Origin of the sequence: Nonomuraea muscovyensis (assembly GCF_014207745.1) — a bacterium.
GTDB lineage: Bacteria > Actinomycetota > Actinomycetes > Streptosporangiales > Streptosporangiaceae > Nonomuraea > Nonomuraea muscovyensis.
Window position 1 is genome coordinate 2,486,287 of the sequence record NZ_JACHJB010000001.1, and the last position, 54,478, is coordinate 2,540,764.

The 54,478-nt window shown below is 71.7% G+C and carries 59 protein-coding genes and 1 pseudogene (2 of these 60 running past the window's edge); 34 read left to right on the top strand and 26 right to left on the bottom strand.

What is annotated here, in order from left to right:
• Positions 1–1,780: the 3' portion of a heavy metal translocating P-type ATPase gene (locus FHU36_RS11720; RefSeq protein ID WP_185083740.1), read on the top strand. It extends 635 nt beyond the left edge of the window; the window shows 1,780 of its 2,415 coding nt (coding positions 636–2,415); its start codon lies off the left edge, out of view; its stop codon occupies positions 1,778–1,780.
• A 100-nt stretch (positions 1,781–1,880) separates the two neighbouring features.
• Here the strand turns inward: FHU36_RS11720 and FHU36_RS11725 are convergent, their stop codons facing one another.
• The 6 genes from FHU36_RS11725 to FHU36_RS11750 form a co-directional block, all read right to left on the bottom strand.
• Positions 1,881–4,136 (bottom strand): heavy metal translocating P-type ATPase, encoded by a 2,256-nt coding sequence (locus FHU36_RS11725; protein WP_185083741.1) that lies wholly within the window; start codon positions 4,134–4,136, stop codon positions 1,881–1,883.
• Positions 4,137–4,166: 30 nt separating this feature from the next.
• Complete coding sequence (locus FHU36_RS11730; protein WP_185083742.1) at positions 4,167–5,135, bottom strand: DUF8832 domain-containing protein; 969 nt, start codon at positions 5,133–5,135, stop codon at positions 4,167–4,169.
• Positions 5,132–5,347: a heavy-metal-associated domain-containing protein gene (locus FHU36_RS11735; RefSeq protein WP_185083743.1), complete on the bottom strand. Its 216-nt coding sequence runs from the start codon at positions 5,345–5,347 to the stop codon at positions 5,132–5,134. The genes FHU36_RS11730 and FHU36_RS11735 overlap by 4 nt, the downstream gene beginning before the upstream one ends.
• Before the next feature lie 26 nt (positions 5,348–5,373).
• A complete protein-coding gene (locus FHU36_RS11740; protein WP_185083744.1) occupies positions 5,374–5,655 on the bottom strand; it encodes a metal-sensitive transcriptional regulator in 282 nt (93 codons plus the stop codon).
• A gap of 97 nt (positions 5,656–5,752) precedes the next feature.
• Positions 5,753–7,186 (bottom strand): MFS transporter, encoded by a 1,434-nt coding sequence (locus tag FHU36_RS11745; RefSeq protein ID WP_185083745.1) that lies wholly within the window; start codon positions 7,184–7,186, stop codon positions 5,753–5,755.
• Between the two features lie 117 nt (positions 7,187–7,303).
• The gene (locus FHU36_RS11750) at positions 7,304–7,579 is read right to left on the bottom strand and encodes a heavy-metal-associated domain-containing protein (RefSeq protein WP_185083746.1); all 276 of its coding nucleotides are present in this window, start codon (positions 7,577–7,579) and stop codon (positions 7,304–7,306) included.
• A 215-nt stretch (positions 7,580–7,794) separates the two neighbouring features.
• Between FHU36_RS11750 and FHU36_RS11755 the strand changes: the two genes are divergently transcribed.
• From FHU36_RS11755 to FHU36_RS11765, 3 genes are all read left to right on the top strand, one after another.
• A complete protein-coding gene (locus FHU36_RS11755) occupies positions 7,795–8,322 on the top strand; it encodes a carboxymuconolactone decarboxylase family protein (RefSeq protein WP_185083747.1) in 528 nt (175 codons plus the stop codon).
• 146 nt (positions 8,323–8,468) lie between these two features.
• The gene (locus tag FHU36_RS11760) at positions 8,469–9,935 is read left to right on the top strand and encodes an MFS transporter (protein ID WP_185083748.1); all 1,467 of its coding nucleotides are present in this window, start codon (positions 8,469–8,471) and stop codon (positions 9,933–9,935) included.
• A gap of 22 nt (positions 9,936–9,957) precedes the next feature.
• Positions 9,958–10,584, top strand: a complete 627-nt coding sequence (locus FHU36_RS11765; protein ID WP_185083749.1) for a TetR/AcrR family transcriptional regulator — start codon at positions 9,958–9,960, stop codon at positions 10,582–10,584.
• A gap of 42 nt (positions 10,585–10,626) precedes the next feature.
• Here the strand turns inward: FHU36_RS11765 and FHU36_RS11770 are convergent, their stop codons facing one another.
• The 6 genes from FHU36_RS11770 to FHU36_RS11795 all read right to left on the bottom strand — a co-directional run bounded on the left by FHU36_RS11770 (position 10,627) and on the right by FHU36_RS11795 (position 14,658).
• On the bottom strand, positions 10,627–11,742 hold the full coding sequence (locus tag FHU36_RS11770; RefSeq protein WP_185083750.1) for a threonine aldolase family protein: 1,116 nt from the start codon (positions 11,740–11,742) through the stop codon (positions 10,627–10,629).
• A 195-nt stretch (positions 11,743–11,937) separates the two neighbouring features.
• Positions 11,938–12,453: a hypothetical protein gene (locus FHU36_RS11775; protein WP_221495845.1), complete on the bottom strand. Its 516-nt coding sequence runs from the start codon at positions 12,451–12,453 to the stop codon at positions 11,938–11,940.
• Positions 12,443–12,871 (bottom strand): MarR family winged helix-turn-helix transcriptional regulator, encoded by a 429-nt coding sequence (locus tag FHU36_RS11780; RefSeq protein WP_185083751.1) that lies wholly within the window; start codon positions 12,869–12,871, stop codon positions 12,443–12,445. The genes FHU36_RS11775 and FHU36_RS11780 overlap by 11 nt, the downstream gene beginning before the upstream one ends.
• A 151-nt stretch (positions 12,872–13,022) precedes the next feature.
• Positions 13,023–13,973, bottom strand: a complete 951-nt coding sequence (locus FHU36_RS11785; RefSeq protein ID WP_185083752.1) for a M56 family metallopeptidase — start codon at positions 13,971–13,973, stop codon at positions 13,023–13,025.
• Complete coding sequence (locus tag FHU36_RS11790; RefSeq protein ID WP_185083753.1) at positions 13,970–14,341, bottom strand: BlaI/MecI/CopY family transcriptional regulator; 372 nt, start codon at positions 14,339–14,341, stop codon at positions 13,970–13,972. The genes FHU36_RS11785 and FHU36_RS11790 overlap by 4 nt, the downstream gene beginning before the upstream one ends.
• A 176-nt stretch (positions 14,342–14,517) precedes the next feature.
• Positions 14,518–14,658, bottom strand: coding sequence for a hypothetical protein (locus FHU36_RS11795; protein ID WP_185083754.1), 141 nt, complete (start codon positions 14,656–14,658; stop codon positions 14,518–14,520).
• A 382-nt stretch (positions 14,659–15,040) separates the two neighbouring features.
• Here FHU36_RS11795 and FHU36_RS11800 point away from each other — a divergent pair, with 382 nt between their 5' ends.
• Positions 15,041–15,682 (top strand): DUF305 domain-containing protein, encoded by a 642-nt coding sequence (locus tag FHU36_RS11800; protein WP_185083755.1) that lies wholly within the window; start codon positions 15,041–15,043, stop codon positions 15,680–15,682.
• A gap of 307 nt (positions 15,683–15,989) precedes the next feature.
• Positions 15,990–16,451: a CHAP domain-containing protein gene (locus FHU36_RS11805; protein ID WP_185083756.1), complete on the top strand. Its 462-nt coding sequence runs from the start codon at positions 15,990–15,992 to the stop codon at positions 16,449–16,451.
• Positions 16,452–16,691: 240 nt separating this feature from the next.
• On the opposite strand, the gene FHU36_RS11810 is transcribed toward FHU36_RS11805, so the two are convergent.
• Positions 16,692–17,342 carry a TetR/AcrR family transcriptional regulator gene (locus tag FHU36_RS11810; RefSeq protein ID WP_312891545.1) on the bottom strand — a complete coding sequence of 217 codons (651 nt, stop codon included), beginning with the start codon at positions 17,340–17,342 and terminating at the stop codon, positions 16,692–16,694.
• A 39-nt stretch (positions 17,343–17,381) separates the two neighbouring features.
• On the opposite strand from FHU36_RS11810, the gene FHU36_RS11815 reads away from it, so the two are divergent.
• From FHU36_RS11815 to FHU36_RS11835, 5 genes are all read left to right on the top strand, one after another.
• Positions 17,382–18,833: an MFS transporter gene (locus FHU36_RS11815; protein ID WP_185083758.1), complete on the top strand. Its 1,452-nt coding sequence runs from the start codon at positions 17,382–17,384 to the stop codon at positions 18,831–18,833.
• Positions 18,830–19,819: a saccharopine dehydrogenase family protein gene (locus FHU36_RS11820; protein WP_185083759.1), complete on the top strand. Its 990-nt coding sequence runs from the start codon at positions 18,830–18,832 to the stop codon at positions 19,817–19,819. Before FHU36_RS11815 ends, FHU36_RS11820 begins: the two co-directional genes overlap by 4 nt.
• Positions 19,816–21,048 carry a DUF418 domain-containing protein gene (locus tag FHU36_RS11825; protein ID WP_185083760.1) on the top strand — a complete coding sequence of 411 codons (1,233 nt, stop codon included), beginning with the start codon at positions 19,816–19,818 and terminating at the stop codon, positions 21,046–21,048. The genes FHU36_RS11820 and FHU36_RS11825 overlap by 4 nt, the downstream gene beginning before the upstream one ends.
• A gap of 65 nt (positions 21,049–21,113) precedes the next feature.
• A complete protein-coding gene (locus FHU36_RS11830; RefSeq protein WP_185083761.1) occupies positions 21,114–21,797 on the top strand; it encodes a DsbA family protein in 684 nt (227 codons plus the stop codon).
• Positions 21,778–22,428, top strand: coding sequence for a vitamin K epoxide reductase family protein (locus FHU36_RS11835; protein ID WP_185083762.1), 651 nt, complete (start codon positions 21,778–21,780; stop codon positions 22,426–22,428). The genes FHU36_RS11830 and FHU36_RS11835 overlap by 20 nt, the downstream gene beginning before the upstream one ends.
• 270 nt (positions 22,429–22,698) lie before the next feature.
• Here the strand turns inward: FHU36_RS11835 and FHU36_RS11840 are convergent, their stop codons facing one another.
• A complete protein-coding gene (locus tag FHU36_RS11840) occupies positions 22,699–24,207 on the bottom strand; it encodes a serine/threonine-protein kinase (protein ID WP_185083763.1) in 1,509 nt (502 codons plus the stop codon).
• A 158-nt stretch (positions 24,208–24,365) separates the two neighbouring features.
• On the opposite strand from FHU36_RS11840, the pseudogene FHU36_RS11845 reads away from it, so the two are divergent.
• From FHU36_RS11845 to FHU36_RS11855, 3 genes and pseudogenes are all read left to right on the top strand, one after another.
• Positions 24,366–24,497: pseudogene (locus FHU36_RS11845) on the top strand (potassium-transporting ATPase subunit C); the annotation flags it as partial.
• A 4-nt stretch (positions 24,498–24,501) separates the two neighbouring features.
• Positions 24,502–27,042, top strand: a complete 2,541-nt coding sequence (locus FHU36_RS11850; protein WP_185083764.1) for a DUF4118 domain-containing protein — start codon at positions 24,502–24,504, stop codon at positions 27,040–27,042.
• Positions 27,039–27,707: a response regulator gene (locus FHU36_RS11855; protein WP_185083765.1), complete on the top strand. Its 669-nt coding sequence runs from the start codon at positions 27,039–27,041 to the stop codon at positions 27,705–27,707. The genes FHU36_RS11850 and FHU36_RS11855 overlap by 4 nt, the downstream gene beginning before the upstream one ends.
• Before the next feature lie 21 nt (positions 27,708–27,728).
• Here FHU36_RS11855 and FHU36_RS11860 read toward each other — a convergent pair whose 3' ends face one another.
• Both FHU36_RS11860 and FHU36_RS11865 read right to left on the bottom strand, forming a co-directional pair.
• Entirely contained in the window at positions 27,729–28,667 is a 939-nt protein-coding gene (locus FHU36_RS11860; protein WP_185083766.1) for a slipin family protein, read from the bottom strand.
• Between the two features lie 52 nt (positions 28,668–28,719).
• A complete protein-coding gene (locus FHU36_RS11865) occupies positions 28,720–29,910 on the bottom strand; it encodes an acyltransferase family protein (RefSeq protein WP_185083767.1) in 1,191 nt (396 codons plus the stop codon).
• 96 nt (positions 29,911–30,006) lie between these two features.
• Between FHU36_RS11865 and FHU36_RS11870 the strand changes: the two genes are divergently transcribed.
• Together FHU36_RS11870 and FHU36_RS11875 are read left to right on the top strand one after the other, a co-directional pair.
• Entirely contained in the window at positions 30,007–31,371 is a 1,365-nt protein-coding gene (locus FHU36_RS11870) for a hemolysin family protein (RefSeq protein WP_185083768.1), read from the top strand.
• Positions 31,368–32,381, top strand: coding sequence for a hemolysin family protein (locus FHU36_RS11875; protein ID WP_185083769.1), 1,014 nt, complete (start codon positions 31,368–31,370; stop codon positions 32,379–32,381). The genes FHU36_RS11870 and FHU36_RS11875 overlap by 4 nt, the downstream gene beginning before the upstream one ends.
• A gap of 64 nt (positions 32,382–32,445) precedes the next feature.
• Here FHU36_RS11875 and FHU36_RS11880 read toward each other — a convergent pair whose 3' ends face one another.
• The 3 genes from FHU36_RS11880 to FHU36_RS11890 all read right to left on the bottom strand — a co-directional run bounded on the left by FHU36_RS11880 (position 32,446) and on the right by FHU36_RS11890 (position 34,362).
• Positions 32,446–32,844 (bottom strand): MerR family transcriptional regulator, encoded by a 399-nt coding sequence (locus FHU36_RS11880; RefSeq protein WP_185083770.1) that lies wholly within the window; start codon positions 32,842–32,844, stop codon positions 32,446–32,448.
• 243 nt (positions 32,845–33,087) lie between these two features.
• Complete coding sequence (locus FHU36_RS11885) at positions 33,088–34,026, bottom strand: HAAS signaling domain-containing protein (protein ID WP_185083771.1); 939 nt, start codon at positions 34,024–34,026, stop codon at positions 33,088–33,090.
• Positions 34,027–34,362 (bottom strand): PadR family transcriptional regulator, encoded by a 336-nt coding sequence (locus FHU36_RS11890; protein ID WP_185083772.1) that lies wholly within the window; start codon positions 34,360–34,362, stop codon positions 34,027–34,029.
• Positions 34,363–34,489: 127 nt separating this feature from the next.
• Here FHU36_RS11890 and FHU36_RS11895 point away from each other — a divergent pair, with 127 nt between their 5' ends.
• From FHU36_RS11895 to FHU36_RS11920, 6 genes are all read left to right on the top strand, one after another.
• Positions 34,490–35,323, top strand: coding sequence for an aldo/keto reductase (locus FHU36_RS11895; protein ID WP_246502023.1), 834 nt, complete (start codon positions 34,490–34,492; stop codon positions 35,321–35,323).
• 128 nt (positions 35,324–35,451) lie between these two features.
• Positions 35,452–35,895, top strand: a complete 444-nt coding sequence (locus FHU36_RS11900) for a hemerythrin domain-containing protein (RefSeq protein ID WP_185083774.1) — start codon at positions 35,452–35,454, stop codon at positions 35,893–35,895.
• Between the two features lie 220 nt (positions 35,896–36,115).
• Complete coding sequence (locus tag FHU36_RS11905; protein WP_185083775.1) at positions 36,116–36,493, top strand: roadblock/LC7 domain-containing protein; 378 nt, start codon at positions 36,116–36,118, stop codon at positions 36,491–36,493.
• A gap of 3 nt (positions 36,494–36,496) precedes the next feature.
• A complete protein-coding gene (locus FHU36_RS11910; protein WP_185083776.1) occupies positions 36,497–37,399 on the top strand; it encodes a MarR family transcriptional regulator in 903 nt (300 codons plus the stop codon).
• Positions 37,396–37,827 carry a roadblock/LC7 domain-containing protein gene (locus FHU36_RS11915; protein ID WP_185083777.1) on the top strand — a complete coding sequence of 144 codons (432 nt, stop codon included), beginning with the start codon at positions 37,396–37,398 and terminating at the stop codon, positions 37,825–37,827. The genes FHU36_RS11910 and FHU36_RS11915 overlap by 4 nt, the downstream gene beginning before the upstream one ends.
• 23 nt (positions 37,828–37,850) lie before the next feature.
• Positions 37,851–38,222, top strand: a complete 372-nt coding sequence (locus FHU36_RS11920) for a hypothetical protein (protein ID WP_185083778.1) — start codon at positions 37,851–37,853, stop codon at positions 38,220–38,222.
• 70 nt (positions 38,223–38,292) lie between these two features.
• Here the strand turns inward: FHU36_RS11920 and FHU36_RS11925 are convergent, their stop codons facing one another.
• Both FHU36_RS11925 and FHU36_RS11930 read right to left on the bottom strand, forming a co-directional pair.
• Positions 38,293–38,919: a hypothetical protein gene (locus tag FHU36_RS11925; protein ID WP_185083779.1), complete on the bottom strand. Its 627-nt coding sequence runs from the start codon at positions 38,917–38,919 to the stop codon at positions 38,293–38,295.
• Positions 38,916–40,304, bottom strand: a complete 1,389-nt coding sequence (locus FHU36_RS11930; RefSeq protein ID WP_185083780.1) for a selenium-binding protein SBP56-related protein — start codon at positions 40,302–40,304, stop codon at positions 38,916–38,918. The genes FHU36_RS11925 and FHU36_RS11930 overlap by 4 nt, the downstream gene beginning before the upstream one ends.
• A gap of 172 nt (positions 40,305–40,476) precedes the next feature.
• Between FHU36_RS11930 and FHU36_RS11935 the strand changes: the two genes are divergently transcribed.
• Complete coding sequence (locus FHU36_RS11935) at positions 40,477–40,899, top strand: hypothetical protein (protein ID WP_185083781.1); 423 nt, start codon at positions 40,477–40,479, stop codon at positions 40,897–40,899.
• Between the two features lie 70 nt (positions 40,900–40,969).
• Here the strand turns inward: FHU36_RS11935 and FHU36_RS11940 are convergent, their stop codons facing one another.
• Complete coding sequence (locus FHU36_RS11940; protein ID WP_185083782.1) at positions 40,970–41,599, bottom strand: hypothetical protein; 630 nt, start codon at positions 41,597–41,599, stop codon at positions 40,970–40,972.
• Positions 41,600–41,657: 58 nt separating this feature from the next.
• Between FHU36_RS11940 and FHU36_RS11945 the strand changes: the two genes are divergently transcribed.
• Positions 41,658–42,674 carry a zinc-dependent alcohol dehydrogenase family protein gene (locus tag FHU36_RS11945; RefSeq protein WP_376774127.1) on the top strand — a complete coding sequence of 339 codons (1,017 nt, stop codon included), beginning with the start codon at positions 41,658–41,660 and terminating at the stop codon, positions 42,672–42,674.
• 34 nt (positions 42,675–42,708) lie between these two features.
• On the opposite strand, the gene FHU36_RS11950 is transcribed toward FHU36_RS11945, so the two are convergent.
• Positions 42,709–43,581: a universal stress protein gene (locus FHU36_RS11950; RefSeq protein WP_185083783.1), complete on the bottom strand. Its 873-nt coding sequence runs from the start codon at positions 43,579–43,581 to the stop codon at positions 42,709–42,711.
• A gap of 221 nt (positions 43,582–43,802) precedes the next feature.
• On the opposite strand from FHU36_RS11950, the gene FHU36_RS11955 reads away from it, so the two are divergent.
• The 6 genes from FHU36_RS11955 to chrA all read left to right on the top strand — a co-directional run bounded on the left by FHU36_RS11955 (position 43,803) and on the right by chrA (position 49,471).
• Positions 43,803–44,804 carry a PstS family phosphate ABC transporter substrate-binding protein gene (locus FHU36_RS11955; protein WP_221495846.1) on the top strand — a complete coding sequence of 334 codons (1,002 nt, stop codon included), beginning with the start codon at positions 43,803–43,805 and terminating at the stop codon, positions 44,802–44,804.
• 26 nt (positions 44,805–44,830) lie between these two features.
• Entirely contained in the window at positions 44,831–45,745 is a 915-nt protein-coding gene (gene pstC, locus FHU36_RS11960) for a phosphate ABC transporter permease subunit PstC (protein ID WP_312891546.1), read from the top strand.
• The gene (pstA, locus tag FHU36_RS11965) at positions 45,745–46,635 is read left to right on the top strand and encodes a phosphate ABC transporter permease PstA (RefSeq protein WP_185083786.1); all 891 of its coding nucleotides are present in this window, start codon (positions 45,745–45,747) and stop codon (positions 46,633–46,635) included. The genes pstC and pstA overlap by 1 nt, the downstream gene beginning before the upstream one ends.
• Positions 46,636–46,660: 25 nt before the next feature.
• On the top strand, positions 46,661–47,488 hold the full coding sequence (gene pstB / locus FHU36_RS11970) for a phosphate ABC transporter ATP-binding protein PstB (RefSeq protein ID WP_221495847.1): 828 nt from the start codon (positions 46,661–46,663) through the stop codon (positions 47,486–47,488).
• A gap of 28 nt (positions 47,489–47,516) precedes the next feature.
• Positions 47,517–48,275: a response regulator transcription factor gene (locus tag FHU36_RS11975; RefSeq protein WP_185084761.1), complete on the top strand. Its 759-nt coding sequence runs from the start codon at positions 47,517–47,519 to the stop codon at positions 48,273–48,275.
• 62 nt (positions 48,276–48,337) lie between these two features.
• Positions 48,338–49,471 (top strand): chromate efflux transporter, encoded by a 1,134-nt coding sequence (gene chrA, locus FHU36_RS11980; RefSeq protein ID WP_185083788.1) that lies wholly within the window; start codon positions 48,338–48,340, stop codon positions 49,469–49,471.
• 99 nt (positions 49,472–49,570) lie between these two features.
• On the opposite strand, the gene fdhA is transcribed toward chrA, so the two are convergent.
• Both fdhA and FHU36_RS11990 read right to left on the bottom strand, forming a co-directional pair.
• The gene (gene fdhA / locus FHU36_RS11985) at positions 49,571–50,791 is read right to left on the bottom strand and encodes a formaldehyde dehydrogenase, glutathione-independent (protein ID WP_185083789.1); all 1,221 of its coding nucleotides are present in this window, start codon (positions 50,789–50,791) and stop codon (positions 49,571–49,573) included.
• Positions 50,792–50,834: 43 nt separating this feature from the next.
• Entirely contained in the window at positions 50,835–51,026 is a 192-nt protein-coding gene (locus FHU36_RS11990; protein ID WP_185083790.1) for a hypothetical protein, read from the bottom strand.
• Positions 51,027–51,287: 261 nt separating this feature from the next.
• Here FHU36_RS11990 and FHU36_RS11995 point away from each other — a divergent pair, with 261 nt between their 5' ends.
• Positions 51,288–52,211 (top strand): NADP-dependent oxidoreductase, encoded by a 924-nt coding sequence (locus FHU36_RS11995; protein ID WP_185083791.1) that lies wholly within the window; start codon positions 51,288–51,290, stop codon positions 52,209–52,211.
• A gap of 8 nt (positions 52,212–52,219) precedes the next feature.
• Entirely contained in the window at positions 52,220–53,149 is a 930-nt protein-coding gene (locus tag FHU36_RS12000; RefSeq protein WP_185083792.1) for an AraC family transcriptional regulator, read from the top strand.
• A 20-nt stretch (positions 53,150–53,169) separates the two neighbouring features.
• Here FHU36_RS12000 and FHU36_RS12005 read toward each other — a convergent pair whose 3' ends face one another.
• Positions 53,170–53,571 carry a hypothetical protein gene (locus FHU36_RS12005; protein WP_185083793.1) on the bottom strand — a complete coding sequence of 134 codons (402 nt, stop codon included), beginning with the start codon at positions 53,569–53,571 and terminating at the stop codon, positions 53,170–53,172.
• Positions 53,572–53,666: 95 nt separating this feature from the next.
• Here FHU36_RS12005 and FHU36_RS12010 point away from each other — a divergent pair, with 95 nt between their 5' ends.
• Both FHU36_RS12010 and FHU36_RS12015 read left to right on the top strand, forming a co-directional pair.
• A complete protein-coding gene (locus FHU36_RS12010; RefSeq protein WP_312891547.1) occupies positions 53,667–54,284 on the top strand; it encodes an RNA polymerase sigma factor in 618 nt (205 codons plus the stop codon).
• Positions 54,277–54,478 carry the start of a CU044_5270 family protein gene (locus FHU36_RS12015; protein ID WP_185083795.1) on the top strand. Its footprint extends 839 nt past the window's final position, so 202 of the gene's 1,041 nt are visible here — the first part of the coding sequence; its start codon is at positions 54,277–54,279; the stop codon falls past the right edge of the window. Before FHU36_RS12010 ends, FHU36_RS12015 begins: the two co-directional genes overlap by 8 nt.

Below are 54,478 nucleotides of genomic sequence, written 5' to 3' on the forward strand. Positions count from 1 at the left end.
ACGGGCGCTGCGGGCGCGCACGCTGGACATGATGGTGCTGGTCGCGGTGGCGATCGGCGCCGGCTGGCTGTATTCGGTGTTCATCACGCTGACCGGCGGCGGTGAGGTGTTCTACGAGGCGGCCACGGTGCTGGCGGCCTTCGTGTTGCTCGGCCACTGGCTGGAGATGCGCGCCAGGGGCGGCGCCAACGACGCGATCCGTGCGCTGCTCGACCTGGCGCCGCCCAGAGCCGTCGTGATACGCGACGGCGAGCCGGTGGAGATCCCTACCGCCGAGGTCGCCGTCGGCGACGTGCTGCTGGTCCGCCCCGGCTCGAAGATCGCGGTGGACGGCAAGGTCGTCGACGGCGAGAGCGAGGTGGACGAGTCGATGGTCACCGGCGAGAGCCTGCCGGTGCACAAGTCCCCAGGCTCCGCGGTCATCGGCGCGACCATCAACAAGAACGGCACCCTGCGCGTGACGGCCACCAGGATCGGCTCCGACACCGCGCTCGCCCAGATCGTCAAGCTGGTCCAACAGGCGCAGAACTCCAAGGCGCCCGGCCAGCGGCTGGCCGACCGGGCGGCCTTCTGGCTGGTGCTGGTCGCACTCATCGGCGGCGCGCTGACCTTCACGGTCTGGCTGCTGTCCGGCGCACCCGTCGGCACGGCCATGCTCTTCGCCATCACGGTCGTGGTGATCACCTGTCCGGACGCACTCGGTCTGGCCACCCCCACCGCCATCATGGTCGGTACCGGCCTCGGCGCCAAGCGTGGCGTGCTGTTCAAGAACGCGCTGGCCCTGGAGACCTCCGCCCGGATCCAAGCCGTGGTCATGGACAAGACCGGCACCCTGACCAAGGGCGAGCCGGAGGTCACCGACGTCATCGTCGACGGAGTCCCCGAAGACGAGCTGCTGCGCCTGGTCGCCGCGGTCGAGCGCGAGTCCGAACACCCGCTGGCCGAAGCCATCGTGCGCCACGCCGACCCGCTGGGCGCGCCGGCGCGGGCGGTCAAGTTCGAGAACGTGCCCGGCCACGGCGCCATCGCCGAGGTTGACGGCCGGCGCGTGGCCGTCGGCAACCGCCGCCTCATGGAGGCGGAGGGCATCGAACTCGGCGCGCTGGCCGCCCGCCGGGAGGAACTCGCCGCAGGCGGCCGCACCGCCGTGATCGCCGCCGTGGACGGCCGGGCCGCGGGACTCATCGGCATCGCCGACGCGCCGAGGGAGACCTCCGCGGCGGCGGTCCAGGCGCTGCACCAAGCCGGCATCGAGGTCATCATGCTGACCGGCGACAACGAGGCCACCGCCCGGCGCATCGCCGAACGCATCGGCATCGACGCGGTCATCGCCGACGTCCTGCCCGGCGACAAGGCCGCCGAGATCGCGCAACTGCAGCGCGGCGGGCGCAAGGTGGTGATGGTCGGCGACGGCGTCAACGACGCGCCCGCGCTGGCGCAGGCCGACCTCGGCATCGCCATCGGCGCGGGCACCGACGTCGCGATCGAGACCGCCGACGTGGTGCTGATGCGCTCCGACCCGCTGGACGTCCCCACGGCGCTGGCCATCGGCCGGGGGACGCTACGCAAGATGCGCCAGAACCTCGGCTGGGCCGTCGGCTACAACGCCATCGCGCTGCCCATCGCGGCCGGCGTCTTCGAGCCCGCCTTCGGCCTGGTGCTCCGGCCGGAGATCGCCGCCCTGTCGATGTCGGGCTCCAGCTTCATCGTCGCGGTCAACGCCCTCATGCTCAAACGGCTCCGTCTGCCCCGCCCCGAGCCCTCCTCCCGGACGGGCTGACCGCAACCCCTCGGCGCCGAGTCCTGCCCGGGACCGTGCGTCCCGTACCGGCGCGATGCCCCGAGAGCCATGCTCTCGGGGCATCGCGCGGCTCGGCCGGTTACTTGAAGGCGCGCAGCCGCAGGCTGTTTGTGACGACGAAGACGCTGGAGAACGCCATCGCCGCACCGGCGATCATCGGGTTCAGCAGGCCCATGGCGGCCAGCGGCAGGGCGGCCACGTTGTAGGCGAACGCCCAGAACAGGTTGCCCTTGATGATGCGCAGCGTCCGGCGTGAGAGCCGGATGGCGTCGGCCGCGACCCGCAGGTCGCCGCGTACCAGGGTGAGGTCGGAGGCCTCGATGGCGACGTCGGTGCCGGTGCCCATGGCCAGGCCGAGGTCGGCCTGGGCGAGCGCGGCGGCGTCGTTGACCCCGTCGCCGACCATGGCCACCGTACGGCCGTCGGCCTGCAGCCGTTTGACGACGTCCACCTTGTCGGCGGGCAGCACCTCGGCGATCACCTCGTCGATGCCGACCTCGGCGGCCACGCTCCGGGCGACGGCCTCGTTGTCGCCGGTCAGCAGCACCGGCGTCAGTCCCAGGCCGCGCAGTTGCCGGATCGCCTCGGCGGAGGTGGGCTTGACCACGTCCGCCACCTCCAGGACCGCGCGGGCCCGCCCGTCCCAGCCGACGGCGACGGCCGTACGGCCGGCCGCCTGGGCGGCCTCGAGCCGGCGTTCGAGCTCGACGGGGAGGTACTGCGACCACTCGGCGAGCAGCTTGGGCCGGCCCACCAGCACGGCGTGCCCGTCCACGACGCCCTGCACGCCGAGCCCTTCGACGTTCGCGAAGTCCTCGGGCGCGGGCAGGTCGCCGACCCGTTCGGCGGCGCCCCGGGCGATCGCCTGGGCGATGGGGTGTTCGGAGGCGTGCTCCAGCGCTCCGGCCAGCCGCAGCACCTCGGCCTCGTCCTCGCCGTCGGCGACGTGCGTGGCGACGAGGGTCATCCGGCCTTCGGTGACGGTGCCGGTCTTGTCGAGCACGACGGTGTCGACGCGGCGGGTGGACTCCAGGACCTCGGGGCCCTTGATGAGGATGCCGAGCTGGGCGCCCCGGCCGGTGCCGACCAGCAGCGCGGTCGGCGTCGCCAGGCCGAGCGCGCACGGGCAGGCGATGATCAGCACCGCGACCGCCGCCGTGAACGCGGCCGTCGCCCCGGCCCCGGTGCCCAGCCAGAAGCCGAGCGTGCCCAGGGCGAGCGCGATCACGACGGGCACGAACACCCCGGAGATGCGGTCGGCGAGCCGCTGCACCTGGGCCTTGCCGGTCTGCGCCTCCTCGACCAGCTTGGCCATCTGGGCGAGCTGGGTGTCGGAGCCGATGCGGGTGGCGCGCACCACCAGCCGGCCGCCGGCGTTGACGGTGGCGCCGGTGACGGTGTCGCCGGGCCGCACCTCCACCGGCACCGACTCGCCGGTGAGCATGGAGGCGTCGACCGCCGAGCTGCCCTCCTCGACGACGCCGTCGGTGGCGATCTTCTCGCCCGGCCGTACGACGAAGCGGTCGCCGGTGGCGAGCCGGTCGGTGGGGACGCGCACCTCGACGCCGTCGCGCAGCACGGCCACGTCCTTGGCGCCGAGCTCCAGCAGTGCCCGCAGCGCGGCTCCGGCGCGCCGCTTGGCACGGGCCTCGAAGTAGCGGCCGGCCAGGAGGAACGCGGTCACCCCGGCGGCGGCCTCCAGGTAGATGTTCATCGAGCCGTCGGTGCGGGCGATGGTGAACTCGAACGGGTGCGTCATCCCGGGCTCGCCGGCGGTGCCGAAGAACAGCGCCCACAGCGACCAGCCGAACGCCGCCAGTGTGCCCAGCGACACCAGGGTGTCCATGGTGGCGGCGCCGTGGCGCAGGTTGGTCCAGGCGGCCTTGTGGAACGGCCAGCCCGCGTACACCACGACCGGCGCCGCCAGCGTCAGCGACAGCCACTGCCAGTTGGTGAACTGCAGCGCGGGCACCATCGCCATCGCGATGACGGGGATCGCCAGGACCAGAGAGGTGATCAGCCGGTTGCGCAGCGGTCGCAGCTCGTCAGTCGCCTCTCCCGGCTCCTGCGCCTGGGAGTCCCGCGCCGGCGGGGCGGGTAGTGCGGCGGTGTAGCCGGCCTTCTCCACCTCGGCGATCAGTGACTGCGGGTCGAGGTCCTCGGGGAAGGTCACCTTCGCCTTCTCCGTGGCGTAGTTGACCGTGGCGGTCACGCCGTCGAGCTTGTTGAGCTTGCGCTCGATCCGGTTGGCGCAGGACGCGCAGGTCATGCCGCCGATCGAGAGTTCGACGGAGCCGCCGGAGAGCGGCAGCCTGTCATCGGTGATGGGAGCCATCACCTCTCCTTTCTCACGTCATGTCCGGCGTCAGTGGCTGTGGTCGCCGTGTTCGTCCTGCGAACTGGACTTGGTGGGAGTGGGCTCGGATGTGGTTTCGGCGGCGACGGCCGGAGCCGTGCCGACGTTGACGGTGAAGGCCGCGGTGCGAACCTTGTCTTCATGCTGGAAGTCGAGGAACAGCCGGTAGCTGCCCGTGCTCGGCGCCTCGGCGTAGAAGACGATCCCGGGTCCGGCCTGCGTCTTGCCATCGCCGGGCTCCCCGTCGGGGTGCACGTGTAGGTAGGCCAGATCCGCGCCGCGCAGGGCCACCAGGTGACCGTACGCGCCCAGATAGGGCTGCAGGTCGGTGACCGGCTTGCCGTCCTTGCTCACCGCGAGGGCCAGCCGGCTCGACCGGCCCGGCACCAGCTCGCCTTCCAACTCGACCGTATACCCGTCCACGGTAGCCGTGCGACCGGCCGCCGGCAGCGCCTTGGGCGCGTAGTCGCCGGCCACCAGCACGTCGGCCCCCAGTGTCAGCGCCTCGCCACCGGTCGGCTTGAAGTCGGCGAACATCCGGTACGCGCCCGCCTCGGGCAGGGTCAGCTTCACCGACCAGACGCCGTCGGCGCCCAGCTCCGGGTGCACGTGCTGGAAGTCGCCGAGATCACGCGAGACCACGATGAGATGCAGCTTCTTGTCGTGCGCGACCTCGTAGTCCGTAACCGGCCTGCCGCCAGGTCCTGTCACGCCGAACCGGAAATCGGTGGGCTCGCCGGGCTTGATCGCGCCGGTGAGCGGGGTGAGCGTGTAACCGTTCTCCGACACCTGGAGCCCTCCGGGGGTATCGATGGCGGCCGGTGCCGTGGTGGCCACCGGCTCGGCGTGGGCGCTGTGGCTCGACGTCGCCGCCGGAGCGGGGGTCACCGCTCCGACGGCATTGCCGAGGCCGAGCGCCCCGCCGAAGACGACGGCCAGTCCGAGGCCGTAGGCGCCGAGCTTGGCTGCTGTGTTCACGACTGACCTGCCACGGCGTATCCGGCCTCCTCGACCGCGGCGACGATCTTCGCCTGGTCGACGGGGCTCTCGCTCCGCACGGTCAGCAAGCCGGTGGCCAGGTCCACCTCGACGGCGGTCACCCCGGGCACCTCGCCGACCTCCTCCTTGACCGAGCTGACGCAGTGGCCGCAGGTCATGCCCGTGACGGTGTAGCTGGCGGTGGTGGACATATCGTTCACTCCTTCGTGGTGGTCAATCAGGATCGGACCAGTCGGGCGATGGCGTCGGCGGCCTCCTTGACCTTGGCCTGCGCCTCCGCGCCACCCTTGCGCGTCGCCTCCACGACGCAGTGGGCCATGTGCTCTTCCAGCAGGGCGAGGGCGAAGGACTGCAGCGCGCTGTTGGCCGCCGACACCTGGGTCAGGATGTCGATGCAGTACTTGTCGTCCTCGACCATCCGCTGCAGCCCACGGATCTGGCCCTCGATCCGGCGCAGCCGCCGCTGGTGGTCCTGCTTGGTGTCGGTGTATCCGGCCATGCTCGTTCTCCGATCCGGTGCGCTCCCCTCTCATAACACCATACCCCCCTATGGTATTCCTGACCAAGTCCCCGGGAGCCGCCGCCGGCGGCTCCCGTCATGCGCCGAGCGACTGCGTTTCCGGCTGGGGGTCCGTGGCGGCGGATGCCCTGGGCTTGCGCATGAGCACGAGGGTCAGGGCGCCGCCGAGGGCCGCGACCACGGCCGCTCCGACGAAGGCAGCCTGGAAGCCGTCGGTGAGCCGGGACGGGTCTCCCAGTTCGGCGGCTCCCTGCGAGGTGGCGATGGCGGTCATGACCGCGAGGCCGAGCGCCGAGCCCACGTTGTAGGTGGTGTTGACGATGCCCGAGGCCAGCCCGCTCTCCTCCGGGCGCACGCCCGACATGGCGGACATCATCGCCGGGATGTAGGCCAGCGACATGCCCACGGCGGCGACCAGCGAGGCGGGCAGCACGTCCGTGACGAAGGCGCCGTCCGGCCGGACCAGGGACAGCGCCCCGACGCCGAGCGCCAGCACGGCCAGGCCGCCGACGATGAGCGGCTTGGCGCCGAAGCGGCCCAGCAGCCGTGCCGTGATGCCGATCATGAAGATCATGATGGCGACGGTCATCGGCAGCAGCGCCGCGCCGCTGGGGAAGGCGCCGTAGCCAAGGACCTGCTGGAGATAGAGGTTGAGGAAGTACCACATCGGGATCCAGGCCGCGCCGAGCAGCGCCATCGCCAGGTTGGCGGTGGCCAGGCCCGGGGTGCGCCAGATGCCGAGCGGCATGATGGGCTGCTTGACCGCGCGCTGGATGAGCAGGAACACCGCCAGCAGCGCGACCGCGCCGGCCAGTTCCAGCAGGGTGGCGGGCGAGCCCCAACCCTGCTCGGGGGCCTGGACGACGGCGAAGACGGCAAGGGCGATGCCGGCGGTGACCGCGATGGCGCCGAGCACGTCGACCGAGCCGCGCCGGCCCTGGACCGCCGGAAGCACCGCGGGGATCGCGGCCAGGGTGGCCAGGCCGATGGGGATGTACACGATGAACACCCACGGCCAGCTCAGATACTCGGTGACCACACCGCCGAGGAAGACGCCGGCCGTGCCGCCGGCGGGCGCGGCCGCGCCGTACAGCGCCATGGCCTTGCCCAGTTCCCGGGGGTTGTGCCCGAAGAGCATCATGAGCAGGGTCATCGCGGCGGGGGCGATCAGCGCGCCGCCGACGCCCTGCACCGCCCGTCCGAGAATCTCCACCCAGGCCGTCCCGGCGGCCGCGGCGACGACGGACCCGGCGATCAGGACGATCCAGCCGATGGCGAAGATCCTCCGGGCGCCGAACAGGTCGGACAGCCGGCCGCCGAGCAGGAGCAGACCGCCGAAGGCGATCACGTAGGCGTTGAACACCCATTGCAGTCCGCCCTGGGTGAAGCCGAGGTCACGCTGCATCTCCGGCAGCGCGACGCCGATGATCGAGGTGTCCATGATGACCATGAACTGCGCGGCGGCGAGCACGACGAGTGCCCACCACCTGCGGGGATTGACGGCGTTCACAGCCGCACTCCTGATTCTCGCACCGTACGATGCGACGTAGGGGTCTGGGGTGACGTAGGAATCGGACCGGACCCACCGGTGGGCGTGCAGACAGATGCACGCCCACCGTTCAGGTTCCTAGGACCCGGTCCCGGACAGCTGGTAGCCCGCGCGCTCCACCGCGGCGCGGATCTCCTCGTCGGAGAAGCCCGCGCCGCTCACGGTGACCGCGCCGGTGGACAGTTCGACGGCCACGTCGGACACGCCGCCGACCTTGCCGATCTCAGCCGAGACCGACGAGACGCAGTGGCCGCAGGTCATGCCGCTCACGGAATAGACGCTCTGGTCGCCACTCCCGGTGGCCGCCGTCGCCGTCGCGGTGTCTCCGGTGCCGCACGCACATGCCGTGCACATGTAGCCCTCCTTTGCTCGATACCCTTAGGGGGTATCTGTGTCGCCGAGGAAATTAACATACCCCCCCGGGGTTTGCAACCCTGTCCTCACGCCTTCGAGGCCTTGACGACGGCCGGCTCGTGCCCGGACGCGTCGTGCCGCTTGACCCCTCCACCTCCTCCCCCTATACGGTAGGGGGGTATAGCACTGACACCGAACGTCGGAGGAGACGACGCATGAGACGCCTGACCGCACTCGATCCGGCTGACGCGCCGGAGAAGTCACGGGAACTGCTGAACGACATCATCGGCAGGAGGGGCGCCGCCGGCGAGATGGTCGGCACCATGGCCCACTCACCGGCGCTGCTCCAGGGCTACCTCGACCTCTCACGCGCCATGAAGCGGACCAAGCTGCCCCGCGCCGTCAGCGAGAAGATCTCGCTCGCCGTGCAGGAGTGGATCGACTGCGGCCTCTGCCTCGACGCCCACACCCAGGCGGCACGGGCTGCAGGGCTGAGTGACACCGACATCGCCCTCGCGCGCCAGGGCACCTCCGCCGACGCCCGCGAGGCGGCGCTCATCGCCGTGGCCGTCCGCGTGCTGGCCGAGCCGTCCTCGATCACCGACCAGGACGTCGCCGACCTCCGCGCGCACGGCTGGAGCGACCGGATCATCGCCGAGATCCCCGGCCTGGTCGCGCTCAACCTGCTGACCGGCTCCTTCAACCTGCTGGCCGGGCTGGAGCCGCCCGACACGACCGCGTAGGACACCCGCGGGGAGGGAGTCCGCCCACCGGACACGAGACGGGCATCCGGCGGGCCGTGGCGCCGCAATCTATACACCAGTGTTCGACTTATCGGCCGTCGCGCGCTACCTTAACCCGAACAGACCTGTTCGACTTAGGAGTGGTGATGCGTCCTTCCTCCCATCCGGCCTCCCATCCGGGCCGGCACCCGGCGCACGAAGCCCCGCCCAACGCCCCGCTGCGATGGTGGGCGCTGGGCGTGCTGTCCCTGGCACAGTTCATGGTCATCCTGGACGTGACGGTGGTGAACATCGCCCTACCGGTGATCGCCGACCAGCTCGGACTCGGGCGTGCCACCCTGACCTGGGTGGTCACCGCCTACACGCTGTGCTTCGGCGGGCTGATGTTGCTGGGCGGCCGCCTGGCCGACGCGCTCGGCCGTCGTCGCGTCTTCCTCGCCGGGCTGGCGATCTTCACCCTCGCCTCGCTGGCCTCCGGGCTTGCCGCGAGCGCGAGCATCCTCATCGCCGCCCGCGCCGCCCAGGGCATCGGCGCCGCGCTGCTGTCGCCCGCGGCCCTGTCCATCGTGACCACGACCTTCCACGGAGCGGACCGCAACCGGGCGCTCGGCGTCTGGGCCGCCCTGGGCGGCGCGGGAGCGGCCATCGGCGTGCTGTTCGGCGGGGTGTTCACCGCCGGTCCCGGGTGGGAATGGGCGTTCTTCATCAACGTCCCGGTCGGCGTCCTGGTCGCCATCGCCCTGCCCATGCTGGTCGACGCCGGGCGTTCGGCGACACGCGCCCCCCGCGTCGACGTGCCGGGCGCCGTGGTCGTCACCGGTGCGGTCGGCTCACTGATCTACGGGCTGGTGCGAGCCGGCGACACCGGCTTCACGGACCCCGTGACCCTGCTGGCGTTCACCGCCGGGATCACGCTGCTGGTGGTGTTCGTCGCGGTCGAGCGCGCGGTCACGGCCCCGCTGATCCGCGTGGCGATGCTGATGCGCCGCCCCGTGGCCGCGGGCAACCTCGTCATGCTCGGCGCATCCGGCCTCCTGCTGGCCGACTTCTTCCTTGCCTCCCAATACCTTCAGCATGTTCTGGGGCTGAGCCCGCTCACCACGGGGCTGCTGTTCCTTCCCGTCGCCCTGACGATCGGGCTGGGCACGCACGCCGGCGTGCACATCGTCGGCAGGCTGGGCGGGCGTCCCGCCGCTGTCGCCGGGTTCCTCCTGGCCGGCGCGGGAGCGCTGCTGCTGGCTCAGGTGCCCGCGACCGGCAATGCCTGGGTGCACGTCCTGCCCGGCTTCGCCGTCGCCGGCCTCGGGCTCGGCGCGACGTTCGTCACCGCCACCACGACCGCGATGGCCCACGTCGACGCCGAGGAGGCCGGCATGGCCTCCGGGCTGATCAACACCGGACATGAGCTGGGCGCCACCCTCGGGGTCGCGCTCGTCTCCAGCATCGCCGCCTCCAGCCTGAGCGCCGCCTCCGCCGCTCCGGATCCGGTCGGCGGGTTCGGCGCGGCCTTCACCGCCGCGGCCGTGGTGGCCGTCGTCCTGGCCGCCCTGTCCGGATGGCTGGTGCCTCCCGGCCGCCCGCCTGTCGGCGACCGGCCAGTGTTCGCCCACTGAAAGCGCCATAGGCTGAGACGTTGTGAAGTCCGCCGACACGAACCGCCGGCACACCGGCGCCGGGCAACAGCGTGATGTCGCACCCCGGCGCCGCGCTGACGCCGAACGCAACGTCGCCGCCATCGTGGCGGCCGCGCTGGTCTGCTTCACCGAGGATCCCCAGGTGAGCATGGCCGCGATCGCGCGCGCCGCCGGCGTCGGGCGCGTCACCCTGTATGCCCACTTCCCCTCCAGGGACGTGCTGCTCGAAGCCGTACTCGATCACGCGATCGCCCTGGCCGATCCGGTGCTCAACGCCGCGATGCCGGGCGACGGCCCCGCGGCCGATGCGCTGCGCCGGCTGCTGCGCTCGGCGTGGCAGGTCCTGGACCGGCATCGCCGCCTGTTCGAGGCCGCCCAGCACGAGCTCGACGCCACCCGCATGCGCAAGCATCATGACCAGGCGATGGCCCATGTGGAGGGGCTGCTGCGCCGAGGCCGCGACGAGGGAGCCTTCCGCGACGACCTCCCCCTCGGCTGGATGGTCACCACCGTCTACAGCCTTCTGCACGCCGCTGCCATTGACGTCAACTCCGGCCGCCTCCCGCAGGACGCCGCTGCCGACGTCCTGGAGGCGACGTTGTTGCCTGCTCTCGTGCCGCCTCGCTGATACCGCGGGAGTCGCGGCACGCCTTCAGTTTCCGCGTGCCGTCTACGCCGTGGGAGAGCGGCGTTCCGGCGCAAACGCGGGAGCGGCCTCCGTGCGGGCGAGCAGGTCGTGGATGAGGGCCACCACCTCCTCAGGAGCGAACTCCATCGCGTTCTCGCCGACGCTGACCTCGAAGCTGCAACGGGAGGGATCGGGTGCGGACCGTACCCGTCCCCAGAGTTGGATGCCGTGCTCGGCGAGAATGGCCGCCCCCGCCTGCTCGACGGCCCGCCGGGGAGCGGGGAGGTGGATGTGGAAGATCGGCGTCTGTGGCGGATCGGGGTGGGCGCGGGCGGTGCCGTCGGCGTTGACGGCAGCCGCGATGGCGATCGCGTGGTCTCGGAAGGCGGACATGCGCGGTGCCAGGGCGTCGAGACCGACCAGGGCGGCCAGGGCCAGCGGCCACGCGTCGCGGATGCCGCCGCCGAGCCGCTGCCGCCACACGCCGGCGGCGCGTACGGTGTCGGCGTCGGCGGCGAGCACGGCGCCGCGCACGCCCTGCAGGCTCTTGTAGAGCGAGACGTACACCGAGTCGAACAAGGCGGCGATCTGGTCGAAGGGTCGCCGGTAGTAGGTCTGCGCCTCCCACAGCCGGGCGCCGTCCAGGTGCGCGGCGGCGCCGGACGCTCGTACGAGCGCGACCTGCTCGCACAGGTCGTCCCATTCGGGAAGCAGGCCGCCGAGGTCGCGCTGCGGCAGTTCCCACACGGCAGCGGCGAGCGGCTCGCCGATCGCCGCCAGGTCGGATGCCGTCATCAGCTCGAAGAGATCCCCGGTACGGCGCAGCCGCAGACCGTGAACGGCGTTGTAGCCCTGTTCCTCCCACACGTCCAGATGCGACTGGGGGTGAGCGGCGAAGGTGCGCCGCCCGCGGCGGTCGGCATGGATGCGCAGCGCGACCTGCTGCGCCATCGTCCCACTCGGGAAGAACAGCGCGGCCTCCTTGCCGAGCAGATCGGCCAGCCGCCGTTCCAGCACGGCCACGGGGCCGTCGGGCCCGTCCGGCGGGGTGTCGTCGTCCACCAGTTCCAGCATCCGCTCCAGCATCACGCGGGGCGTGCGCCGGATCGGTGCGTGCAGGAACAGCGCCCGCCGCACGGGCATGCTGCCGTCAGCCATGGTCGACTCCTCAACTGTTGCGAGGTGATTCGCAGGTCGCGAACGGATGGGGTGGTACGCCGGATGCTCCCGAGAGCGGCACCAGGCTGAACCATACTCCGAGGGGGTATACGGGGAGGAGGTACTACCCTACCCCCGCTAGGTATGAGCGGGACACGAGTGTCCGTTGGGAAATGGCGCGTCCGAGGCACGGGCTCAGCCGTGCTCGGCGTGCCGTCCGTGATCGGAGACCTGGGCGTCGAACCAGGCGTGCAGCGCCTTGACCATGGATGGGTCGGAGGTGGTGTAGGTGAGCCGGGCTCCGGCGGGCATGTCGGCGAAGCGGATGTCGATCCGGCTGTGGCCTTGTTCGAGCTCGCGCAGGCCCGGCATGTCGGTGCCGTGGATGGAGGCTGGATCCCCGTAGTCGCCTCGGCTGAAGCCTGAGGCCTCCTGGGTGAGGTGCTCGCGGATGAGCTTGACCTGCTGCGCGTCGGCCGGGTCGTCCGCGGTGACCGTCTGGACGCCGCCGGTGGCGGACTTGGTGAAGCGGTGGGTGGTGCGCTCGAGGTCGAACGGCATCACCTGCCGGCCTCTGGCCGCGATCTCGGCCTGGCGGCCGGCCATCGCCTGCTGCTCGTTCTGGCCGATGAGCACGTACACGGCCGCGGCGACGGCGAGGGTCGCGAGCGCCGCCGCGAGCATCTGGACGCGTCGATCCCTAAGTTTCATCTATGGCCTCCGTGAGGATTTCGAGGGCGCGCAGCACACCGGCGCGTTCGGCCGCGGGGACGCGGTCCAGGATCGCCGAGAAACGGGCCGCCCTGGCCTTGGCCAGCTGCGCCGCGGCGTTGATTCCGGCGGGGGTGAGCCGGACCAGCACGCCTCGCCCATCATCCGGGGCCGGTGTGCGCTCGGCCCAGCCGCGGTTGATGAGCTGCGTGACGAGTCGGCTGGTGGTGCTCTTCTCCAGGCGGAGCCGCTGAACCAGGTCGCTTTGGCGCAGGGCGCCGTCCCTGGCCAGTTCGCCCAGAGCATGGGCCTCCGACACCGGGATGGGTCGCCCGCAGGGGGTCTGGTCAGGCCGATGGAGACCGAAGGCCCGCACAAACCCTCCCACCGCTTCCTGGAGTTCATGCTCATCCGCCATGGTTCGACCGTACAACCATTTTGTTGCAAGATGCAACCACATCTACCCCTTCGGGGTATCCAGTGCCGAAACGTCTCCGGAGGGTCTTGCCAAGAGAGGCGGGCACGAGACGTGGCCCGTCCAGCTGCTTCTACTCGATCTCGCAGACCACTCAGAGGCCGAGGAACTGGTGGCAGTGGTGCGCGAGGAACGAGCTGAGACCGGGCAGCAGCGCCACCGTGGCCGGTCCCGCCAGCAGCAGCCCGACAGCGAACGACCCGGCCAGACGCTGCCTGCGGCCGAGGGGGGTCGCCGGGTTGAGCAGGCGCCGTACGCGGGCCAGCGCGCTCTCGCCGCCGGCACCCAGGGCGAAGGCCGGAGCACGGCCGGTGGCCAGCCCCACCAAGGCGGTCGCGATGAGGACGCGGGGGTGACGGCGGGCAGCCACATCGTCGGCGAGCAGCTCGATGAGCCGGGCGAGCTCCTCCCGGGCCTGCTCGAACAGCGGAACGCCGGGGAACGCCCTGACCAGGGTTTCGGCTCCGGCGAGGACGAGGTGGTGTCGTCCGCGCAGATGCGCCTGCTCGTGGGCGAGTACGGCGGCGACCTGCTCCAGGCTGAGGCTGCGCAGGGCGCCCGTGGTGATGACGGCCTTGCCGTGCCTGCCGGGAAGGCAGTAGGCCAGCCGCTCGTCGTAGTCGACGACGATCGCGTCCAGCCGGCCGTCGTGCCTGCCCAGCAGCGCCAGTGTCTCCGCATGACGGCGCCGCTCCGCACGGGCGCGCGAAAGCACCGCCACCGCGCAGTGGACGACCCGCGCCACCACGGCGCCCGCCACGGCGAGGGCGACTCCGGTGGTCGCCGCGGTCATGCCCGGGCCGTGCGCGAGCAGAGCGGCGCACGCCGCGAAGAACGCGGCCAGACCGTGGCCGACCACTGAAGCGGGCACCGCAAGCGCGAAGGCCGCCAGCAGGATGGAGACGACCACGGAGCCGCACGCCGCCTGCCACAGTGCGATCGCCAGGCGGGGCGCCCGCTCGGCCCATCCCGCCCGGCCCAGCAGCCGGGGCAGCACGATCGCCGCGATGACCGGGTAGGCCACCAGCACGGCCGCCGCCGTCATGCGCGCCCCTTCGGCGGGAACACCTGCAGCGCCGCCTCCAGGGCGCTCGCCTCCTCAGGTGTCAGCCGCTCCAGGAAGTGCACCAGGGTGGCGGCCTGGTTGCCGCTCCTGGCGAGGGACTCTCGCATCAGGTCGGCGGTGTAGGCCTCCTTGGAGGAGATCGCCTGGTAGATGTAGGCCTTGCCGACGAGCTCTCGCTTGAGCATGCCCTTGGTGTGGAGCTTGTCCATCACGGTCATCACGGTCGTGTAGGCGATCTCGCGCTCCCGGCGCAGGTCCTCCAGCACCTCACGCACCGAGGCAGGCCGGCGGTAGGACCACATGCGGTCCATGATGGCCGACTCCAACTCGCCCAGACGGCGCGCCATGCGAACCCCTTCCCACCGGGCAGGTCGCTCCCATGCTACCGGCCATCGTAGGCAGGCACCGGTTCGCGTAACCGGTTGTGCTGTACAACCATTTGGCCGCCACGGGGACCGCGTGGCGCGGTGGAGCACGGCACGCCGATCTGCCGCAGATGCCGTGCCCGTGCCGCACAGGCCTACTATCGTGAGTAGGGACAGGTCGGCATCTGCACGGGGAACGGATGGACGAACACGTAGTAGACCGATGCCGCCGCCTCTCGCGGTGGGTCCTTCTGGTCCTGCTCGTCGTCGGCGTCTCCGGCATGCACACCCTCGGACACGCCGACCTCTCTCACGGGCACGGCGAGGCGGCGGTGGCGTCGATGCCCATGGGACAGACGCCACATCCGGGAATGGGCGGCGCTGTCTCCTCAGGCGCCGCCTCCTCAAGTGGAGAGTTGCCCGAGCTCGATCCCGGCACCGTGTGTTCGGCAGTGCTCACCTCGCTGCTTCTGCTCTTCCTGGGAGCGCGGCGTGGGCGCCTGCTCGGGCGAAGGAGGATGCCGCCCGCAGCGGTGTCGGACACGGGACCGGCGGGCAGGCCGCCCCCCGGGTCTCTTGCGCTGAATCTCACTCGTGTGTCGGTGCTCCGCATATAGGCCGATCGGTCTCGCGACCCACGGCCATGCACCCATCCATCGACACAGCAGGAGTCACTCGACCATGTTCACCAACCGATCGATCGTCCAGAGGATCATGTCCGCGGCGGCGGCCGGAGCCGGCGCGCTCGTCCTGCTCACCGCCTGCGGTGGCGGCGGCGACAGCACGACGTCCGGCCACGCCATGCCCACGACCGGCGGAGCGGCCGCCACGCCCACCGGCACGCAGCCGGAAGCCTCGTTCAACGACGCGGACGTGATGTTCGCGCAGATGATGATCCCGCACCACCAGCAGGCCGTCGAGATGGCCGAGCTGGCCGAGAGCCGCGCCTCCGACCCCGAGGTCACGGAACTGGCCGCGAAGATCAAGGCCGCCCAGGACCCGGAGATCAGGACCATGCAGGGCTGGCTCAAGGAATGGGGCAAGCCCGTGCCCGCGGACACGGACGGCACGCACGGCATGGATCACGGCATGCCCGGGATGATGTCCGGCGAGGACATGAAGATGCTGGAGGAGGCCAAGGGCGCCACCTTCGACAAGCGTTTCACGCAGATGATGATCGCCCACCACAAGGGGGCGATCGAGATGGCCAGGACCGAGCAGGCGGAGGGCGTCAACGCCGAGGCCAAGGAACTGGCCAAGACCATCGAGTCGGCCCAGCAGGACGAGATCGAGCAGATGCAGAAGATCCTCGACCGGCTCTGACGCCACCCGCCGGGCGCCCCGCCGGGGGCGCCCGGCGTCTCGCTTCTGGCCTACTCGTAGGCATCGCATCTACGACGAATGACAGTAGGCAATGAACCGTGGCCGGCACCTTCGTCCTCCGAACCCAGCCATCGCGCCGGGGACGGGAGCCGCTGGGAGAGTCCTGGTGCTACGCCCTGTAGGAGGTACGGCCGCCACGCAGCACCGGAAGCTGTTACGGATGAGATGTCGGTGAATGCTGGGCATTTTGAGTAATCCTCGCCGCACCGGAGAAAGGTAAAGAAATCGCCCCTGAACTGCTGGTCAGATGGGGTGCTCGATAGACGTCAAGGAGAACGCCGCAGGGGGCGGCACCCCGTTCCACAGCTGGTACATGTCCTCCCAGCGGGCCGCCGAGACCGTCACCCGTGACGGTGGCAACGTCCGCGCCTACGCCAACGCGCCGTGGTGCGCGATGTTCGTCTCGTGGGTCGGCGAGAAGGCCGGCCTTCGCCAGACGGTCGGCTGGGACGCCTACACCGTCACCTGGGCCAAGTGGTTCAAGGCCAACAGGCGCTGGGGCTCCACGCCCAAGCCGGGCGCAGTCGTGTACTTCTCCTGGAACGGCGGAGGCATCGACAGCATCGACCACATGGGCCTGGTCAAGAAGGACAACGGCGACGGCACGATCAGCACGATCGAAGGCAACACCGGCAACGGCAGGGTGGAGCAGCGTGTCCGACCCAAGTCGCACGTCATCGGCTACGGCTACCCGGAGTACAAGGCCTGACGCGACACGCGAGTAGCGACTCGCGAAGTCGCCGAGAGGGACCCGCCCCCTCAACGCCCCGCTCGGCGACGGATCACGGATGCGGTCGACGGTTCGTATCACCGGCGCCGTGGTCGTCAACGCACCTCCGAGGATCAGCAGGAGGGACCGCCGGCCCGCCTGGGGCGCATCCGGACGAGCGGGATCGCTGGCGGACCACACGGTGGTGAAGATCGTCCAGATCCGGGTCCCGGGCCGGACTCAGGAAAGCGTCGTGAGCAGGCGGATGAGGGCGTCGGTGGCCCAGGATCGCCAGCGCGAATGGTCCCAGCCCCTGGTGCCGACCAGGAGGTTGTAGGTCTCCGGCGACAGGATCGTCAGGGCGATGTCGGCGGCGACGTGTGTGGGGAGCCCGTCCCGCAGGGGTGTCTTGCGGGCCAGGGCCTCCGCGAAGACGCGTTGCACGGCGAGGCGCTGGTCGATGTTGGTGGCCCAGACCTCGGCCAGGTCGGGGTCGGTCGTGGCGGCGCTGCGCACGACGTCGAGGAGCTGGGCGGCGCGCAGGTAGATGTCTCCGGCGCCGGCGACCTGGCAGCGGAGCTGCGCGAGCGGGTCGGGGTCGGCGAGCGCGTCGCGGACCCAGGGCCGTTCCAACGTGGGGACGGGCTCGTCATCGCCGGCGATGGCCAGGTCCAGGGCGGCGGCCAGGATGGCCCTCTTGGTGCCGAACGCGTAGTAGACGGTCTGCTCGCTCACCCCGGCCCTGGCCGCGACGGCGGTGATGCTCGTCGTGGTGTAGCCCGCCGTGGTGAACAGCTCGGTGGCGGCCGTGGTGATGCGGCTTCTCGTGGCGCGGGCCCGTGCGGCCCGCCCGTCCTCTCGCCCGGCCGGGCGTCGTGGTGTCTCGCTCACGACTTGACTATAGCGCCACTCTAGAAACATTCTTAGAGTGTGACTACAAAAACATGGGGTTCGGGCGGCTTCGCCGTCCTGCTGCTGCTCACCTCAGTCGAACTCGTGGTGTTCCTCGAAGTGTCGATCGTCAACGTGGCGCTTCCCGCGATGGGAGCGGCCCTGGCTCTGGCCGACACGGGTCTGGCCTGGGTGGTGAACGCCTACCAGCTGACCTTCGGGGGCTTTCAGCTGGTGGGCGGGCGCGCTGCCGACGTGCTCGGGCGGCGCCGGATGTTCCAGGCCGGCATCGTGCTCTTCACCGGAGGGTCGCTGCTGTGCGGCCTGGCGCCGGACGCCGGCACGCTCCTCGCGGGCCGGGCGGTGCAGGGCGTCGGCGCGGCGCTCGTGGTCCCGGCCGAGCTGGCGCTGCTGGCGGCGATCTTCATCGAGCCCGCCGTCCACCGCCGGGCGTTCGGGGTGTGGAGCGCCATGGCCGCCGCGGGCGCCGGCTCGGGTGTGGCGCTGGGAGGCATCCTCACCGAGGTGGCCGGCTGGCCGTGGATCTTCCTGATCAACGTTCCCATCGGACTGGTGGCGCTGGTCGCGAGCCCGCGTCTGCTGCCCGCGGACCGGCCCGCGCCCGAGGGGGCCGACAGGCCGCGCCTCGATCTGGTCGGCGCGCTCGCCGGTACGGGGAGCCTGCTCGCGCTGGTGCTCGTGGCGTCCGAACTGCCCGTCCGGGGCTGGGACGCGCTCACCACCGGGGCGATCGCGGTCACCGTGCTGGCGGCCGCCGTCTTCTGGGTCCGGCAGCGGCGCCACCCGCAGCCGATCCTGCCTCCGGCGCTGCTGCGCCGGCGGGAGGTGCGCGCGGGCACGGTGGCCAACGCCCTCGTGGGGGCCGCGCATGTGCCGGCGTTCGTGCTGCTGTCTCTGATGCTGCAGGACGTCATGGGCTACTCCGCGATCGCCGCCGGATTCGCCGTCCTCCCCGTCGCGGTGGTCAACATGGTGACCGCCCGCACCGTGGTGCCGTGGGCGGTGGGACGTTTCGGAACCCGCCTCGTGCTGGCAGGAGGCATGGGCCTGCTCGCGCTCGGCCTGGCCGGATACGCGCTCCTCCTTCACCCGGGCGCCGGATACCTCATCGCCGTGCTGCCCTCCAGCGTCCTGTTCGCCACAGGGCTGCCCGCCGTCTTCGTGGGCTCGACCGCCTCGGCCGTACGGGTCGCACCCGAGGAGCACAAGGGAACCGCGTCCGGGCTGCTCAACACCGCCCAGCGACTGGGGGCCGCGCTCGGCGTCACCGGTGTGCTCCTGGCCTCGGCGGCGTGGACCGCCTCGCACGAAACCAGCGTGAACGCGGTTGCCGACGGGCTCCGGATCGGGTTCGCCGTCGCAGCCGGCCTCGCGGTCCTCGGGGTGCTCTGCGCCCTCGTCATGTTCACCCGCCGGCGCGTGGACGCCGCGGCCGCCACCGTACAGCAGCAAGGGGCACCCCAGCGATGAGCACAGTCCTGATCCTCGGCGGGTACGGCGCGGTCGGACGCGAGGCCGCGGCCGCGCTCACCGAATCTCCCGGAACGACGGTGATCGTGGCCGGGCGCAACCCCGGGCGAGCCCGCCCCGTCCCGGGCACCAGCGCGCTGCGCGTGGACGCCGCCGATCCCGCCGACCTGGCCAGGGCCCTGGAGGGCGTCGACACCGTCCTCATGTGCGCCGAGATCGACAACGCCCGGGTCGCCCGGGCCTGCCTGGAGCGCGGCATCGGCTACGTGGACGTGTCGGCCTCCGCGCCCGTCCTCGCCGAGATCGAGCAGTTGGACCGCCTGGCCACCGAGCGCGGCGCGACCGCCGCGCTCAGCGTCGGCCTGGTCCCGGGGATCACCAACCTGCTGGCCCGGATCTGCGCCGGGCGCTCGGCGGCCGGCGATCTGCGTATCGGCGTGCTGCTCGGCTCGGGGGAACAGCACGGCCCCGCGGCGATCGCGTGGACCCTGGACGGGCTGGGCCGGCTCGACGGCTCCTGGACGATGCGCTTCCCGGCTCCGTACGGCGAGCGCACCGTCCACCGCTTCCCGTTCTCCGACCAGTACACGCTGCCCGCGACCCTCGGCGTCGCGTCGGCGAGCACGGGGCTGTGCCTGGACTCCCGTCTCACCACCGGCCTGCTCGCCGCGGCCGGCCGGCCCGCCGTCGCCCGGCTGCTGCGCCGTCCTAAAGCCCGCGCCCTCATGCTCAGAGCGCTGGAGAAGATCCATCTCGGTGATGACGGATTCGCCGTGACCGTCCGCTGCGGCACCACCCGGGCCTCCTTCAGCGGGCGACTCCAGAGTCGCGCCACCGGGCGCACCGCCGCACTGCTCATCCGCCACCTGCCAACCCTGCCGCCGGGCGTCCGGCACATCGAGCAACTGGTCGACCCGGTCGATTTCCTGACCGAACTCGCCGCCGACGGGTCCCACCTGCATCTCGACCGGCAGGGACCCTCATGACGGTCAGTGGCGTCCGCGGGACCGCGTCTCCCGCCAAGCGGGTGTTGGCGCCGGACCTGGCCCGGGGCGGCATGCTCCTGCTCATCGCCATCGCCAACACCCCCTGGTACCTGTGGGGCAGGAAGCTTCGTGTCAGCACGATCCACCCGCCGGGCGGCTCGGTGTTCGACCGGAGCGTCCAGGTGGCGAGCATGATCGTGGTGGACTTCCGCGTCTACCCGATGTTCGCCTTCTTGTTCGGCTACGGCGTGGTGCAGTTCCTGACGCGCCAGGAGGCCGCCGGCCAAGCCAGGCCCGGCGTGCTCGCACAGTTAAGACGCCGCAACCTGTGGTTGCTGGCGTTCGGATTCGTCCACGCCGCGCTGCTCTGGCAGGGCGACATCCTCGGCGCCTACGGTCTGGCGGGGCTGCTGCTCGCTCGGCTGTTCCTCCACCGCGACGACCGTACGCTGCTGACCTGGTCGGCCATCGGCAGTGCTCTGCTCACGCTGGTGACCCTCATCAGCGTGGTGGGCGCCTATCTGGCGGCGGTCGCTCCCGTGCCACCCGAGATGGCGGGGTACCTGTCCCTCGGGATCGCCGGCAGCGAGCAGAGCGACCCGCTGGCCGCCGCCCTGGCGCGCCTGACCTTCTGGCCGGTCGTCAGCCTTGGACAAGGGCTCATAGCCCTGGCCTTGCCCGTCGCCATCGTGCTCGGCTTCTGGGCCGCCCGGCGGCAGATCTTGGAAGGGCCCGGTGAGCACCTGCCGTTGCTGCGCCGCGTGGCGATCATCGGCATCGCGATCGGCTGGCTGGGCGGCCTCCCACACGCCGCGGCTGTCATGGGATGGCTGACGATCCCGCCGGAGTCGATGTTCGTGTTCGAGGTCACTCAGATGGCCACGGGCCTGCCGGCAGGGCTCGGGTACGCGGCGTTCTTCGGCCTCCTGGGACACCGACTCTCCGGACGGCGACCCGGTCCGATCATCTCAGCCGTCACCGCCGTGGGGAAACGCTCCCTGTCGGCCTACCTCGCCCAGTCGGTCCTCTGCGCCCCTGTACTCGCCGCCTGGGGACTCGGGCTCGGCGCCCATCTGCACAGCGCCTCCACGGCCGGCTACGCGATCGGCGTGTGGTTGTTCACCGTGGCGGGAGCACGGCTGCTGGAGCGTGGCCACCTTCGAGGACCTGCCGAGATCGCCCTCCGGCGACTGTCACGACGACCCCATCCACGTACGGAAGACAGATGAGCGAAGGAGCACGCGTGTCACAGCAGCCGGTACGGAACGCCTCCCGGCGCGAGAGAGTCGCGGCCATGCGCGCCGACGACCGCAGGAAGGCCACCCGCAAGCGGAACGTCACGATTTCCTTGTCCCTGATCGGCGTCTTCGCGGCGGTGCTGGCCGTCCTGTTCACCGTCGACGCACTGCGGCCGCAGAGCGGAACCTCCGCCGTCGCGGCCGGCGAGTCGAGACTTGTCCGTTCAGACAGCCACCGCCTGCAGACCGCCCCGGACGGCAAGGTCACGCTGGTGGAGTTCCTCGACTTCGAGTGCGGGGGCTGCAGAGCGTACTTTCCGGTGGTGGAAGAGCTGCGCAAGCACTATGCAGGAAAGATCACGTTCGTGGTGCGCTACTTCCCGCTCGCCAACCACTACAACGCCGCACGCGCCGCCCGGGCAGTGGAGGCCGCCGCCCGGCAGGACAAGTTCGAGGCGATGTACCAGCGGATGTACGAACGCCAGGACGAATGGGCGCGCAAGCGGGTCCCCGCTGACGAGATCTTCCGAAGATACGCCAAGGATCTCGGCCTGGACGTGACCGCCTGGGACAAGGCCTACCAGGATCCCGCCACTCTCGCGCGCGTCGAAAAGGACGCCGCCGATGGGGAGGCGCTCGGCGTGCAGGGCACCCCCACGTTCTTCCTCAACGGCACGAAGATCCAGCCCCTGTCCAGCGACGCATTCAAGGCGGCCATCGATGCGGCACTCGCCAAGTGACCTCGCCACCTCGTCCACGCCCGGCGACGTCCACGCCTGGCCCGCGCCGTTTCCCCGGCTGTTGCCATGGGTGCTCCTCGCGGGGGGCGCCATCGGACTGCTCGCGGCGTTCGTGCTCGGCGTCGAGAAGATCGCGCTGCTGAAGGACCCGGCTTACGAGCCGAGCTGCAGTATCAACCCGGTCCTCGCCTGCGGCTCCATCATGCGAACCCCGCAGGCTGAGCTCCTCGGCTTTCCGAACCCGCTCCTGGGAATCGCTGGATTCGCCATCGTCACCACCGTGGGCGCTGCCCTCCTGGCCGGAGCGACGTTCGGTCGATGGTTCTGGCTCGGCCTGCAGACCGGCGTCACCGCGGGCGTGGTCTTCGTGCACTGGCTGGCCTTACAAAGCCTCTACATCATTGGCGCCCTATGCCCGTACTGCATGGTCGTCTGGGCCGTTACCATCCCGATCGGCTGGTACGTCACCCTGCACAACGCGGCCATGCGCCACCTGCCCGTCCCCTCCAACGCTCTTCGCACGGTCCGAGCGATGAGCGACTATCACGCGGTGGGGCTGACCATCTGGTTCGTCGCCCTCACGACGCTGATCGGCACTCGGTTCTGGTCGTACTGGAGCACGGTGATCTGACCCGTCCGCACGCTTCAGTCCGGTTCAACGCCCAGTTCTGCGACAACCAGACCTGGGCACCGTACCCGCGACAATGCTCCCAACAGCGAACACGCTGACTGGCGAAGAGCCTCCGGTTCTCATGACCTTGGCCCCGGACCACCCCCACCCGCAACGCGAGGCGTCGGCGTGCGACTCCCATCAAGCCGGGACCCCCTCTCCTCCGGGCGGTGTCGTGTCGCGAGCCCGCTCCCGGCGGCGTGGGCGGCAGGCACTGACGGCTCGATGCGGCTAGCGGTACGTCATGAGGGCCTTCTCGATGAGCTTGGCCGCTCGGTCGGCGGTGGCGTAACCGGGCCTCCGGGCGTGGACGTCGAGACTGACCCAGACGTTGACCACCCGGAGGGAGATCTTCGTGTCGTAGAACGAGCCTCCCCAGCTGAAGGGCGACTTCCCGGTGTGGCTGTAGGCCTCGTCGCCGATGTCCGGTCCTTTGCGCACCTTGGTCCCCGCGGTGCGCCTCGGCTCGTCCTTCATGTAGGAGACCGTCTGCCCGTGGGCCATGGCGGCGGTCGAGGCGGACGGCCCGCGCACCGCCATGAGGCGCAGGGAGGTGCCGTCCGCTCCCTGCCAGGAGCAACCGGAGGCGGTTATGAACCGGCGCTCCATCGTGCCGCCGAACAACGTGCGCGTCTGGCCGCTGGTCAGCAGGTCGCACGCCTCGAAGTCGCGGGTGATCAGCTTTGGTGTGGCCGTGGCCGTGGCCGTGGCCGGGCTTGGGGTCGGGTGCGCCGAGTAGGTGGGACGGGACGCGAGCGCGACGCCGAGCAGTTTGATGACGCCCGGGAACAGTTGGGGCACCAGCGCCACTCCCGCCGCCATCGTCAGCACGACCGCGAGCGTGGCGCCCATCACGACCTGGGGGCGGACGCGGCGGGGCGGGCGGCCGGGCTTGGTCCGCCTCCGCCGCGTGGCGATGCCGGTCGTGGCATCGTCCCGCGCGATGGCGTCCAGCCAGTCGGCCGCCTCCTCGGGGGAGCAGCGGCGCGCCGGGTCCTTCTCCAGGATCCCCGCCAGCACGGGCTTGAGCGGCCCGGCCAGCCGGAACGGGGCGGGATCCTGCATCAGCACGGCGGCGAGCACGGCCGCCTGGTTGGAGCCGGCGAACGGCGGGCCGCCCTCCACCGCCGTGTACAGCGTGGCGCCGAGCGACCACAGGTCGGCGAGCGGGCCGTCGGCCTCCCCGCGCAGGCGTTCCGGGGCCATGTAGCCGGGTGAGCCGGTCAGCATCCCCGTCTGGGTGATCCCGGCGTCTCCGGCGATGGTCGCGATGCCGAAGTCGGTCAGCAGCACCCGCCCGTCGTCGGTGAGCATGACGTTGGCGGGTTTGACGTCGCGGTGCAGGATGCCCGAGGCGTGGGCGGCGGTGAGGGCGTCGATCATCCTCCTGCCGATCTCGGCGACCCGGCGCGGCGGCAGCGGCCCGTCGTCGCGTACGGCCCGGTCGAGGGAGCGGCCGCGGACGAGTTCCATGACGATCCACGGCCGTCCGCCGTCGAGGACGACGTCGTGCACGGTCACGATGGACGGGTGGGACCGCAGCGTCGCCGCGGCGCGCGCCTCGCGGAGCGTGCGTTCGGCCAGCTCCGCTCGCGACGCCTCGTCGAGGTCCGGTGGCAGCCGGACCTCCTTGACGGCCACCTCCTGCCGGAGGAGCTCGTCCATCGCCCGCCACACGGTGCCCATGCCGCCCTGGCCAAGCTGGGTCAGCAGCCGGTAGCGGCCCGCGAGCAGCGTCACCGCGCCATTGCCGACATCTCGGACTCCCCGACCATCCGTCGCCTCCTGTCCATACCCGGCTCGGCACAGGCGCCTAGATAGTAAAGGGAAGGGGGCGCGGGTGTCAGCGGTAACCGTCAAAGGCGGGCCGTACGGGGACGGCGTCAACGCCCCGCGCGGCCAGGGCACGCGGGCTGGACCGGACCCAGGTCGAGACCCTGATCAGCACGTACACCGGTCGCGCCCTAGGCTTCATGGAAGAGCCGGTGGTGAACATGCTCCGGCTCAACCTCGCCCTCGACAAGAGGTGATCGGATGCCCCGCGGGCGACTGAGGGTCTACCTGGGCGCCGCGCCCGGCGTCGGCAAGACCTACGCGATGCTCTGCGAAGGCCGCCGGGCTCGCGAGCGTGGCCGGGACGTGGTCGTGGGGTTCGTCGAGCCCCACGGCCGCTCCCGCACCGCCGCCCTGCTGGAGGAGATGGAGGTGATTTCCCGCAGGACGCTGTCCTACCGGGGCGCCGCCTTCACCGAGATGGACGTCGACGCGATCATCGCCCGCCGCCCCGCGCTCGCGCTGGTCGACGAGCTGGCCCACACCAACGTTCCCGGCGCCGGGAACGTCAAGCGCTGGCAGGACATCGACGAGATCCTGGAGGCGGGCATCGACGTCGTCTCCACGGTGAACATCCAGCACCTGGAGTCGGTCAACGACGTGGTGCGGCAGATCACCGGCGTCCCGCAGCGCGAGACGGTCCCCGACGAGGTGGTGCGGCGGGCCGACCAGGTCGAGCTGGTCGACATGTCGCCGGACGCGCTGCGCAGGAGGCTGGCGCACGGCAACGTCTACGCCCCCGAGAAGGTGGACGCCGCGCTGTCCAACTACTTCCGCGTCGGCAACCTGACCGCGCTGCGCGAGCTCGCCCTGCTCTGGGTCGCGGGCAAGGTGGACGAGCAGCTCGACCGCTACCGTGCCGACCAGGGCATCGACAGCACCTGGGAGGCACGCGAACGCGTCGTGGTCGCGCTCACCGGCGGGCCGGAGGGAGACACGCTGGTACGGCGAGCCGCCCGGATCGCCGCCCGCGCCAGGGGCGCCGACCTGCTGGCGGTCCACGTCACCCGGTCCGACGGCCTCACCGGCGGCGACCCGGCCCATCTGGCCCGCCAGCGCGCCCTGGTGGAGAGCTTGGGCGGCGCCTACCACCAGGTCGTAGGCGACGACGTGCCCCGCGCCCTGCTCGACTTCGCCCGCGGCGTCAACGCCACCCAGCTCGTGCTGGGAGCCTCGCGGCGCGGCCGGTTCGCGCAGATCCTGTCACGTGGCGTGGGAGTGGAGACCGCCGCCCGGTCGGACGCCATCGACGTCCACCTGGTCACGCACGAGGAGGCCAAGAGGGGCCGCACGCGTCCCGAACGCTCGCGGGCCGCCCTGACCAGGACCCGCAGGCTGGCCGGGTGGGCCGTGGCGGCGCTCGGCCTGCCGCTGCTGACCGCCGTGCTCACACCGTTCAGGGACGTCCTCTCGCTGCCCAGCGACATCCTGCTGTTCCTGTGCCTAATCGTCGGCGTCGCGCTCATCGGCGGGATGTGGCCCGCCATCACCGCGGCCGTCGGCGGTTCGCTGCTGCTCAACTGGTTCTTCACCCGGCCCACCGGTCGCCTGGCCATCGCCGATCCGGACAACATCCTCGCGCTCGCCGTCTTCGTCCTGGTGGCGGCCACCGTCAGCACCATCGTGGACCTGGCGGCCCGCCGGGCCAGGGAGGCGGCACGGGCGAGGGCCGACGCGGAGGTGCTCGCCACCCTGGCCGGGCACGTGCTGCGCGGCGAGGCCGCGCTCCCCTCGCTGCTCGGCCGCCTGCGCGAGACCTTCGGCCTGAACTCGGTGACGCTGCTCGAACGCCGCCGCGAACCCACTGCCGACGACCAGTCCGAGCCCGGCGCCTGGCGGATCCTCGCGACCTCCGGCGGCACACCGTGCACCCATCCGGCCGCGGCCGACACCGACGTGCTGATCGACGAGCGCCTGGTGCTGGCGGCACGCGGACGGCTGCTCGACGCCAGCGACAGGAAGGTGCTGGAGGCGTTCGCCGCCGAAGCGGCGGTCGCGCTCCGCCAGGAACGCCTGCGGGAGGAGGCCGACCAGGCCAAGCCCCTGGCGGAGGCGGACAGGATGCGCACGGCGTTGCTCGCGGCGGTCAGCCACGACCTGCGCACGCCGCTGGCCGCCGCCAAGGCGGCCGTGGAGAGCCTGGGCAGCGGCGACGTCGACTGGTCGCCCGAGGACCGCGCCGAACTCCTGGCCACCGCGGACGAGTCGCTGGCCAGGCTGGGCCGGCTGGTGGACAACCTGCTCGACATGAGCCGCCTGCAGGCGGGTGCGCTCGGTCTGTCCCTGCAGCCGGTGGCGCTGGAGGAGATCGCGCCCCGGGCGATCGACGACCTCGGCCCGCTGCGCGACCGGGTGAAGGGCGACCTGTCCACCGATCTGCCCGAGGTCATGGCGGACCCGGCGCTGCTCGAAAGGGTGCTGGTCAACCTGATGACCAACGCCGTCCGCTACAGCCCGCCGGAGGAGCAGGTCCTCATCACGGGCAGCCGGTACGGCGACCAGGTCGAGATCCGGGTGATCGACCGGGGGCCGGGCATCCCGGCCGAGGCGGTCGAGCAGGTGTTCGTGCCGTTCCAGCGGCTCGGCGACCGCGACAACGACACCGGCGTCGGGCTCGGCCTCGCGCTCTCCAGAGGGCTGACCGAGGCCATGGGCGGCACGCTCACGCCCGAGGAGACACCAGGGGGAGGCCTTACCATGATCGTGAAGTTGCCCATCTCGGCCCCGGCGCGGACACCATGATCAAGATCCTCGTCGTCGACGACGAGCCGCAGATGCTGCGGGCGCTGCGCATCAACCTCGTCGCCCGCCACTACGAGGTCGCGCTCGCGGCCGACGGCGGCGCCGCCCTGCGGGTGGCCGCCGAATGGCACCCCGACCTCGTCGTCCTCGACCTGGGGCTGCCCGACATCGACGGCGTGGAGGTGATCCACGGCCTGCGCGGCTGGACGAACGTCCCCATCGTCGTCCTGTCGGGCCGGGCGGGGAGCGCGGACAAGATCGAGGCGTTGGACGCGGGCGCCGACGACTACGTCACCAAGCCGTTCGGCATCGACGAGTTCCTGGCCCGGATCCGGGCCGTCTCCCGGCGGGCCACCGCCCAGGAGGCGGAGCTCGCCCGTATCCGGCTCGGCGACCACGTGGTCGACCTGACGACCAAGACGATCTCCCCGACCGTACGGCTGACGCCCACCGAATGGCACATCCTGGAGCTCCTGCTGCGCAACCCGGGCAAGCTCATCCCCCAGCGCTACCTGCTGACCGAGGTGTGGGGCAGCAGCTACGTCAAGGAGACCAACTACCTGCGCCAGTACATGGCCCAGCTCCGCAAGAAACTCGAACGCGACCCCGCCCGCCCGGTCCACCTGATCACCGAACCCGGCATGGGCTACCGCTTCACCCCCTGATCCCGGCCGGACGCCGGGACCTCAGGCGCCGGCCCGCTTCGGGGCGGGAGGTGCCGAGGCGCCCTCCGCCTGCTGTCCGGGAGGCGCGATCGGCGCAAGCTCAGGGGCGGCGGCCTCCGCCAGCGCGGGCGACGGCTTCTCCTCCGGCGGCACCTGTTCGGCACCGGCCACCGCCGATCCGGTGTCCGGGCCGGTGTCCGGGCCGGTCCGGACGGCACGGTCAAAGAAGCGCAGCAGCTCCACCGGCAGGGGCATGATCAAGGTGGAGTTCTTCTCCGCGGCGACCTCCACCACCGTCTGCAGCAGGCGCAACTGCAGCGCGCCGGGCGTCTGCGCCATGATGCCCGAGGCGTCGGCGAGCTTCTGGGCGGCCCGCAGTTCGCCGTCGGCCACGATCACCCGGGACCGGCGTTCCCGTTCGGCCTCGGCCTGGCGCGACATGGAGCGCTTCATGCTCTCCGGGAGCTGGACGTCCTTGATCTCGACCCGGTCGATGTGGACGCCCCAGCCGAGGGCGGGACTGTCGATCATCAGGGCGAGGCCCTTGTTCAGCTCCTCACGGTTGGTGAGCAGGTCGTCCAGCTCGCTCTTGCCGATGATCGAGCGCAGCGAGGTCTGCGCCACCTGCTCGACGGCGAACAGGTAGTCCTGTACCTCGATCGCGGCCCGCATCGGGTCCCGCACCCTGAAGTAGGCGACCGCGTCGACGCGGACGGAGACGTTGTCGCGGGTGATGCCCTCCTGTGTCGGAACGGGCATGGTGACGATCTGGACGTTGACCTTCCTCATGTGGTCGACGCCGGGCAGGAGAAGCCTGAGTCCGGGCTCCCTGATCTGCGGCTGGGCCCTGCCGAAGCGGAAGACGACGCCCCGCTCGACCTGGTTGACGACTCGGACGCCGGCGAGCGCCACCAGGAGGACGAGGAAGGCTACGACGGGAAGCACGATGTTGATGTCCATGGCGGTGTCCCTTCCCTTCCGAGCCTAGTTCGGGGAGCCCCCCGATGGGAGCTCAGACCCTGCGGGCGAGACGGCGGCCGAGGCGTTGCATGGGCAGCTCGACGAGGCGGTGGGTGAGCCCGACGACCGGCAGGAGCACCAGCAGGAAGACGGCGCCCGTGGCGAGCTGGTGCGGCAGGGGCGACCAGCGGCGCTCCCCCAGGATGTGGATCATCACCAGCAGGATCGGCAGGTGCACGAGGTAGAGCGAGTAGCTGACCACGCCGAGCCAGGCCAAGGGGCGCGGGATGCGGCGGCCGCGCAGCGCCAGGCCGGCGGCGAAGGTGGCGGCAGCGAGGGCCACCGTGCCGATCCACACGTCGGGCCGCACCCACCACCAGCCGGCGCTGATCGCCCACACCGGTGCGAGCGCCACGAGGAGGAGGGTGAGAGCCACCGGCCGCAGCGTGCCCGAGCCCCGCTCCCACCGGTGGATCGCGGTCCCGGTGAACATCACTGCCAGCATGGCCAGCCCGAACCACGGCACCCGGCTGCTCAGGACCAGCAGGGCGAGCGCCATCACCCCCAGCGCGCAGGAGGCGAGGGTGCGCAGCCGCCCGGCGAACACGCACCCCAGGCCGGCGGCGAACACCACGAGTGCGACCCAGGCCGGCCCGGCCCCCGACAGCGGAGCGGCGGACAGGGTCATGCCGGCGACGATCGCGGCCAGGCCGAACAGCACCGCGACCAGGCCACGGCGAGCGGCGCGGCCCGCGTGCGCGCCGGTGACGAAGAGGGCGGCGACCATCAGGTAGAAGGCCATCTCGTACGAGAGCGTCCACATGGTGTTGAGCACGCCGCCGACCCCCACCACGTCCAGCAGCATCGTGGCGTGCGCGGCGACCGCGTACGGGTCCCGCGGCACCTCCGGGCGTACCGGGATCCACGGCGACAGGGCCAGCACGAGCACGATGACGGCGAGGTAGAGCGGGTAGAGGCGGAAGAAACGGCCGATCCAGAAGGCCCGCACGTCGCCGCCCCGCTCCAGCGAGGTCGGGATGATGTACCCGCTCACCAGGAAGAACACGAGCACGCCGGACATGCCGAGGTTGATCTGGGTGGGTCTCAGCCAGGGCATGGCCCAGGTGAACAGGTGCTCGCCCACCACGGCCAGCGCGCCGATGCCGCGCAGCGCGTCGAGCCAGCCGAGCCTGTGGACGCCCGTCCGGTTCTCTACGGACGGTGAGCTCCGGGCAAGCGACATATGGTCAAACGTACCGAAGTGCTGGGCAGACTCCGTTCCGCGGATGGGAACCGGGGTAGTCGTGGCACCTGCCGCGCGTACGGGGAGGGGGACGAGATGACCGTGGTGCTCGGTCTGCTGGCCGTCTTCGTGCTGACCCTGGCCACCGGCTACTTCGTGGCCCAGGAGTTCGCCTACGTCAGCGCCGACCGCCTGGCCCTGTCCCAGCTCGCGGCCGAGGGCGACAGGAAGGCCGCGAAGGCGGTCCGGGTGATGGAACGGCTGTCCTTCATGCTGTCCGGGGCGCAGCTCGGCATCACCGTCACGGCGCTGGTGGTGGGGTTCATCGCCAAGCCCGCGCTGGCGGAGCTGATCGCGCCCGGCCTGCAGGCGCTCGGCGTGCCCGCGGGCCTGGTCGGCGGCATCGCGCTGGCCGCGGGCTTCATCGTGGCCACGGTGATCCAGATGGTGCTCGGGGAGCTGGCGCCGAAGAACTTCGCCCTGGCCAGGCCGGAGTCCCTGGCCCGCGCCCTGTCCGGCTCGACGCTCGGCTACCTGGCCGTCGCCGGTCTCGTCATCCGGCTGTTCGACGCCGCGGCCAACAAGCTGTTGCGCGCCGTCGGCATCGAACCCGTCGAGGAACTGCACCACGGCGCCACCCTGGAGGAGCTCGGCCACATCATCGGCGAGTCGGAGGCCCACGGCCACCTGCCCGGCAGCCAGGCCGACGTGCTGGAGCGGGCGCTGGCGTTCTCCGACCACACCGCCGGGGAGGTCATGGTGCCCCGGGTGGACGTGATCACGGTCAACGCCGGGGTCACGATCCCCGTCCTGGACGAGCTGATCGCCACATACGGCCACACCCACTACCCCGTGGTCGGCGACCGGCTCGACGACGTCACCGGCATCGTGAGCCTGCGGGAGCTGATCCGCGTGCCGCCGGACAAGGCCCACGACACGCGGGTCGGCGACATCGCGCGCGACGTCCTCGTGGTGCCGTTCTCCCTCTCGCTGCCCGACCTGGTCGAGCAGCTGCACGCCCGGGGCGAGGAGGTGGCGTGCGTGGTGGACGAGCACGGCGGCCTGGCCGGGCTGGTCACGTGGGAGGACGTTGCCGAGGAGCTGGTCGGCGAGATCGCCGACGAGAACGACCTGGCCGACGCCTCGATGCTGCGGCGGGGTGACGGCTGGGAGGTGGACGGCGGGCTGCGCATCGACGAGATCGCCCTGGCCACCGGCCTGGAGCTGCCCGACGAGGACGAGTACGACACGCTGGCCGGGCTGATCCTGCACCGGCTGGGCCGCTTCGCCGTACCGGGAGACGTCATCACCGAGGAGCTGCCGCCGTCGCTGGAGGACGGCGCGCACACCCACGTCCGGGTCGAGGTGCTCGCCATCGACCGCCACGTACCCGAGCGGGTCCGGCTGACGCCGGTGGTCCAGGAACGGACAGCCGCCGAGGACGGGGGCCCGTCGTCGTGAACCTGGCCACCGGGCTCGCCGTCACCCTCGCGTTGCTGGCCGGCAACGGGTTCTTCGTCGCCGCCGAGTTCGCGCTGGTCGCCGCCAAGCGGCACCGCCTGGAGCAGGCCGCCGCGCGGGGCAGCCGGGCCGCCGCGGCCGCGGTGTCCGGCATCAAGGAGCTGTCGCTGATGCTGGCCGGCGCCCAGCTCGGCATCACGCTGTGCTCGCTGGGCCTCGGCGTGGTCTCCGAACCCGTCATCGCCGGCACCCTCACTCCGCTGTTCCACACCCTCGGCCTGCCGACGGCCGCCGCGCACGCGGTGGCGTTCGTCATCGCGCTCGCCATCGTGACGTTCCTGCACATGGTGATCGGCGAGATGGCTCCCAAGTCGTGGGCCATCGCCCACCCCGAGCGTTCGGCGATCCTGCTGGCGCTGCCGTTCCGCGGCTTCACGGTGGTGGTCCGGCCGCTGCTGCGGCTGCTGAACGGCGCGAGCGACCTGCTGCTGCGGGCGTTCGGCGTCCGGCCCCGTGCCGACGACGCCAACCCGCGCACGCCCCAGCAGCTCCGGCACCTGGTCGAGGAGTCACGCCGGCTGGGCCTCATCGAGCCCGAGGACCACGGGGTGCTGAGCCGGGCCCTGCACGCCCCGACGACGGCCGTCGAGCCGCTCGTCGTCCCCAGGCAGGACATCGTCGGCGTCCCCGCGGACGCCTCCGTGCACGAGGTGGTGGACGTCTCGGCCCGGACGCGCCGGAACCGGCTCGTCGTCTGGGACGGCGACCGGCCGCTCGGGGCGCTGCACGTGCGTGACGCCTACCTGGCGCGCGCCCGCGGCGCCGCCCCCACGGCCGGCCGCCTCGCGCATCCGGTCCCGGCCGTGACCCCGGACACGCCGGTGTCCGACGCCGTCGCGACGCTCCGCGCGGCCCGCAGCCAGCTCGCCCTCGTCAGGGACGGCGACGGCGAGCTGCTCGGCCTGGTGAGCCTGGACGACCTGCTGACCACGCTGCTCGTGCCCGCGTAGGGCATGGCCGGCGGCCCAGGTGTGCGCGGGCCGGCAAGCTCCGGTCACGTGAGAGTGGGAGCCGTCACGAGCCCACCCGAGGGGGCCGTGCGGCGAGGCGCTGGCGGCGCAGTTGCTCGGCGAACTCCCGGGCCATGGCGAGCTGCTCGCGCAGCCTCTCGGCACGGTCGGCCACCGCCCGCTCGAACAGGTGCAGCCGGCCGAGAAGCGTGGGGTCGTCGTCGCCGGCCGCGATCCGGTCGGTGATGTCGAGCAGGTCGCGCATCTCCTCCAGGCTGAAGCCGAGCGGCTTCATGCGCTTGACCAGGGCGAGCCGGCCGATGTCGGTCTCGTTGTAGAGGCGGAAGCCGCCGGGCGTGCGCTCGGGGACGACCAGGCCGACCTCCTCGTAGTGCCGGATCGTCCGCAGCGACAGCCCGAGCCACTCGGCGACCTCGCCGATCTGCACCAGCCCTTCGGCCATCCCGGTCCTCCACCTCGTCTCAGCCGGCCCTCGCCTCCTCACCGGCGCTGAAGGCGTTCTGGTGACGATACCCCGCGACCGGGGCGGGCTTTCGCGGCTGGATGCCTGGCGGCGTCGCGCGCCCTCGCGGGTCGTGGCGGGGCGCGCTGGTGGGCCTGCAGCGGGTGAGCACGCGGCGAAGCGGAACCCGCCGGCAGGCCGTGATCAACCCTACTCTCACGAGAGGAGAGGATGGAAGTCCGGTCAGGCGCGCGACTCGCGGAAGCGCTTGTACACGTCGTGGGCGGTCACGGCCAGCACGCCCAGCGTGGCGACGGTGTAGAAGGCGTCCGGTGCCGCCAGGCCGTGCCGGAGGTCGGCCAGGAAGGCCGGGTTGAAGAACTGCCGGCTGTAGAAGATCCAGGCCATGGGCAGGGCGAACAGCGCACTCGCGGCGGCGTACGCGGCGACCAGCGGGGTGGTCCACCGGCCGGCGGCGATCCGGAACAGGCCGAGCACGACGAGGCCGGCCAGCCCGGCGAGGACGGGCCAGATCAAGCCCGACCACAGGGCCGGGTCGAGCAGCGGCAGCCGCTCACCGCCGTCGGCCACGTACGGCTGGGCGGTGTACTGCCAGATGATCAGTCCGAGCAGCAGCGCGTCCACGGCCAGGCCGCCGATCGCAGCGGTCCGGCTGCCCGTGCCGGCGACCTCGGGGAGGTCGTCGGGGGTCCAGGCGCGGGCGCCGCGGGTCGCGCCGCGCTTGCCGAACCGCTCGACCAGGGCGAAGACCAGGGTGAGCCAGGCGATGAGCTGGGCTCCGACGGTGAGCACCGTGCCGATGCCGGCGCCGATGATCGCCCCGAGGCCCACGCCGTCGAGGACGTCGGCCACCACCGTGATCACGGTGACGACGGGCAGCACGACGGACAGCACGACGGCGAGCAGCCGGATGTAGGCCGGGTAGAGGTCGGGCCCGATCAGCGCGAGCGGCCGGTCCGCGTAGCGGGCGGCGAGCCGGATCGGGTCGCCCATCTCGGTGAGCACGTCGCGCTCCGCCGCGCCCTGGACGGCCGGGTCGCGCGCCTCGATGGTGTCGGCGATCGTGGCGCGCAGCTCGTCGGCGACGTCGTCGCGCTGGTCGGCCGGGATCCGCCGGACGACCTCGTGCACGTAGCGCTCGGTCAGCGTGTTGGGGGTCATCTAGGCGTCCTTGGTCAGTCGTGAGATCGAGGTGACGACGTCCTGCCACTCGCGCACCAGGTGGGCGCGCACCCGGGAGCCCTCCGGGCTGACCCGGTAGAACTTCCGCGGGCGGGACTCGTCGGTGTTCCACTCGCTGGCGAGCAGCCCCTGCTTCTCCAGCCGGCGCAGCAACGGGTAGAGGGTGTTGCCGTCGACGGTGACCCCGGCGTGGTTGAGCGTCTCAAGGAGCGCGTAGCCGTACTGCGGCTCCTCAAGCAGGGCCAGGCAGGCCAGCACGACCGTGCCGCGGCGCAGCTCCTGGGCCTGGGTGAGGATCAGCTCTTCTGAGGTCACACGTCACACGATACTGTGCGGCACACACTAATGTCCACGACACCCCTTCGGTTGGTCGCTTTTGCGGTGGTGTGGTTGCTCTTGTCCGGTTACGGGCACGATGGCTGACTGGGGAAAGGAGCGCGCCATGACGTTCGCGATAGGCGGCGAGGCGACGGTCAACCGGCTCGGGTACGGCGCCATGCAGATCACCGGTCCCGGCGTCTGGGGGCCACCGCGGGACCACGACGAGGCGATCCGGGTGCTGCGGCGCGCGGTCGAGCTGGGCGTGGACTTCATCGACACCGCCGACTCCTACGGGCCGTACGTGTCGGAGGAGTTGATCAAGGAGGCGCTGCACCCGTACCCGGTCGGCCTGGTCATCGCCACGAAGGCGGGCCTGGTGCGCACCGGGCCGGACCAGTGGCTGCCGGTGGGCCGCCCCGAGTACCTGCGTCAGGAGGCCGAGATGAGCCTGCGCCGCCTGGGCGTGGAGCGCCTGGACCTGTGGCAGTTGCACCGCGTCGACCCCGCCGTGCCCCTCGCCGACCAGCTCGGCGTCTTCACCGAGCTGCAGAAGGAGGGCAAGGTCCGCCACATCGGCCTGTCGGAGGTGTCGGTCGAGGAGATCGAGCAGGCCCGCCGGCACGCCGAGATCGTCACCGTCCAGAACCTGTACAACCTCACCAACCGGCAGTCCGAGGCGGTGCTGGAGCACTGCGAGGCCGAGGGGATGGGGTTCATCCCCTGGTTCCCCATCGCCACCGGAGAGCTCGCCAGGCCCGGCGGCCCGCTGGACGCGCTGTCGCAGGAGACCGGCGCCACCCCCGCCCAGCTCGCGCTCGCGTGGCTGCTGCGCCGCTCCCCCGCCATGCTGCCCATCCCCGGCACGTCGTCGGTGGCCCACCTGGAGGAGAACATCGCCGCCGCCGACATCACGCTCACCGAGGAGCAGTACGCGGCCCTGTCACGGCTGGCCTGACCCGGACCGGCACGAGACCGGATCGGGCAGGGACCAACGGCCCTACGGGGCAGGGCAACCCGGCACTGCCCCGGGGCGCCGAGTGCGGGGGAAGCTGGGCGTAAGGCGTGAAGGGGTGAGGTCACAGGATGTGCAACTACTGCGGTTGCCGGGAGTTTCCGCTGATCGGGCGGCTGTCCGAGGAGCACGGGGAGATCGAGGAGCTCGCCGGCGCGCTGCGCAGGTCCGTCGCGGGCGGGCGGCACGGGGAGTCCCTGGCGCTGCTGGACGCGCTGGTGGCCAGGCTCGGCCCGCACACCGCCACCGAGGAGAGCGGGCTGTTCGCCGAGCTGCGCGCGGACGGGGCGCTCGCCGAGGAGGTGGACCGGCTGTGCGCCGAGCACGCCGACATCCACGGGGTGCTGCTCGCCGTCGACCGGGACACCCCGGACTGGCCCGCCGTGCTGGAGGCCCTGCGGCTGCTGCACCGGCACATCGACAAGGAGGAGCACGGCCTGTTCCCCGCGGCCGTCATCCTGCTGCCGCTGCCGGCCTGGGACCGGATCACCGCCGACCGCCCCCTGACGACGTAGGACCCCCTCCCCCGGACCGGGACCGGCGGGGGAGAAAGCGAGCCTGTTTCACTCTTCTATTACGAGAAATATCCGTAAATCCGATAGAAGTCCGCCGCAGTGGGGTTTTTCTCCGCCCCGGCCGTAAACCTTCATCACCGCTCGCCCGCCGCTTCCGATTCTCCCCCCGCCTCCCCTCCTACGCTGTCTCCGTCTTGAGGCGGCGGCGAGGGGATGACGGGTGCTGGGACTGCACGACTGCCTGACCGAGGTCATGGCCATACCGGGAGCGTTGGACGCGATGCTGCTGGACCAGACCAGCGGCATGGCGGTCGTGGCGAGCGGGGCGCCCGAGGGCGTCGACACCGAACGCTCGGCCGCCGCCCTGACCGAGACGCTCCGGGCGACCATGGACGGGCTGGCGCACTCGTGCCCCGGCGACACGGTCCGCATCGACGACATGCTCGTCACCACGGACCACGGGCACCACCTGCTCAGGCTGATGGAGACCGCCTTCGAGGGGCCGCTCGTCATCTACGTGCGGCTGGATCTGGACCGGTCGAACGTGGCCCTCGCGCGCTTCCGCCTGCAGGACCTGTCGACCCGGTTGCTGGCGTGACCCATGGCCGCACTCGACACGCTGTTGTCCGGTCTGGCCCGGGAGCACTCCACGGGGGCGCTCCGGGTCGGCCGGGCCGGGACGATCTTCCTCGACGAGGGCCGGGTGACGTACATGGAGTGCGCCCAGACGCCCGGCGTCGAGCGGATCCTCGCGGCGCGCGGCCGGATGCCGGAGGCGGCGCTGCGCCGCCTCCAGGCCGACGGCGGCAGCGAGCGGCTGCTCGCCGAGGGGCCCGTCACGCTGGGCGAGCTGCAGTACTGCGTGCTGGGCGCCGTCCTGGACGCCGCGTTCTTCCTGCTGCCGTCGTCGGGGACGCGGCCGAAGTTCCGTCCCGGGGAGCGGCACTGGCTGGGCGGGTGCTGGTACTTCGACGTGCGGGGCCTGGTGCGGGAGTGCGCGCGCCGCCGCGCCCACCTGGCGCGGATCTGGCCGTCGGCCGACGTGGACACCGCACCGGTACGGCCGGCCCCCCGGCTGGCCGGGCACGGCGTGACGCTCAGCCGGGTCCAGTGGGAGGTCGTCACCCACGCCGACCACGAGCTGACGCCGCTCGAACTCGCCCGGCGGCTGGGCCGGTCCGGCTACTCGGTCCTGCAGGCCGTACGGGAGCTGGCGGCGGCGGGGCTGCTGGTCCCGGTCCCGCCCGGGGAGGACCGTCCGGCGCTGCCGAAGCGCTCCCGGCAGGCGGCCCGCGCCAGGAGCGGTTCGGAGGCGGGCACGCGCGCCCGCCCCTACCAGGACTCCCAGCCGGGAGCCGCCCCCGGGCCGGGCGCCGGTTCGGAGTCCGCGGCGAGGGCGGACTCCGGACCCGGCGCCCGGTTCGTCGGGCCGGCCGTGACGGCGGATCCAGCGGACCTGGAGCTGCTGATGCGGCTGAAGAAGGCCCTGGAGGAACTGTCATGAGGTTCGCCCAGAGGTTGTCGCTGCGAAGGAGGCCGCCGGTGGAGCTCCGCGACGAGGTGCTGAAGGACGAGGTGCTGCGGGAGATGGTGCTCCTGCGCGAGCGCACCCCCGACATCACCGGCAGCGTCGCCTGCACGGTCGACGGGCTGCCCCTCGCCTGCGATCTGGCCGCGGGTGACGGCGACCGGACGGCCGCGCTGACGGCCGCGCTGGTCGCGATGAGCAGGCGCATGCTCTCCCTGTCCGGCAGGGGCGACCTCCAGGAGACGCTCATCTCGGGCACCGCCGGGTTCGCCGCGTTCTACACCGCGGGCCCCACGATCGTCCTCACAGTCCTGGCCCGGCCCGGCACGAACCTCGGGCTGCTCCGGCTGGAGGGGTACAAGACGGCGGCCGCCGTGGCCGTCATCGCAGCACGGATCCGATGATCCCCACAACAACGGAGGACAGCATGGCCAGCATGGACGTCTCCCTCAAGGAGATGATGACGATCGACGGCTCACTCGGGGCCGCCGTGGTGGACCACGGCAGCGGCATGACGCTGGGCGCGCTCGGCGGCTCCAAGGAACTCGACCTGCAGGTCGCGGGCGCCGGCAACACGGAGGTGGTCAAGGCCAAGCTGCGCACGATGGACTCGCTCGGGCTCAAGGACACGATCGAGGACGTCCTGATCACGCTCGGTACGCAGTACCACATCATCCGGCCGATCAGCGGGCGCGGCGGCAAGGGCCTGTTCCTCTACCTGGCGCTCGACCGGAGCCGGGCCAACCTGGCGCTGGCCCGCCACCAGCTCCGCTCCATCGAGGAGAAGCTGGACGTCTAGCGGGCGCGCGGGGGCGCCACCGTACGGGTGACGCCCCGGCGCTCCCCCGGACCCACGACCCCTCGCTCGCTCAGGCCTGGAACAGCGTGAACAGCCCGGCTGCCACGAGGGCGACCGCCCACATGCGGTCCACGTTGAACCAGGCCCGGCGCAGCACGGTCAGGCCGGCCACCTCGTAGACGATGACCGCCACCACGCCCGCCACCACGACCATCCCCACCGTGTGCAGGGCCGCGACGCCCAGCCCGGCCGTGACCGACCGGGCGGCGTGCGCCAGGTGGCCGGCGTGTTCGGCCGACTCGGCGGGACGCAGTCCGGTGAACACCGGGATCAGCATGAGCCCGGCGCCGTGGGCCGACGACATGAGGAACGACCAGCCCGCCAGTTGCGGCAGGGACAGCCGCATGCCCACCCACCGGAAGTGCCGCTTCGACAGCAGCCGCCACAGCCCGAACCCCACGAGCACCACCCCTCCGGCGATCGACAGCACGGTGGCGGTGGTGAGCGAGCCGGTGACGCCCACCACGACCGCGACCAGCCCGACCGACGCCAGGTGCCCGGCCGCGATGGCGGGCAGGGACGCGAGCAGCAGGTCCCGGCTGCGCTCCTGCAGGCCGCGGGCGACCGCGAACAGCCAGCCCATCGCCGGGTTGAGGCCGTGGAAGGCGCCCAGCAACAGGGCCGTGGCGACCGTCATGGATAGCAGTAGGAGTCGGACGACGCGTCGCCGCCCTGCAGCCGAACCTGGTGCGGGCGCAGACCGCGGAAGTCGTCGCCGTGCGGGAAGAAGCGCTTGTCGAGGGTGAACGACTCGGTGTCGATCTTGGCCAGCCACGCCCCGACACCCTCGGGGTAGAACTGGTCGTCCCAGGCGCCGTACAGGGAGTTGCTCACGTAGACGCGCCGGCCGTCCCTGCTCACCTCGACCATCTGGGGCCCGCCGCGCAGCCGTCCGCCGTCGGCGGGGTGCGGTGTGCCGCGCACGATGCCGCCGAGGCGCACGGAGCCGATCTCCACGGGTTTGAACGGGTCGCTCACGTCGAACTGCTTGAGCTCGCCGGTCCCCCAGCAGGAGACGTAGAGCCGCTGGTCGTCCACGGACAGGTCGATGTCCGTGACCAGGGGCGGCACCGCGCCGAACGGCTTGAGCAGGTCCGGCAGGTCCGCGGGGTCGGCCGGTTCGGCGGGGATGTCGATGACCTTGCTCACCTGCCAGCGGCCGTTCTCCTGGAACCAGGTCCAGACCGAGGCCGACAGGTCCTCGACGCTGATGACGACGCCGACGAAGCCGTAGGTCTGGGTGGGGTCGTGGGCCGGGCGGAGTTCGAGCGGCATCTGGTACTGGTCGCCGAGGTCCACTTCCTGCAGGTGGCGGCGCTTGCGCAGGTCCCAGAAGTGCAGCCGGTGGCCGTACTTGCGGCCGAGCAGCAGCTCGCCCACGAGACCGTTCTCGATCATGGACGGGGTGCCCCACTCGGAGGTGATCAGCACATCGTGGTTGATGTGCCACCAGAAGTCGTAGGCGAAGTACTGCGGGCCCCGGTCCATCTCCCATCGGCCGAGCACCTCGAACGACTGGTGGTCGAGGATGGCGATCCCGCCGGGGCCGTCCTCGCCGTTCGCACCGCCGAGCGCCGAGACGTACAGGCCCTCCGGGCCGCAGTGCACGGTGTGCGGGCGGGAGTAGCCGGCCCGCCGGGCCAGCTCCTCGGCCTCGACCACCTTGACGATCTCCGGGCTGACCCGGTCCTTGGTGTCGAGGATGTGGATGCGCGAGGACCGGATGCCGGGCACGACGAGGTAGCGGCGCTCGACGTGGGGATGCGGGGCGTACGGGCACAGGGCGCTGCTGCAGGCGTTCCAGCCGAAGTGGTGGAGCTCGTCCCCCTTGGTGGGCAGCTCGGTCCAGCCGACCACTCCGCCGTAGCCGGACGAGGCGGGGTCGGTGTCCAGGACGGCTATCGCGTCGGGCCTGGCTGCCTGGCGGTCGAACGCGACGACGTAGGCGTACCGCTCGTCCGGCGCGGCGGCGGCGTCGCGCGGAGAGGCGTAGAACGTGGGATCCGGTGTCCAGAGAGCCATCTTTCCATCGTTTCCTGACTGCCCACCCAGTCAAGATGTAAAGGACATTCGGGGGCGAACTATGACGTATTCGCGGGGGCGAGAAGAGCTGACGCGGAGCTAACACCCGACCTGTCAAGATCCACGGTGATCGGCCAGTCAAACCCATCCGCAGCAATCGAAAGAGGGTCACATGAGACGTGCGCTATCTGCCGCCATCATCGCGTTGGCGGCATTCGGGGGCACAGCCGCGATGTCCGCTCCGGCGTTCGCCGCGAGCACCTCCGGTGACGAACCCATCGTCATCACGAGCGACCAGCTGACCCCCCGCGAGTGCCGCGACCTCGTCGTGTACGAGGACGGCGAACGCCGCGTCGTCCATCACAGGGCCGGCCACGACGACTGCCGGCCGTACCGGAAGGTGCGGTGCGGGACCGAACTGGTCGATCACCGCACGGCCGGCCGCTGGGAGGTCCGCTTCCGTGACCGGAACGGCGTCGTGCACACGCGCGCCTTCCGGCACCGGGCCGACGCCGACCGTTTCGTGGTGCGGAACGTGCGGGTCGCCAAGAAGGACAGGCACGTCGTCAGGTGGGTCGGCTGCTCGCACCGCTGACGCACGGACCGGGGCGCCCTCGGGAGCGGGGCGCCCCGGGTCGAACTCAGGGTCGAGCTCAAATCCGCGGTCAGCGGCGGGCCGAGCGCCTGCGGCGGGCCAGGACGAGACCCGCCGCGACTCCCGCCGCCGCCAGGGCCGCCAGGCCGAGGAGCAGCGGGCCGTCGGGCGAGGTGCCGGCCGCGAGCCGCGGGGTGGGGCCGGGCGACCAGGTGAGGGGCGGATGGGTCGGCGGGCGGCGCGGGGAGCCGAGCGCGGCCAGCAGGGCACGGGTGACCGGTTCGGCGCCGTCCGCCCCGTCGGTCCGCAGCGGCCGGTCACCGGCCGCGACGGTCAGGTTGCCCGAACAGCTGGAGGTGGTCAGCGCCTCCCCCTCGGCGTGGGCGAAGATCAGGTAGCGCTCGCCCGTCCGGAACGGGAACCCGCAGGCCGGCCCCTGCACCCGGCTGGACACCTCGGCCGACAGCGCGATCTCGCCCTTGTAGACCTGGTCGGCACGCAGGGTCGCCGTGACCTTCCCGCCGTCCTCCACCGGCTCGACCAGCCGCACCTCGGTGACCGTGCCGGTGAAGACGGCCGCCGCCCCGGCCACCCGCTGCTTCGGGGTGAGCCGCGCGCAGGAGCAGGCCGCCGCCGGGCCGCCGGCGATGACCAGCGTGCCCGCCAGCAGCGCGAGCACGAAGAGGATGCGTGACGTCATGCCCTCCACACGTGCGCTGCGCCGAGGTGGTTCAGGGGTGGCGTGTGACGATGGGGAGGTGACGGACACGATGACGGCGTGGGTCGTGCGGCGGCCCGGTCCGATGGCGGCGCGGCCGCTGGAGCGGGTCCGGCTGCCCGTGCCCGAACCCGGTCCCGGCGAGGTGCTGATCCGGGTCGAGGTGTGCGCCGTCTGCCGCACCGACCTGCACCTGGCCGAGGGCGACCTGACCCCGCGGCGGCCGCGTACCGTGCCCGGCCACGAGGTGGTCGGGCGGGTCGCCGCCCGCGGCCCCGGAGCCGGACGGCTCGCCGAGGGCGGCCGGGTGGGCGTGGCGTGGCTGCGGTCCACCTGCGGCGCCTGCCGCTACTGCGTACGCGGCGCCGAGAACCTGTGCCCGTACTCCCACTACACCGGCTGGGACACCGACGGCGGCTACGCCGAGTACCTGACCGCGCCGGAGGACTTCGTCTACCCGCTGCCCGAGGACCGGCCGGCCGAGAGGCTCGCCCCCCTGCTGTGCGCGGGCATCATCGGCTACCGGGCGCTGCTGCGGGCCGAGCTGCCGCCGGGCGGCCGGCTGGGCGTGTACGGGTTCGGGGCGTCGGCCCACCTCACCGCGCAGGTGGCCATCGCCCAGGGCGCCACCGTGCACGTGCTGACCCGGGCCGCCGAGGCGCGGCGGCTCGCGCTGGAACTGGGCGCCGCCTCGGCGGGCGACGCGTACGGCGCGCCGCCGGAGCCGCTGGACGCGGCCATCCTGTTCGCGCCGGTGGGCGACCTGGTGCCGGTGGCGCTGGCGGCCCTGGACCGGGGCGGCACGCTGGCCGTCGCCGGCATCCACCTCACCGACATCCCGTCGCTGAACTACCAGGAGCACCTGTTCCAGGAACGCACGCTGCGCAGCGTCACCGCCAACACCCGGGCCGACGGCGTGGCCCTGCTGGCGCACGCCGCCCGCCACCCGGTGCGGGTGGCGACCACACCGTACGGGCTGGACGACGCGGACCGGGCGCTGGCCGACCTGGCCGCCGACCGCGTCACCGGCGCGGCCGTCCTCCACGTGGGCGGCTGAGCCATGAGCGGGTGACCCATGAGCGGGTGAGACCTCACTCCCGGGCGCCGGTGTCGGCGGGGACGACGGCGACCGGGCACGCGGCGTGCTCCGTCATCGCCCGGACGACCGTGCCCAGGTGGCCGCGGTGCCGGGCGCGGTCGGCACCGACCACCAGCAGGCTCGCCTCGGCCGAGGCCGCCCGCAGGGCCTCCTTGGCCGTGGCGAGCACCGCGCGGGCCTCGGCCGGCACCTCCGGATACCTGTCCCGCCAGCGGGCCAGACGCTCATCCATCCGGTCCCGGGCGGCGCCCGTGACGGTGTCGAGGTCGGGGATGGGCGCCATCGGCACGCCCCACGCCAGGGCGGGCGGGCGGATGGCGTGCACGGCCATCAGCGGCAGCCGCCGCAGCGCCGCCTCGCCGAAGGCGAAGTCGAGCGCCTCGTCCGGCGTGTCCGGGCCGAGCCCGAGCACGACGGGACCGGGTTCGGCCGCGGCCGGGAGGGGACCGGCCCCGCGAACGATGATCACCGGCGCGTGGGAGTCGGCCGCCGCGTAACCGGCGACGGAGCCCATCACGGACCTGGCCAGGGCGCCGAGCCCGCGCGAGCCGACGACGACGAGCGCCGCGCCGGACGAGAGCTGGACCAGCCGGTCGGCGGGCGAGCCCTCGTACAGGTCGGTGACGATGTCACGGACGGAGCTGGAGGCGCGCGCGCAGTCGGCGCCGTGGCCCAGCACGTGCTCGGCCGCCTTGCGCAGGTGGAGTTTGGCCTCCTCGGGCGCCTCGCCGTACGGCCAGCGCCAGGCGTGCGTGATCGTCAGCGGCAGCTCCCGCAGCTCGCACTCGTCCATCGCCCAGTCGAGGGCCTGCATGGCGAAGTGCGAGCCGTCGTAGCCGACGACGACTGTCTGCTGCTCGGTCATTGTCCTCACCTCACCCCCAGGATCACCCGGTCCGAGGAGCGGCCGCCAGGGCTGAACGTCCCTGGTCGGCGGGGCCGTCGCCGGGATTCTTAACAGGGATTCACGCGCTCTGGCACACCCTTTCGAGCTGCCGTCATGACGTGTTCGCCGTCTGTTCACTTTCGGCCGTTTTCCTAGAAATGCACCGAGAACAGATCTCACTACGGAGAAGGAACACACCCGTGACCAGTGGACAGCGCCGCCTCAGCGCCGTGGCGACGGCCGCCGTCGTTGTGGCCCTTTCCGCCGCTTGTGGCGGCACCAACACCACCACGCCGGCGGGGGAGGGCACCGCGACGGCCTCCCAGGGCACCGGCGCCGCCGCCGAGCTCGCGGGCCAGGTCAAGGCTGACGGCTCCAGCACGGTGGCCCCCCTGACCAGCGCCGCCGCGGAATTCTTCTCCGAGGAGCAGCCGAAGATCAACGTGACGGTCGGCACCTCCGGCACCGGCGGCGGCTTCGAGAAGTTCTGCAACGGTGAGACGGACATCGCCGATGCCTCCCGCCCGATCAAGGACGAGGAGAAGGCGGCCTGCGAGGCGAAGGGCATCAAGTTCACCGAGCTGACCGTCGCCACCGACGCGCTCACCGTCGTGGTCAACAAGGAGAACACCTGGGCCAAGTGCCTGACCACGGACCAGCTCAAGAAGATGTGGGAGCCCGGCGCCGAGGGCAAGGTCACGAGCTGGAAGCAGGTGGACGCCAAGTTCCCGGACGAGCCGCTGAAGCTGTTCGGCCCGGGCACCGACTCCGGCACGTTCGACTACTTCACCGACGAGATCAACGGTGAGGAGGGCGCGAGCCGCAAGGACTACAGCCCGAGCGAGGACGACAACGTCATCGTCCAGGGCGTCGAGGGTTCGAAGGGCGGCCTCGGTTACTTCGGCTTCACCTACTTCGAGGAGAACGCCGACAAGCTGATGGCCGTGCAGATCGACTCCGGCAAGGGCTGCGTCGCGCCGAGCGCGGCGACCGCGCAGGACGGCACCTACACCCCGCTGGCACGGCCGCTGTTCATCTACCCGTCGGCCGCCGCCGCCAAGCGGCCCGAGGTCGCGGCGTTCCTCGACTACTTCATCACCAACAACAACAAGATCGCGACGGACGCCAAGTACATCCCGCTCAACTCCGAGCAGCAGGCCAAGCTCAAGACCGACCTCGCGACCCTGAAGTCGCAGGCCTAAGCATGGCGGCCCCCCACAACGCGACCGTGCCCGGGACTCCCCAGTCCCTGGCGCGGTCGCGCCCGCGTTACGGCGAGCAGGTCATCAAGGCGGTCCTCATGGTGGCCGCCCTGCTGTCGGTCGCCACCACCGTCGGCATCGTGGTCTCGCTCCTGGAGCCCACGATCAGCTTCTTCGGCGAGATCAGCGCGGTGGAGTTCTTCACCTCCACCGAATGGGGACCGCTGTTCGAGCCGCCGCACTACGGCGTGTTGCCCCTGGTCAGCGCGACGCTGATCACGACCGGCATCGCGATCGTGGTGGCCGTGCCCCTGGGTCTCGGCGCCGCCATCTACCTGTCGGAGTACGCCAAGCCGAAGGTGCGCAAGTTCTTCAAGCCCATGCTTGAGGTGCTGGCGGGCATCCCGACCGTGGTGTTCGGCTTCTTCGCGCTGACGTTCGTCACGCCGCTGCTCCGGAGCATCATGCCGTTCGAGATCGAGATCTTCAACGCGCTGTGCGCGGGTCTCGTCGTCGGCTTCATGATCATCCCGATCGTGGCCTCGCTGTCGGAGGACGCGATGGCGGCGGTGCCGAACGGGCTGCGCGAGGGCTCGTACGCGCTGGGCGCCTCCAAGATGACCACGTCGCTGCGCGTGGTGCTGCCCGCGGCCTTCTCCGGCATCGTCGCGGCCGTCATCCTCGCCATCTCGCGCGGCGTGGGCGAGACGATGATCGTGTTCATCGCCGGCGGCGGCCAGCCGAACTTCTCCGTGGACATCGGCAAGGCGATGCAGACCATGGCCGCGTTCATCGCCCAGGCCGGATCCGGTGACGTGCCGGTCGGCACCACCGAGTACAACACCATCTTCGCGGTCGGCTCGCTGCTCTTCGTGATGACGTTCGCGATGAACTTCGTCAGCGTCCGGCTGGTGCGCAGGTTCCGGGAGGTGTACGAGTAATGGCGATTCTCTCGACGCCGCGCTCCGCCGTGCAACTGGCGAGCAAGGGCACTCCTGTCAGGGAGCACGTGTTCAGGACGGCGCTGATCGCCAGCCTGGTGGTGGCGCTCGTCTTCATGGTGGCCCTGCTGTCCTACGTGTTCGTGGAGGGCTGGCCCCGGCTCGACTCCCGCCTGTGGGAGAACATGCCGTCGGTCCGCAACCCCGACATCGCGGGCGCCCAGTCGGCGATCACCGGCACGCTCTGGGTCATCTCGCTGACCGGGCTGTTCACCCTGCCGACCGGCATCGCCGCGGCGATCTACCTGGAGGAGTACGCGGACAAGACCCGCTGGTACAACCGGGTCATCGAGCTCAACATCCAGAACCTGGCGGGCATCCCGTCGATCGTCTACGGCATCCTCGGTCTCGGCATCATCGCCCGCACGCTGGGCCTCGGGTTCAGTGTGATCACCGCGTCGCTCACCCTCGGCCTGCTGGTGCTGCCCATCGTGATCATCGCCTCGCGGGAGGCGATCCGCGCCGTGCCGCCCTCCATCCGCGAGGGCTCGCTGGCGTTGGGGGCGACGCAGTGGCAGACGATCTCCCGCCAGGTGCTGCCCGCCTCGATCCCCGGCATCGCGACCGGTTCGATCCTCGCCCTGTCCCGGGCGATCGGCGAGGCGGCCCCGCTGCTCATGCTGGGCGCCGTGTCCTTCATCCGCTTCAACCCGGACGGGATCTTCGCCAGCTACACCGTGCTGCCGATCCAGATCTTCAACTGGATCTCGCAGTCGCGCGAGGGGTTCCACGTCCTGGCCGCGGCGGCGATCGTGGTGCTGCTGGTGATCCTGCTGCTCATGAACTCCGTCGCCATCTGGCTCCGTAACCGCTACCAGAAGCGCTGGTGAAGAAATGACTGAGATTGGAACGTCCATGCCGAACGTCACAGTCCGCGGACCGGAGGCGCCGCGCACCATCGAGTCCCTCGACCCCGTCTTCACCGTCAAGGGCCTCAGCGTCTACTACGGCGACTACGAGGCCGTGCGCGGCGTCGACATGCTCATCGGCAACCGTGAGATCACCGCGATGATCGGCCCGTCCGGCTGCGGCAAGAGCACCGTGCTGCGCTGCTTCAACCGGATGAACGACCTCATCCCGGGCGCCCGCGCGGCCGGCACGATCCAATACCACGGCGAGGACCTGTACGGCGACCACGTGGACCCGATCGAGGTGCGCCGCCGCATCGGCATGGTCTTCCAGAAGCCCAACCCCTTCCCCAAGTCGATCTACGACAACATCGCCTACGGCCCCAAGGTCAACGGGATGAAGGGCAAGATGGACGACATCGTCGAGGAGGCGCTGACGCAGGCGGCCCTGTGGGACGAGGTCAAGGCCAAGCTCAAGCAGAACGCCCTGTCGCTGTCCGGCGGCCAGCAGCAGCGCCTGTGCATCGCGCGGGCCATCGCGGTCAAGCCCGAGGTCATCCTCATGGACGAGCCCTGCTCCGCCCTCGACCCGATCGCCACCACCAAGATCGAGGACCTGATGCAGGAGCTGGCGCACGACTACACGATCGTGATCGTCACCCACAACATGCAGCAGGCCGCCCGGGTCTCGCACCGCACCGCGTTCTTCACCGCCGAGGTGGACGACGCGGGCGTGCGGCACGGCCGCCTGGTCGAGTTCGACGAGACCAGCCGCATCTTCACCAACCCGTCCGACAAGCGCACCGAGGATTACATCACCGGACGCTTCGGGTGACCCCACGTCGCAGAGGAGGACCCGGGTGATGCGCCCGCAGGCAACACTCGAGGGGGGCGAGGAGGCCCGCAACGGCGCGGCCTCGGCGCGCGCCCGGCAGGTGCCGGGCGCACCCGTGTTGCTGGTGGCCGATCCCGACACCACGGGGGTCCGGGAGCTCACCGACGCGCTGGCCCGGGAGGGCGTCGACGTGACCGGGGTCACGGACGGCGCCCAGGCGCTCCTCCAGGCCGGGGCCCTGCAGCCGGACGTGGTGCTGGTCAGCGCCACCATCCCGCTCGTCGGGCCGGTCGACTTCGTCCGGGCGCTGCGCGCCAGCCGGACGATGCCCGTGCTGCTGGGCATCGGCGAAGGGCACGCGGAGCTGGCCGTGCAGGCGCTGGCGGCGGGGGCGACGGCCTGCGTGGCCCGGCCGTACCGGGTGCCCGAGCTGCTGCCGCTCGTGCAGGCCGCCGCGTCCGGCGAGCCCGGCGCGGGCCGGGCGCTCGTCATCGGCAACGTCGAACTGGACGTCGGCGCCTACCAGGTGCGGGTCGGCGGGGAGGCCGTGCACCTGCCGCTGCGCGAGTTCGAGCTGCTGCTCTACCTGATGCGAAACATCGACCGGACGGTCACCCGCGAGCAGATCATGCGGCACGTCTGGCACTCCTCAGGCGACTCGGTCGCCACCAACACGATCGCCGTGCACGTCAAGAGGTTGCGGGCGCGGCTCGGCGACACGGATGACACGATGATCCAGACGGTCCGGGGCGTCGGCTACCGGCTGGTCTCACCCGACGACCGCTGAACGACGGCCGGAGGCAGGGCACCGGGCCAGGACCGGCACCCCCTCATGTGAAGGACCCGTTGGTGAGTGAGCAACCGTCCCCAGGCTCGGTGCGCGAGGTCGCGCTGCTGTTCCTGAAGCTCGGCACGATCGCGTTCGGCGGTCCGGCCGCGCACACCGCGATGATGCGCGACGAGCTGGTGCGCCGCCGCGGCTGGGTCACCGACCAGCGCTTCGTCGACCTGATGGGCGCCACCAACCTCGTTCCCGGCCCCAACTCGACCGAGCTCGCGATCCACCTGGGCTACGACCGGGCGCGCTGGCGTGGCCTGCTGGCCGCCGGGATCTGCTTCATCCTGCCGGCCGCGCTCATCGTCACGGCCCTCGCCTGGGCGTACGTGACCTACGGCGAGACGCCCGCGGTCGAGGGGATCCTGTACGGTGTCGTGCCGGCCGTGATCGCGATCATCGTGCACGCGCTGTTCGGCCTGCTGCGCACCGTGGTCAAGAACGTCTGGCTCGGCCTGCTGGCCGCCGCGGCGCTGGCCGCGTACCTGCTGGGAGTGAACGAGCTGCTGGTGCTGGCGGCGGGCGGCCTGCTCGCGGGCGGCGTCCTGCTGGCCCGGCGCGCGGGGCGCGGCGCGCACGGGCTGGTCGCGGTGCCGCTGCTGGGCCTCGGCGACCCGACCGGCGGCCAGCTCACCCAGCTCTTCCTGACCATGCTCAAGATCGGCGCCGTGCTGTACGGCAGCGGGTACGTCCTGCTGGCCTTCCTGCGCGGCGACTTCGTGGACCGGCTCGGCTGGCTCACCGAGCAGCAGCTCATCGACGCCGTGTCCATCGGCCAGGTCACCCCCGGGCCGGTGTTCACCACGGCGACCTTCATCGGCTACGTGATCGCCGGGCCCGCCGGGGCGTTCCTCGCCACCGTGGCGATCTTCCTGCCGTCGTTCGTGTTCGTCGGGCTGCTCACGAAGATCACTGACCGGCTGCGCTCCTCCGACTGGACCTCGGCCCTGCTGGACGGGGTCAACGCCGCCGCGTTCGCCCTCATGGCCGGCGTGTCCTACCAGCTCGGCCGGACGGCGATCGTCGATCCGCTCACGGTGGCGATCGCGCTGGCGACCCTCGTGCTGCTGTGGCGGACCCGGCTCAACAACGCGTGGTACATCGCGGCGGGCGCCTTGATCGGCCTGGCTCACACGCTGCTCACCTGACGCTCACGGCTGGTCGGGTCCCCTACCCCGATCATCGCCGTGATCACGTCCGGGCGGGGTGCCGCGAGCGGCGGCTCGCACCGCTCGCAGCGGGAACGGTCACCTGGACGCGAGCATGCCGTGCGGGTCGAGCACGTACTTGCGCGCCGCGCCCTCGTCGAACTCGTGGTAGCCGCGCGGGGCGTCGTCCAGCGAGATCGGCGTGGCGTTGACCGCCTTGGCGATCTGCACCCGGTCGTGCAGGATCGCCATCATGAGCTGGCGGTTGTACCTCATGACGGGGCACTGGCCGGTGACGAGACTGTGCGACTTGGCCCAGCCGAGGCCGATCCGGATCGACAGCGAGCCGTGCCTGGCCGCCTCGTCCGCCGCGCCGGGGTCCCCGGTCACGTACAGGCCGGGAATGCCGAGCGCGCCACCCGCACGGGTGACGTCCATCAGCGTGTTGAGCACGGTGGCGGGCCGCTCGGCCTCCGACTCGTGGCCGTGTCCGCGGGCCTCGAAGCCGACGGCGTCCACGGCGCAGTCCACCTCGGGCTCGCCGAGGATCTGCTCGATCTGGTCCTTCGGCTCGCCCATGGCCACGTTGACGGTCTCGCAGCCGAAGCTGTGGGCCTGGTCCAGGCGTTCCTTGTTCAGGTCGCCGACGATGACGACGGCGGCGCCGAGCAGGTACGCCGAGCACGCGGCGGCGAGCCCGACGGGGCCGGCTCCGGCGATGTAGACGGTCGCGCCCGGCTTCACCCCGGCGCTCACGCAGCCGTGGAACCCGGTCGGGAAGATGTCCGCGAGCATGGCCAGATCGAGGATCTTCTCCATCGCCCGTTCCTTGTCCGGGAACTTGAGCAGGTTCCAGTCGGCGTACGGCACCAGGACGTAGGCGGCCTGGCCGCCCACCCAGCCGCCCATGTCGACGTAGCCGTAGGCGGAGCCGGGCCGGTCCGGGTTGACGTTCTCGCAGACGCCGGTCTTGCCCTCCTTGCAGTTGCGGCAGCGGCCGCAGGCGATGTTGAACGGCACGGACACGAGGTCGCCGGTCTTGATGAACTCCACGTCGGGACCGGTGTCGACCACCTCGCCGGTGATCTCGTGGCCGAGGATGAGGCCCTGCGGGGCCGTGGTGCGGCCGCGGACCATGTGCTGGTCGCTGCCGCAGATGTTGGTGGCGACGGCCTTGAGTATGGCCGCGTGGGGCAGCTTGCGGCCCACGTTGCCCGGGTTCACACCCGGGCCGTCCTTGAGCTCGTAGCCGGGGTAGTCGGTCTCGCGTACCTCGACCTTGCCTGGCCCCTCGTAGGAGACGCCCCTGTTACCGGGCATGACGATGCCCTCTTTCCTTGTGCGCGGTGCGGATGGTCGGTCGTCACGTGGTCACGATCACCTCCCCTGTCCGGGACGCCGGCGGCGGCCGGGGTGGCCCACGCGGTCGCGGATCCGATTCGACCCGGCCATCCTTGGCAGGCGCATCGCAGCGCACGACTTCCGGCGCACGTTCATCGGCGAACTGCTCGACGCCGGCGTGGAGCTGGCCACCGCCCAGGCTCTCGTCGGCCATCCCTCCCCCCACCATCGCACGGTACGACCGGCGGCCGGAGAAGACCAGGCCGCGGTCAACCGGCTGCGCACGCGGCACCAGCCTGCGCCGGTCCGCAGTACCGAAGACAGGCGGAGGCGGAGGCCCGCTCCTGCGCCTGCGCCGACCGGAGGCAGCGCCGGGGGAGACGCTGGGACATGGGGCGGAGACAGCCGGCCATTCTGCGGACCGGCGAACCTTCCTAGGGTTGACCGCACAACCTCACTACCAGGGAGTTTCTTCATGCGCGCGGTCCTTCAGCATTCCTTCGGCGGTCCCGAAGTCCTGCGAGTCGTCGAGACCGAGCGGCCCGAGCCGCTGTCCGGCGAGGTGTTGATCCGGGTGCGGGCCGCCGGGGTGAACCCGGTTGACGCCGCCGTGCGGTCCGGCGTCTACCCGCTGCTCGGCGAGCCGCCGTTCGGGGTCGGCTGGGATGTGTCCGGGGTCGTGGCGCAGGCGGCTCCCGGCGCCAGGTACAAGGTGGGCGACGAGGTGTACGGCATGCCGTTCTTCCCCCGCGCCGCGACCGGCTACGCCGAGTATGTCGCCACGCCCTCCCGCCAGGTCGCCCGCAAGCCCGCCTCCCTCGACCACGTCCAGGCCGCGGCCCTTCCGCTGGCCGGACTGACCGCGTGGCAGGGGCTGGTGGACGCGGCGCAGGTCAGGGCGGGTGACCGGGTGCTGATCCACCGGGCCGCGGGAGGCGTCGGGCACCTGGCGGTGCAGATCGCCAAGGCTCGCGGCGCGTACGTGATCGCGCTGGCCAGCGCGGGCAAGCACGAGTTCGTCCGGTCTCTCGGCGCCGATGAGGTGATCGACTACCAGAAAGTCGACTTCACCGCGGCGGTCGAGGACGCGGACGTCGTCTTCGACTCCAACGCCCAGGGCGCGGGCTCGCTGGCCGTGCTCAAGCCCGGCGGGGTGCTCGTCAGCATCATGGAGCACGGCGACGCCGAGCTCGCCGCACGGGTGGAGGCCGCGGGGCGCCGCTTCGCGGGGGTGTCGGTCGAGCCCGACCACGTGGCGCTGGAGGCCATCGCCGAGCTGGTCGACGCCGGTGCGATCCACCCGCACGTCCAGGAGACCTTCCCGCTGGAGGAGGCCGGGAAGGCGCACGAGGTGCTGGAGGCGGGCCAGGTCCGCGGCAAGCTCGTCCTGACGGTATAAAGCGGTACATGGACATCCTCACGGAGGCGCTGGAGTCGATGCGGACCGGGCATCCCACCTCGGTCCGCACCGACGGCCACGCGCCGTGGGGGTTGCGGTTGCCGCCCGCCGCGGGCGCCGGCTTCCACGTGGTGCTGCACGGCTCGTGCTGGCTCGTCCCCGTGGACGCCCCGCACCTGGAGCCGATCTCGCTGGACGTCGGCGACGTGGTGTTCCTGCGCAGCGGCTCCCGGTTCGTCCTGGCCGACCACCCCAGCACGCCGGGCGAGGTGCCCGGGCCGGAGCGCTACACCAAGGCGCCGCCGATCGGGTCGGTCGTGCTCGGGGACGGCGGGCCGCGCACCAGCCTGCTGTGCGGCAACTACCACCTCGACATGGCCCGGCCCCATCCGCTGGTCCGGCAGTTGCCGGAGGTGGTCCACCTGCGCACCGGGCACGGCCGCCATGCCGAGCTGAGCGCCGCGGTCCGGCTGCTCGGCGCGGAGCTGGACGACCCGCGCATCGGCTCGGAGGGCATCGTGCCCGCGCTGATCGACTCGTTGCTGCTGTACATCCTGCGCGCCTGGCTGGCGGAGCAGCCCGCCGAAGCCGAAGGCTGGTCGGCCGCGCTCCGCGACCCCGCCGTCGCCCCGGCGCTGGCGGCCATCCACGACACCCCCTCGGCCCCGTGGACGGTCGAATCGCTGGCCGAACGGTCCGGGCTCTCCCGCGCCGCCTTCGCCAGGAAGTTCGCCGCGCTGGTCGGCGAGCCGCCCATGGCCTACCTGACCCGCTGGCGCATGACGCTGGCCGCCAAGCTGCTGCGCGACTCCGACGTCCCGCTGATCTCCGTCGCCGCCCGGACGGGCTACAGCACGGAGTTCGCCCTGGCCAAGGCCTTCAAGCGGGAGTACGGCATCGCCCCCGGCGGCTACCGTCGCCAGGCCAGGGCCGCCTGACGAAGCGGCGGCCCTCCACCTCACACGGGCAGCAGCACCGACAGCCCCCACAACATCGCCTGCAGGATGACGATGCCGGCGACGACGCGGATGATCACCAGCTTCCACACGAGCACGTCCGCCACGCGCCGCTCGGTCACCTGCTTCGGCGTTTCGTCCCCACCCGGGATGGGGCCGAGCAGGGCGGGCCCTGATCCCGGACGTCGCCACAGGCCCGCGACCAGCAGGATCGCCGCGCCCGCCGCGCACGCCTGCGACACCAACCCGGCCAGTGCCGAGAGCGGGCCGCCGGGCGCCGCGCCACGGCTCGCCAGGTGAAGGGCACCGGTCACGCCGAACAGGACGATGGCGACGGCATCCGCGCACAGGACCCTGTGACGGCGCCAGAGCACTGCCACCGCGATGGAGATCGGCCCCGTCACGCCCCGACCGTAACGCATCCCGCCACGACGAGGCAGGCCCAAGCTCCGCCGGAGGCGGGGTGAAAGCAATGCGGCCCTCCGGTGGAGTAAGGGGTGTGACTGCCAATGTGAGGGCTCCGGATCGCACCGATCCAGCGGAGACGATCAGCGACGCGGCCCTGCTGGAGCTGTCGCGCCGCCGCCCCGAGCGGTTCGGTGAGGTCTACGACCGGTACGTGGGCGAGATCCACGCCTACCTGGGGCGGCGGCTCGACCGGCAGGCCGCCGACGATCTCACCGCGGAGGTGTTCCTCGCCGCGTTCAAGAAGCGCGAGACGTTCGATCCCGAGCGCGGAGAGGTCCGGCCGTGGTTGTACGGCTTCGCCACCAACCTGATCGCGTCGCACCGGCGTACCGAGATCAGACGGCTGGCCGCGGTGCAGCGCAACGCGGCCCTGTACGACGGCGCGGACGACGGTCACGAGGAGCGCGTGCTCACCCGTATCGACGCCGTGAGCGCACAGGGGCGGCTCGCGGCGGAGTTGCGCGCGCTGCCCGACGGGGACCGGGACGTGCTGCTGCTGAGCGCGCTGGGCGAGCTGAGCCATGACGAGGTGGCCAAGGCGCTCGACATCCCGTACGGCACCGTCGGGTCGCGGTTGTCACGGGTGCGCAGGAAGCTTCGGGCCGCCCTGGGCGGCGTCAACCCCATGCGTGGAGGCTCTGATGGATGACTACCAGGCGGTGCGGGAGCTGCTGCCCGCGCCGCCGCTCTCGCCCGAGGTCGAACGGGCCGGGCGCGAGCGGCTGGCCGCCGCGTTCGCCCGGGAGCGGGTCCGGCGCAGCCGCAGGACCGCCAGGTGGAGCGCGCTGGGGCTCGGCATGGCGGGGGCCGCCGCCGCGGCGGCCATCGTGTTCGCGCAGTCGG

Excerpts from the sequence above, each read along its gene's own strand:
- FHU36_RS11915 (WP_185083777.1), top strand. The coding sequence starts at position 37,396 with ATGAGGTTCGCCCAGAGGTTGTCGCTGCGAAGGAGGCCGCCGGTGGAG.
- FHU36_RS11880 (WP_185083770.1), bottom strand. The coding sequence starts at position 32,844 with ATGGCCGAAGGGCTGGTGCAGATCGGCGAGGTCGCCGAGTGGCTCGGG.
- FHU36_RS11860 (WP_185083766.1), bottom strand. The coding sequence starts at position 28,667 with ATGGACATCAACATCGTGCTTCCCGTCGTAGCCTTCCTCGTCCTCCTG.
- FHU36_RS11865 (WP_185083767.1), bottom strand. The coding sequence starts at position 29,910 with ATGTCGCTTGCCCGGAGCTCACCGTCCGTAGAGAACCGGACGGGCGTC.
- FHU36_RS11780 (WP_185083751.1), bottom strand. The coding sequence starts at position 12,871 with ATGGCGGATGAGCATGAACTCCAGGAAGCGGTGGGAGGGTTTGTGCGG.
- FHU36_RS11935 (WP_185083781.1), top strand. The coding sequence starts at position 40,477 with ATGAGACGTGCGCTATCTGCCGCCATCATCGCGTTGGCGGCATTCGGG.
- FHU36_RS11990 (WP_185083790.1), bottom strand. The coding sequence starts at position 51,026 with ATGGCCGACGAGAGCCTGGGCGGTGGCCAGCTCCACGCCGGCGTCGAG.
- FHU36_RS11920 (WP_185083778.1), top strand. The coding sequence starts at position 37,851 with ATGGCCAGCATGGACGTCTCCCTCAAGGAGATGATGACGATCGACGGC.
- FHU36_RS11940 (WP_185083782.1), bottom strand. The coding sequence starts at position 41,599 with ATGACGTCACGCATCCTCTTCGTGCTCGCGCTGCTGGCGGGCACGCTG.
- FHU36_RS11760 (WP_185083748.1), top strand. The coding sequence starts at position 8,469 with ATGCGTCCTTCCTCCCATCCGGCCTCCCATCCGGGCCGGCACCCGGCG.
- FHU36_RS11950 (WP_185083783.1), bottom strand. The coding sequence starts at position 43,581 with ATGACCGAGCAGCAGACAGTCGTCGTCGGCTACGACGGCTCGCACTTC.
- FHU36_RS11805 (WP_185083756.1), top strand. The coding sequence starts at position 15,990 with ATGGGGTGCTCGATAGACGTCAAGGAGAACGCCGCAGGGGGCGGCACC.
- FHU36_RS11900 (WP_185083774.1), top strand. The coding sequence starts at position 35,452 with ATGTGCAACTACTGCGGTTGCCGGGAGTTTCCGCTGATCGGGCGGCTG.
- FHU36_RS11825 (WP_185083760.1), top strand. The coding sequence starts at position 19,816 with ATGACGGTCAGTGGCGTCCGCGGGACCGCGTCTCCCGCCAAGCGGGTG.
- FHU36_RS11850 (WP_185083764.1), top strand. The coding sequence starts at position 24,502 with ATGCCCCGCGGGCGACTGAGGGTCTACCTGGGCGCCGCGCCCGGCGTC.
- pstB (WP_221495847.1), top strand. The coding sequence starts at position 46,661 with ATGCCGAACGTCACAGTCCGCGGACCGGAGGCGCCGCGCACCATCGAG.
- FHU36_RS11930 (WP_185083780.1), bottom strand. The coding sequence starts at position 40,304 with ATGGCTCTCTGGACACCGGATCCCACGTTCTACGCCTCTCCGCGCGAC.
- FHU36_RS11820 (WP_185083759.1), top strand. The coding sequence starts at position 18,830 with ATGAGCACAGTCCTGATCCTCGGCGGGTACGGCGCGGTCGGACGCGAG.
- FHU36_RS11870 (WP_185083768.1), top strand. The coding sequence starts at position 30,007 with ATGACCGTGGTGCTCGGTCTGCTGGCCGTCTTCGTGCTGACCCTGGCC.
- FHU36_RS11835 (WP_185083762.1), top strand. The coding sequence starts at position 21,778 with ATGCGGCACTCGCCAAGTGACCTCGCCACCTCGTCCACGCCCGGCGAC.
- FHU36_RS11770 (WP_185083750.1), bottom strand. The coding sequence starts at position 11,742 with ATGGCTGACGGCAGCATGCCCGTGCGGCGGGCGCTGTTCCTGCACGCA.
- FHU36_RS11775 (WP_221495845.1), bottom strand. The coding sequence starts at position 12,453 with ATGAAACTTAGGGATCGACGCGTCCAGATGCTCGCGGCGGCGCTCGCG.
- FHU36_RS11995 (WP_185083791.1), top strand. The coding sequence starts at position 51,288 with ATGCGCGCGGTCCTTCAGCATTCCTTCGGCGGTCCCGAAGTCCTGCGA.
- FHU36_RS11925 (WP_185083779.1), bottom strand. The coding sequence starts at position 38,919 with ATGACGGTCGCCACGGCCCTGTTGCTGGGCGCCTTCCACGGCCTCAAC.
- FHU36_RS11740 (WP_185083744.1), bottom strand. The coding sequence starts at position 5,655 with ATGGCCGGATACACCGACACCAAGCAGGACCACCAGCGGCGGCTGCGC.
- pstA (WP_185083786.1), top strand. The coding sequence starts at position 45,745 with ATGGCGATTCTCTCGACGCCGCGCTCCGCCGTGCAACTGGCGAGCAAG.
- FHU36_RS11800 (WP_185083755.1), top strand. The coding sequence starts at position 15,041 with ATGTTCACCAACCGATCGATCGTCCAGAGGATCATGTCCGCGGCGGCG.
- FHU36_RS11750 (WP_185083746.1), bottom strand. The coding sequence starts at position 7,579 with ATGTGCACGGCATGTGCGTGCGGCACCGGAGACACCGCGACGGCGACG.
- FHU36_RS11885 (WP_185083771.1), bottom strand. The coding sequence starts at position 34,026 with ATGACCCCCAACACGCTGACCGAGCGCTACGTGCACGAGGTCGTCCGG.
- FHU36_RS11790 (WP_185083753.1), bottom strand. The coding sequence starts at position 14,341 with ATGGCGCGCCGTCTGGGCGAGTTGGAGTCGGCCATCATGGACCGCATG.
- FHU36_RS11785 (WP_185083752.1), bottom strand. The coding sequence starts at position 13,973 with ATGACGGCGGCGGCCGTGCTGGTGGCCTACCCGGTCATCGCGGCGATC.
- FHU36_RS11910 (WP_185083776.1), top strand. The coding sequence starts at position 36,497 with ATGGCCGCACTCGACACGCTGTTGTCCGGTCTGGCCCGGGAGCACTCC.
- fdhA (WP_185083789.1), bottom strand. The coding sequence starts at position 50,791 with ATGCCCGGTAACAGGGGCGTCTCCTACGAGGGGCCAGGCAAGGTCGAG.
- FHU36_RS11725 (WP_185083741.1), bottom strand. The coding sequence starts at position 4,136 with ATGGCTCCCATCACCGATGACAGGCTGCCGCTCTCCGGCGGCTCCGTC.
- FHU36_RS11830 (WP_185083761.1), top strand. The coding sequence starts at position 21,114 with ATGCGCGCCGACGACCGCAGGAAGGCCACCCGCAAGCGGAACGTCACG.
- FHU36_RS11735 (WP_185083743.1), bottom strand. The coding sequence starts at position 5,347 with ATGTCCACCACCGCCAGCTACACCGTCACGGGCATGACCTGCGGCCAC.
- FHU36_RS11755 (WP_185083747.1), top strand. The coding sequence starts at position 7,795 with ATGAGACGCCTGACCGCACTCGATCCGGCTGACGCGCCGGAGAAGTCA.
- FHU36_RS11855 (WP_185083765.1), top strand. The coding sequence starts at position 27,039 with ATGATCAAGATCCTCGTCGTCGACGACGAGCCGCAGATGCTGCGGGCG.
- FHU36_RS11975 (WP_185084761.1), top strand. The coding sequence starts at position 47,517 with ATGCGCCCGCAGGCAACACTCGAGGGGGGCGAGGAGGCCCGCAACGGC.
- FHU36_RS11895 (WP_246502023.1), top strand. The coding sequence starts at position 34,490 with ATGACGTTCGCGATAGGCGGCGAGGCGACGGTCAACCGGCTCGGGTAC.
- FHU36_RS12000 (WP_185083792.1), top strand. The coding sequence starts at position 52,220 with ATGGACATCCTCACGGAGGCGCTGGAGTCGATGCGGACCGGGCATCCC.